The following is a 55,746-nucleotide window of genomic DNA, read 5'->3' as shown; positions in this document are numbered from 1 at the left end:
CCCAGTTCCGAGAACGCATGTGTCATGTTGGTCAATGTCTCATTGACGACGGGACGCGACCAGTTGACCGTTTCGGAAATACGTTCGTAGTGGAAATCCTGCCGATTGGTCAGCAGCGTGTTGATCACCGCAAGTCCGACGGCACCTCCCAGGTTCCGGGTCAGGTTGAACAGGCCAGATGCGTTCTTGATCATCTGCGGCGGCAACATACCAAGGGCGATATTGTTGATCGGTACCATGCAAAGCATCAGCGAGCAGCCACGCAGGATCTGCGGAACCAGCAGCTCCCAGAAATCCCAGTCGTGCGTAATACCGGTCACCATGTAGGTGCCGATTGCAAAGCCGGAGAAGCCGATTGCCATCATCACACGCGGATCGAGCACGGACATCAGCCGCCCGGCAATCGGGGCTGTAAGGAACATGGCAAGACCGCTCACGAACATGGTCTCGCCAATCTGCAGCGAGGTGTAGTCGCGAACGCCGCTCAGATAGACCGGATAAAGATACGTCAGGCCGTAGAGCCCCACCCCCATGATGAAGCTGAAAAGACTGCCCATGGCGAAGTTCTTGTCGGCAAAGGCTCTCAGATCGACAATGGGTTCTCGCGCCGTGAACGCCCGCCAGAAGAAGATCGCAGCTCCCAGCACAGTGATTGCGGAAAAGAAAACGATCTCGCCGCTCTGGAACCAGTCTTCACCCGAACCTTCTTCAAGAACGAATTCCAGAGAACCGAGGAAGATGGCCATGGCCGCGAAGCCATACCAGTCAAAATGATCGAGCAGAGACAGATCCGGCTCGTCGAAATCGATCAGGGTAACAGCGGCAAGCGTAACGAAGATGCCCGGCACCACGTTGATCAGGAACAGCCAATGCCAGGAACCGAATTCGGTGAGATAACCGCCGAGCGTCGGACCGATGGTCGGTGCCAGTGTTGCCACAAGACCGATCACCGGAGAGATGACGTTGAATTTCTCACGCGGGAAAATCAGATAAGCCGTCGCGAAAACCGTCGGGATCATGCCGCCACCGAGAAACCCCTGCAAGGCACGGTAGACGATCATTTCCTCGATCGTGGAGGCAGTGGCGCACATCAGGCTCATTACCGTGAACCCGGCCGCTGACAGCGCGAACATCCAGCGCGTCGACAGCATGCGCGAGAGGTATCCGGACAACGGGATCATGATGACTTCCGCTATCAGGTAACTTGTCTGCACCCAGGGAATGTCGTCCTGGGAAGCTCCAAGCCCGGCCTGGATTTCCGACAGGGACGCGGACACGATCTGGATATCCAGAATCGCCATGAACATGCCGAACACCATGCAGAGGAAGGTGAACAGCTTGCGTCCGTCGATGGATGCGCTTTGTGCCGTCTCGCTCATGTGACGTAGCCTTGGACCGGCGGTCATTCAGCCGAAAGAGACGGAATGGCCTGTGGCCGATCATTCGATACTGTTGGAACATCCGCGCAGGTCTTGCTGTCGACGGTCTGCTCTTCAAAGGGGCGGCATCCGCAAGATGCGGATACCGGGCTTGTGCGGTTGGAGGCCGCGGGGAGGACTTGATTTGATACGGACCCTTGATCCGCACCTGAAGGTCTAGTGGAGCGCCGACAGGGCGACGTTGTCTTTCTGGCCACCTGTCCTGGTGTCGACTTCGACAACCACCGACATGCCAGCTCTCAGATGTCCGCTTGTTATTTCTTCTTCCGGAACCTTGATCTTCACCGGCACGCGCTGAACCACCTTGGTGAAGTTGCCTGTCGCATTTTCGGCCGGCAGAAGGCTGAAGACAGAACCGGTCGCAGGCGCAATGCTTTCCACGGTTCCCTTGATCGGCTGGTCCGGATAGGCGTCGACGGAAATTTCAACCTCTGCTCCGAGCTGGATACCCTCGAGCTGAGTTTCCTTGAAATTCGCATCGATGTGAGTGTCGGCCAGCGGCACGATCGCGGCAATCCGGCTTCCCGGCTGCAGCAGGGAGCCGACCTGGGCTGCCCTGTTGCCGACGATGCCATCGACCGGTGCCCGAATGACGGTAAAGGCGAGGTCGCGCTCGGCTTTCTCAAGAGCTGTCTTGGCAGCAACCACTGCCTGTTCGGCTTCTTTCTTCTGGCCGTTGAGCACATCGATATTTGCTTTGGCCAGCGTCACCGCCGCCTGCGCATTCTCCAGATCCGCCTGCGCGCCTTTCAGTGAGGCATCGGCGGTGTCAAGCGTTGCCTGGCTGGCAAACTTGTTGTCCGCCAGTCTTTTCTGACGATCGTAGTTCGCGGAAGCTTCGTCCTTCTGCGCCTTGGCGGAAGCAACAGACGCTTCAGCCTGCAGCACGGATGCCTTGGCCGCCGTAATCTGGGTCGCGATACGATCGACCGTTGCGCGGGCACTGTCGATGGAATCCTTTGCGGACTGGACGGCAAGCTTGTAGTCGCCATCGTCGATCTTCAGCAGCACGTCACCGGCTTTCACGCGTTGATTGTCGCCGACAGCGACAGACGCAACATAACCGGACACCTTGGAAAGGATGACGGTGATATCCGCGGTCACATAGGCGTCGTCCGTGCTGGCAATGAATCTGCCTTCGGTCCACCAATGGTACGCCTCATATCCGCCAAAGCCGAGACCGGCGAGCAGAACCAGCGTGAAGACCCGCTTGGCCTTGCCCTTCTTTTTCGGTGGAGGCGCTTCTGCGGTGGTCGTTGCGGTTGTTACCTGTGCCTGAGACGAAACTGCCACCTGCCCGCCTTTGTCATCGCTTGTGTCTTTCGCGGAAGATGGTGTTGCCTGTCCGCTTTTCGAGGCTACTGAAGTCTCGTTGTCTTGATCCTGGCGGCTCGCAGCCTGCGGCCCACCACCGATCGCGCCGCTTTCGTTGCGGCCTTCTCTGAGTGCCACGATGGTATCCTTTGCCCAAAATTCTTGACCGCCCAGGCATTGACTGAACGGTTCGGTCAATGGCATTTATATGTTCATCCCCTTGGCGAACGCAAGGGTTCCGGCGAATTTTTTGCAACGCACAAGAGTCCCCTGTTCAACAACCTGGTTGATCGAGACGGCAACAAGACACTTTGGGAGGGGGACGCGAGACGCATCACCTGTCCGGAAGTCGGATCCTGTCGAAGATATTTTTTAGGGGGCGTTTTGACTTGCAGACACAGCTGGTCTGACCAGGAAAGATTGAATGGTTCGTCCTGTTGGCCGATAGTGTTGAGATTGACCAACCACCTGCCGAACAGTTGACCTTTGCATTTATGGGAATGCTTTTTGAGAAAAACCGTGTGTTTGACAGAATACTAGCGGTAAACTACTGAAAGACGGCAGAAATTCGAGATTGCGATGACAACCGAAACACAGGAACAACCGGCGACAGCCGAAGATCCGGCTCAGAAGACCGACAACGCCAAGTGCAGGCAGATTCTTGCCGGAGCACGAAAAGTCTTCCGGGCAAAGGGATTCGATGGCGCCAGTATGGAGGTTATCGCCAAGGAAGCCGGCGTTTCCAAAGGCACGCTCTACGTCTACTTCAGCAGCAAGGAAGCGCTGTTCGAGGCGCTGATTCTGCAAGAACGTTTCAGCCAGGCGGAAATCCTGCGGGAAGCCCTCGTCAGCAGGGCTGACGTGAAAAGCGATCTGCACCGTATCGGCCGCAGTTATCTGCAGAAAATGGCGAATCCCGAAAAATTGTCGACCCTCCGCATGGTAGTCGGCGCTGCGGAAAAATTTCCTCAGTTCGGCGTTCTGCTCTACGAAGCCGGTCCATGCCAGGGCCGACGCGACCTTGGTGCCTTCATCCAGGAGCGGATCGACCGCGGCGAGTTGAAGGACTGCGATGTCGAACTGGCGGCAGGCCAGTTTTTCGACTTGTGTGTGGCGGGCGTTCTAAGGCGCATGCTGCTCAATGCCGGCCCAAAGCCGAGCGAAGAAGAAATCGAAACCAATGTTGCAGCAGCGGTGAAGGTGTTTCTGGCGGCCTACGCAGCGTGACAGGCCGCACTGCCTCCCCCTCAAAGTTCACATGAATTCGATTTCCGACCTGACCGGGGCGGACAGACGGCCGTAACTTCCTATATTAAGCGGTAAAGCAATTGCCACCGTACACTGTAGGTTCCATGACCGCCCGACCGCCTATTTTCCAGTTCGACAATTCCTACGCACGGGACCTGCCCGGCTTTTATGTGGCCTGGGAAGGCGCGAAGGTGCCAACGCCGCAGCTTGTGGTGTTCAATCGTGAACTTGCAAAAGAACTCGGCCTTGATTCCAACCTTCTGGAAACATCCGAAGGCGCAGAGATCTTTTCAGGGGTCCGTCAGCCGGACGGCGCATCGCCTCTTGCCCAGGTGTATGCCGGCCACCAGTTTGGCGGCTTCTCGCCACAGCTGGGGGATGGCCGCGCGCTTCTTCTCGGAGAGATCATCGACAGCACCGGCAATCGGAAGGACATTCAGCTGAAAGGGTCGGGACCGACCCCCTTCTCCCGTGGTGGAGATGGCAAGGCTGTCGTGGGCCCGGTCTTGCGCGAATATATCCTCGGCGAAGCCATGCATGCACTCGGCATCCCGACGACAAGAGCACTGGCAGCCGTAACCACCGGAGAAACCATCTACCGGGATGGTCCGAAACCGGGCGCAGTGTTGACCCGTGTCGCCGCAAGCCATTTGCGGGTCGGTACCTTCCAGTATTTTGCGGCACGCGGTGAAACGGACAAAGTCCGCCAGCTCGCCGACTACGCCATTGACCGCCACGATCCGGATCTTGCCGGACAGCCGGACCGCTATATCCGGCTGTTTCGGGGAGTAGTCGAGCGCCAGGCAGCGCTGGTCGCCAATTGGGTGCTTGTCGGGTTCGTTCACGGTGTCATGAACACCGACAACACGACGATTTCCGGCGAAACAATCGACTATGGCCCCTGTGCCTTCATTGACGCCTATGATCCGGCAGCCGTGTTCAGCTCCATTGACCACGGTGGACGATACGCGTTTGGCCGCCAACCCGTCATCATGCAATGGAACCTTGCCCGGCTTGCCGAAACCCTTTTGCCCCTGATCCAGCTCGATGATCTGGACAAGGCAGTCGAACTGGCAAGTGCCGAACTCGGCCGCTTTCCTGATATCTACCGCGCAGCCTGGCTGAACGGGATGCGCGCAAAGCTGGGTCTAGTGGAAGAAACCGCGGAAGATCAGGACCTGTTCGAAACGATGCTTTCGATCCTGCAGGAACAATCGGTCGACTACACGCTCTTCTTCCGGCACCTGAGCGAGGCTGCTGTCGGCGCCCCGCAAAAGCTGCGCGAGCTTTTTGTCGATCCGACACAGATAGACGGCTGGCTGAAGCGCTGGATGCAACGTCTCGAAAGTGAAGGTAGAGCGCCTGCAGATACCAGGACGGCGATGAACCTTGTCAATCCGCTCTACATTCCACGGAACCACAAGGTGGAAGAGGCACTCCAGAGCGCGGAAACTGGAGAGTATTTTTTGCTCAATGAGTTACTGGGCGTTCTAAAAGCTCCGTATGAAGAACGAACCGGCTTTGAGAGCTATGCCCTTCCTGCCCCGGAGGCGTTTGGTCCCTATCAAACCTTCTGCGGAACGTAAGACCAAACCGTGCGCCCGACACAGTCGGCTCGATTGCGCAAGGTGCCACTTCGCTCTCGAACGCCGTTGCCACAACCCTTGCACTAATCGGATTGCCATCTGCAGCCGGAACTCTATTCTAACGCAGGGTAAAAAGCATTCCCGGGGGCGCTGAAATGAAAATTATCCCACTTCTGCTGACGAGCACTTTGCTGCTTTCCGGATCTGCCTTCGCTGAGGAAAACAGCCTCCCCCCGCTGACCCCGGACGACCTTCAATTCTCGCCCGAGAATATGGATACCTCTGTGGATCCAGCCGACGATTTTTATCGCTATGCTTCAGGCAAATGGCTCGACCGGGTGAACCGGCCAGTGGACAAGGCGCGTTGGGATATTTTTTCGATCATCGGCGAAAGACTGATCAAGCAGCTTGCAGCTGTTGCGAAAAAGGCAAGCGAGAGCACCGCGGAAGCGCCCAAGGGCAGCCCGACGCAGCTCGTTGGCGATTTCTACAAAGCCTATATGAATGTCGAGGCGATGGATGCTGCAGGCATCGAACCGATCCAAAGCGACCTGGACGCCATCGAAGCCCTGGAAACCCTGGATGACCTCACCCGGTTCGCGGCTGACCAGGCCGCAATGTCCGGACCGGCCCTGTTCGCGATTTTCGCACCCAGTGCAGATCCAGCGGACAGCAAGCGCTACGCAATTTTTTCAGTAGGTCCCAGTTTCGGCGTTGAGGACCACCATCTCGAACTCTTGCGCAATAAGGAAGGCGATCCGCGCATTCCTGCCTACCGTGCCTATGTGGCGGAAATCATGAAGGTCGCCGGTTATCCGGAGGACGATGCTGCTCGCATCGCCGACATCACACTTCGAATAGAAACAGCGCTTTATGCCGGGATACTGACGCCCGAGGAAGGCAACGATCCACGCAACCGCTACAGCAAACTTGGTTATGAAGAGGTCCAGGCACAGGTGCCGGAATTGGACCTCGATCTCTATCTTGAAACAGTCGGCTTTGAGAAACCCGATGCAGTCTTCATGTTCGAACCAAGGGCTCTGCCAGAACTCTCAAAAGTGCTGAAGGAAACACCGCTTGAAGATCTGAAAGCCTATGCGGCTTTTCGGGTTATCGAAAACTACAAGGAATTCCTGACATCCGCCTTCGAAGAACCCGCCAAGGAGTTCAATCTTGTCTTGACCGGTGCCCGAACGGACCGTCCTCGCCAGGAGCACATGTACGACCTGCTGAAAGAGAACCTCGGCCATCCTGCCAGCCAGCTCTTCGTGGAAACCTACTATTCCGACGAGACCAAGGCCGAAGTCATCAAGATGGTCGAGCGCATTCACGGGAAGTTTCGCGAGCGCGTCGAAACGCGGGATTGGTTGTCGGAAGATACTCGTGCCGAAGCCCTGAAGAAGGTCGACACCTTCTACTACAAAGTCGGTTATCCCGATGAATGGGTCGATTATTCCAAACTCGAGATCGGGGACGATCCCGTAGAAAACATGCGCAATCTTGGAGCCTTTTCCATGAACCGCATGCTGGAGAAAATCAAAAAACCCGTCGTGCACGAGGAATTCAACACGCAGACGACGCTGCCGATCGTCATCAATGCCGGCTACACGCCTTCCATCAACGGCTTCGAGGTCAATGCGGCCATCACCCAGCCGCCTGCCTATAGCCACGACATGGACGCTCCCTTGCGCTTCTGCCGGATCGGCGCGGTCATCGGCCACGAAATGACCCATGGTTTCGACAGCGGTGGCCGCCGATACGATGCGGAAGGCAACTTTCGTGACTGGTGGACGGAAGCAGATGCAAAGGCCTTCGACAGCGAGGCCCAGAAACTGATCGACCAGGCCAACGCCTTCGAAGTGCTGCCTGGCCTTAACGCCAACGGCCCCTTGAATGTTCGAGAGAACATGGCCGATGTCGGCGGTATCACGCTCGCCTATGAAAGCCTGATGGATTATCTGGCCGAGCACCCTGAGGAAAATGTCGAGATAGATGGCCTGTCGCCGGCCAAGCGCTGTTTCATCGGCTGGGCACAGTTCTGGACGGCCAAGGCTTCCGATCCGTTCCTGCGCATGCTTGTCGCCGGAGACGGGCATCCTCCGAGCCCTTATCGAGCTTTTGCCGCCCTACAGCATGTCGATGCGTTCTACGAGACTTTCGGCATCGAGGAGGGCGATCCGATGTGGCTGTCACCGGAGAAACGGGGGAGAGCCTGGTAAGCCCCATCAAGGTAATCTACGGCCTGGCAGCCAGGGACCTCCCTACCCTGCCAGGCGCTCGACCAGAAAGTTCATTTCCTGCTCCAACTTTTCTCCGGACAGGCCGACGAACCGTGCCTCCAGGCTGATCGTGACGAGACCGTGTACCGCCGCAAAAGCGGTGCGTGTCCGGGCTGCGAGATCTTCTTCCATCATGCTTGGATCGAGTTCGCGCAACGGTGCTGCGATGAAACCGAGAAGCGCGATATTTTCCTGAATATGCCACTCAGGCACCGCCTTGCCTTCAGGCAAGTGATGGCTGAACAATGTCATCCAGAGGTTTCGATTGTCGCGCGCAAACGCCAAATAGGCCAGCGCCAGCACCTTGAGCCGGACCAAGGGCTCATCCACGGTTTCGACTTTCGATGCCATCAGATCCTTGATGCGGCCGAGCGTCACCGAGTTGACCGCAAGCAACAACGCATCCTGGTCCGCGAAATGCTTGTAGACCGACCCCACCGAGTAACCGGCATCAGCCGCGATCTTTCTGATGTTGACCGCTTCCATGCCCCCTGCTTCCACAGCGGCAATCGCCGCTTCCAGAACGCGACGATGGGTTTCTTCGCTTTTTGCTTTTTGAACTCCGGCCATTAACCGTATCGCACCTCAAAAGTGAACTTTGTTCATTTTTCTGCTTGACCTAATCAAAATCATGTGGCTTTGTCAAATAGTGAACAACGTTCACCTTTTGAGAGAGGCACGATGTTTGAGCCATTCATGAACCAACTGAAGGCGTTGTTTCTAACCAGCGCCGAGGAAAGCCGGGACAATCAGTCTCTTGCTCTCCTCTCCATCAACACGCGTACAGCCGCCGCTTCCGTCCGGGCTGCCCAGGTTGCCCTGGCCCGCGCCAAGGCAGAACAGCAGCAGGACCGCAAGCGGCTGTGGCAAATCAATGCATCCCTCGAAGATCTGGAGAACAGGGCTCGCAACGCCCTCCTCAAAGGTCTTGAACCCCTCGCGAGAGAGGCTGCGGAAGCTATCGCACTTCTGGAAGACGAAAAGTCGGCGCTCGAAGAGGCGATCCGATCGTTCGACGGCGATCTTTCAAGCCTCACGGAAACCTTGCACCGCGCCCAGAGCCGTCTGCGCGCCCTCAAGCGCGGTGAACGCACCGTTGAAGTTCGCGACCAGATCCAGAAAGCACAGTCCTTTGGCTCCAGTACCGGCCAGTCGGCACTCGCCCTTGCAGAAGGACAGCTGGAGGACATCCGCCGACGCCAGGAACGCGACCAATTGGCCGAGCAGGAATTCAAGACCTTGTCGGCAGCGGATAGCCCGAGTGCGGTTATCGAGAAACTGGGCGATGCAGGTTGCGGCGCACCAGTGAAAACCCGAGCGGACGATGTGCTCGCCCGCTTGAAATCCGACATTCCCCTTCTTCTGGAAAAAAGCAGCTAACACGAGGACAAGACCATGCAGGAACCCACAGTCAAACATTCCAACAACTGGACCATTTTTACCGCCGGCAGTTTCGCAGTTGCCGCTATCATGATGGCCCTGGGCATCTGGAACCTTGAAGCAAGCTTCTCCGCGAAAGGCTTCTACGCAATGGCCGCAATCATGCTGGTCCATACAGCGGTCACCCTGACCAAGACCATGCGTGATCGCGAAGAAGCCAACAAGTTCCATAACCGCCTGGAAGACGCAAAGACGGAAAAACTGCTGATGGACATCAGCAAGCCGGAACAAGTCTGATCCAGAAATAAAACCGGGCGGAGTTTCTAACCCTCCGTCCGGGTTTCAAAGATTGAAGGTTATGAAGCAGATTGACAGTTAGCTGCTTCGAAGGAGGACCTCATGAGCGCGTCACTGATGACATCCAGACGTTTCGCACCGCTCTTCTGGACGCAGTTTTTCTCTGCATTCAACGACAATTTCCTGAAAAACGCCCTGGTGTTCCTGGTGTTGTTCCAGGTTGGTGGACACGGCGCAGACGGTGGCAACACCGGTGTTCTGATAACGTTGGCCGGGGCTGTCTTCATCGCGCCCTTCCTGTTTCTGTCCGCACTCGGGGGCGAACTCGCAGACAAGTTCGACAAGGCGCGGATTGCCCGGGCAACCAAGCTTGCAGAAATTGCAGGCGCAGGCCTGGCCGTGACAGGCATGGCCTTGTCCTCCCTCCCCATCCTCTTTGCCGCGCTATTCGTGTTTGGTTCCATGTCCGCCTTGTTCAGCCCGGTCAAATACGGACTGCTCCCGGATCATCTGCCGGCTTCAAACCTGCCGCGCGCCAATGCCTGGATAGAAGCGGGAACTTTTCTGGCAATCCTGGGCGGCACGATTTCCGCCGGCCTTTTGTTCAGCACCGGCGCTCCCACCCTGATCTTTGCCCCAGTGATGATAGCCCTGGCTCTCGCATGTTACGGGCTGAGCCGGCAAATTCCCTCCGCGCCGGCAGCCGCCCCTCATCTGACGATTGACTGGAACCTTGCGACATCCACATGGTGCGTGGTGAGAGATCTGGCTGCCGATCGTCGTCTCTTCCTGGTAGCCATGATGAACGCCTGGTTCTGGCTCATCGGTGCCATGGTGCTTGCTGTTCTGCCGCTGATGGTCAAGACGTTCCTGGGCGGTGAAGAAATTGCCGTCACCTATTTCCTGACCGTCTTCGCCGTTTCGATCGGCATCGGGTCGGCAATTGCCGCCTGGCTTCTGGCTGGCCGTGTCGTCCTTTTGCCGGCTCCTGTCGGAACGCTCCTGCTGGCGCTCTTTTGCCTGGATGCGGCATTGACCCTGGCAGGCCTGCCGGCAACCGCAACAGCATCTGGTTTGCGCGAGTTCCTCACCCATGAGGGCGTAATCCGCCTCAGTGTCGATATGGCCGGCCTTGCCATTTCCGGTGCGTTGCTGGTTGTTCCCACCTTCACGGCACTCCAGACCTGGGCGAAACCGCAGGTGCGTGCCCGCCGGATAGCAGCGTCCAACGCCCTTGGCGCTGCCCTGATGACGGTTGGCGGACTGTTGCTGGCAGGAGCCCAGAAACTTGGATTTTCCGTTCCTGCAATTTTTCTGGCGCTGGCCGGGCTGAACCTTGTCGCAGCTATCGTGATGTTCAAGATCCTGCCGACCAACCCGATGCGCGATGCAATCTCGATCCTCTATCGCGCCATCTTCCGGATGGAAGTCAAAGGCCTGGAAAATCTGGAAAAAGCCGGCGAAGCCCCGATCCTGGCGCTGAACCACGTTAGTTTGCTGGACGCTGGCCTGGCTCTGACCCTGACCGACAAGAAGCCGTCCTTTGCCATCGACTATGACATTGCCCGGCGTTGGTGGGTAAAACCCTTCCTGCACCTTGCGAATGCCTTGCCGATCAACCCGTCAAAACCCATGGCCACCCGCGCACTGATCAAGGTGGTGAACTCCGGCGAACCGATGGTGATCTTCCCGGAAGGCCGGCTGACTGTCACCGGCAGCCTGATGAAGGTCTACGACGGCGCGGCCATGGTGGCCGACAAGACCGGGGCCATGATCGTCCCGATCCGCATCGACGGCCTTGAAAAAACGCCGTTCTCCTACCTGAACCCAAGCCAGATCCGCAAGCGTCTGTTCCCCAAAGTGAAGGTGACAATCATGGAACCTACCCGCCTGGACCTCGACGACGAACTGAGGGGACGTCAGCGGCGCGCTGCAGCCGGCGCCAAGCTGTACAGCGTCATGTCCGAACTGATGTTTGAAACCAGCCTGACGGAAGACGTGACGATCCTGGAGAAGGTAATCGCCACGGCAGAAGAATACGGCTACGGCAAGCTGGCGGTTGAGGATCCGGTGTCCGGAAAGCTGAATGCAGGCAAACTGCTGACAGGCGTCTCAGTGCTTGGCCGCAAACTGTTGCGGCACACCGGCGGAGAAGACACCCTCGGCATCATGCTGCCGAATGCCAATGGCGCTGCCGTTACCGTTCTGGCGACCATGTCTGCCGGCAAGGTGCCCGCCATGATCAATTTCACCGCCGGTCAGGAAAACATTCTCGCGGCCTGCCGTGCTGCGGATGTTCGCACGCTGTTGTCTTCCCGCGCCTTCGTCAAGCAGGCTCGCCTGGAGCAACTGGCTTCAAACCTGGAAGACCACGTTCGCATCATCTGGCTGGAAGACCTGCGCTCTGAAATCGGCTTCATGGACAAGATCCGCGGCCTTCTGACCAAAAGCCGCCCTCTGGTACGCAGGCAGGCGGACGACACGGCAGTGATCCTGTTCACCTCCGGATCGGAGGGAACACCGAAAGGCGTTGTGCTGACACACAGGAACATCCTGTCCAATGCCACGCAGGCAGCCGCCAGGATCGATTTCACCCCGAACGACAAGGTGTTCAACGTCCTGCCGATGTTCCATTCCTTCGGTCTGACCGCGGGCACCATCCTGCCGCTGATTTCCGGTGTCCCGGTCTATCTCTATCCCTCGCCCCTGCATTACCGGATCGTTCCGGAGCTGATCTACACCTCCAATGCGACGATCCTGTTCGGTACGGATACCTTCCTCAACGGGTATGCTCGCGTTGCCCATGCCTACGACTTCCGCTCCCTGCGCTACTGTTTTGCAGGCGCGGAGCCGGTGAAACCGTCAACCAGGCAGATCTATCAGGAACGCTTCGGTCTGCGTGTTCTGGAAGGATACGGCGTGACCGAGACCGCACCGGTCATCGCGCTCAACACGCCGATGTACAACCGTCCGGGCACGGTCGGCAAACTGATGCCCGGCATGAAGGCTCGCCTTGAGCCCGTACCTGGTGTGGAAACCGGCGGCAGACTGCATGTGTCGGGACCGAACGTGATGGTCGGTTATCTGAAGGCCGAAAATCCCGGCGTCGTCGAACCACTTGTCGACGGCTGGCACGACACCGGCGACATTGTCGAGATCGACGACGACGGCTACATCATCATCAAGGGCCGCGCCAAGCGCTTCGCCAAGATTGCAGGCGAGATGGTGTCTCTGTCCGCCGTGGAAGCCCTGGCGGGTCAGATCTGGCCGCAGCATCTGTCCGCAGTTGCCGCCATCAAGGATGCCCGCAAGGGCGAGAAACTGGTGCTTGTGACGGAAAACCCGGATGCGGACCGCGCAGCCTTCGTTGAAGGCGCCAAAGCCCGAGGCGCACAGGACCTCATGATACCGGCAGAAGTCCGTGTGGTATCCAAGGTTCCTGTCCTGGGTTCCGGAAAGCTGGACTTCGCAGCGGTTGCAAAACTAGTCAAAGACGGATCTGAACTGGGCGAAGCCGCCTGACATTACGCCCCGACCTGACGCAAGCCGGGTCGGGGTGAATACTGATCACCACGCCTCTTTATCTTATCTAGAGAGATTTTTCAGCATCGCCAACAAGACATCAGAAGAACATTTCCCGATTTAAACCGCCAGTAACGCAAGAATTGCCCTCCCGGCGAAACTAAACCTTAAGACGAATGATACAACCTGTGAACGCATACCCAACGCCAGACATTTCCGGAGCTTACGGATGCGTTTTAAAAAAGGATTTGCCGTAGCCTTATGCTTCGGTTTGCTCGCCTGCTCGGATAACGTTCCATCCGGAGACCCGCAGTCCGGTCTGAAGCGCGACATGCGCGGTTACAAGGCATCACCCGGCGTCCTCGTAGCGGAAGACGGGACACCTCATTGGATCCAGTCCGCGGTGACCGGGTACAAGGAAACGACCTTGGACACCGACCTTCCCGCGAAGGTGGTCATGCAGCAGCCCACTGCGTTCTGCCGCTTCCGCAAACCCAACCTCGGAGAATATATCGGCAATGTGCATGTCGGCACAGGCAACATGCATGCGCCGATCTATACCTGGTCGAAAACGAAAATTCGGGAACGGGCACAAAAGCTGGCTGAAAACGCCCAAAAACCAGCCGACGACCCCAGAAAGATCCGTGTCGACAGGATGGTACTCAGTGCAAAGGACGACAGTTTTCCTGTTGTCGATGTCGTGGTTACGGAAACCGAAAAGCCGGTCTACCTGATACTGCAAAACGAATTCGGCAAGATCCTATGGAACATACATCTGGCACCTGGCGCCCGCATCTCGCATGTGGTGGCACTCGGTGTCGGCGATATCGCGTTCGCCAATCTTGATCCTGACGTGCCTGTTGAAATGGCCGGTGCAAGAACCCTTCGTTCCTGCGGTGTTCAGCCCTGGCGAAAAATGCAAGATCACTGGCTTTTCGCAAGAAACGCCAAGGAAAATCCGAGCCTTCATGAAGAGCCCGTTGCCAAGAACAAGGCGGCTTATCGCAAGTATGACAGCTGGTTCAAGAGCGCCTTCGGCATAAGAAGCGAGCAAAATCTCGCGGGCGTGGAACGGTCAACTCACGTGCTCGTTGGGCCACTCCCGGAAAATCTTGATGACCGGATTCCCTTCCGTCCACTGGGGGGATCACTCGTCATCATGACGCCGGTCGAGAACATCGCAGTAGCTGGCAAGTCCGGCTACGAGGACAAGGCGATGGCGCAGATCAGGCCGCTGGTCGACAAGGCTCTCGGACGTGACAGCACCGCCAATTCCAATTCCGGTTCATAAGCAACAGGGAACAGTCTTGATGCGTATCCTTCAAATCGCCTGCGGAGTGATCTTTTTCGCAGTGACGCTCTACTACGGCTACATCATGTTCAGTGTTGCCAACGTCGCGAACACTGTCTTCGGCTTCAAGAACGATCCGCTAAAAGGACAGGCGACAGTCCACAACGCCAGGCATGGCTCAGGCGGTTCCCTGAAAGACGGCTACGTCGCCCTCACAGACTTCAAGAACCTCGATGCCGGACGGGTGGTCAATATCGTCATGCCCGTATCGGTGAAAGAGCTCTTGAAGGAAACTGGGGCTCCTGCCGACATGGACATGATCGAGGTCTTCATCTCCGGTCAGGCCCCCAGAATCGCGGAAGCCGAATGCAAGCTCCTAGTGAAGACAATTGCATCGAATTGCCGGGTAAAGCTGACAAAAGCCAAGCAATTCAAGGATGATCCGAAATTTGCCGAGATCAGGATGCAGCTTGAGTTCGTAGAGAAGCAAGTCCCCGGTGCATTCGAGACAGAGAAGCCTCTCAACTACCAGGAAGTGGACGCCGATCTGGTGGACAGTGCCGGAATCTATGCCGAAGCCTGGCTGAATGAATTCAAGAACCGACGGGCGAAACTCTATACCACTGCAGCCCGCGCCTGCGATCCCTTGCGGCGTCAGCACGGCAATTGTTCGGTGACTGAAATCAACGTTTTGGGACGATGGGAAAAACGCGAGGAATTCGTGGTCATACGCTCGAACGCAACCCTGTCATATCTGTGGCCCGAAAGGACCTGACCAGGGTTGCGTCTTCTGCAATGTGAGCTGCATCAGGCCGGGGCCATCACCTCGGCCTTTGCCTTTGCAACAGCAGCTATCAGCCGGTCCACATCTTCCGTCCGGGTTGACCAGTTCGAGACGCTGATGCGAAACCCCTGTCGTCCTTTCCAGGAGGCCTGACCGAACCAGGCTTCACCGGAAGCCTGAACATGGCCAGCGATGCGGGCACAGGCGTCTTCCGCCCCCGGCAGCGTCGCAAACACCTGGTTGAAATGCACCTCATGCGGAACTTCGAACCCGAGTGCTGTAAGATCCCCTGAAATGCGCCTAGCATGACCGTGAAAACGGCTCAGCATGTCCTCAAGACCTTGCCGGCCGAGGGAAAGCAGCGCAGCCCAGGTCTCGGCTCCACGTGCAGACCGGCTGAATTCAGGAGCGCGGTTGGCCGGATTTGATACAGTCGCCGGCAGATAGGTGGCCCCGATTGCCATCGACGCCTGCATTTCCTGCGGATGGCGGCACAACGCCAAGCCCGAATCATATGGTGTGTTGAGTGTCTTGTGGCTGTCGACCACCCAGCTGTCTGCCTTCTCAAGTCCTTTGAGCGCCGTTGCCGTATCGCTGCAGGCCCTTGCCCACAGTCCGAATGCGCCATCGACGTGAAGCCAGGCACCAGCGGCATTACACTTGTCGCCGAGTTCGTCAAATGGATCGAAGGCTCCGCTGCAAACGTTTCCTGCCTGGCACAAAACGAGCGTGCGATCATCCAGTTCGGGTAGCTTGTCGATCCGCATCCGCCCTTGATCGTCCACTTCCACCCACTCGATCGATTTCGTGGCCAGGCCTGCCATCCGAAGGGATTTCAGCACGGTTGCATGAATTTCTGCGCTGGCGACAATCCGCAAGCCGGGAGCGCCAATCAGGCCCTCTCCTCTTTCGTGGCCAAGGCGCGACAACAGCGTGTCGCGCGCTGTGACCAGTAGCGCCATGTTCGACATGGTCGCACCGGTGGTGAAAGCGCCATTGGTACCTTCAGGCAGCCCCAGAAGCCTAACGATCCAGGACACCGCCGTTTCTTCCATCTTGATCACGGAAGGTCCCGTCAAACCGTCTGCAACCTGATCCCACGCGGAGAGCAAAGCCCGGGCTGCGGAGGCTGCAGGCAATGCACCCCCTATGACATAACCGAAGTACCGACCTGCCGCCGTCGCAACAGTGCCCTCACCGCCCACGGTCTCGAGCAGATCAAGAATATCGCCAACGTCGGCGCCCTGCTCCGGCAAACCCGGATCGAGCTCGGCAAGACGAGACAAATTCGGCCCGACGCGCCGATCCGTCAATTGTTTCAGATAACGCACGCCGCGCGCCGCGCCGTTCGAAAAGGCTTCCGCTTGAAGGCCGAGAAGGCTATTTTCCATGTTCGAACCACCAATCCATATCGAAGAGTATCTATATAGATGAATATCAATATAGATGTAGAGTCAAGTTCATTGGCAATGGCGGCACTGGCGAGCCCTGTGCGGCTGCAGATCCTTTTGTGGCTGCTCGACCCTCGAGCCCACTTTCCCCGCCAGCGGGACGGAGATCTCGTGGACGACGGCGTGTGTGTGGGTTTCATCACCGACAAGGTGGGCCTCAGCCAACCGACCGTAAGCTCGCACATGAAAAAGATGTCGGAAGCAGGCCTGGTAACGGGAAAGCGGATCGGCAACTGGATGTTCTACAAACCCGACAGGACAAGGCTGGAGGACCTGGGGTTGAAGCTCACATGCGCATCGCAAACGGATCCTGAAGCATCAAATGCCGGTCAACTGGCCACCGAAACCGTTTCCTGAACAACCGCGGCTTGAGCAAACTCATCCGGGCGGTTCTGCCGCATGTCGCGGCTTGCAGCTGCAAGAAAACTCGGACTAGATCAGGAGTAACTCTTGATCGGAATCGATTGATAGTCCTTTGATCAACCCTGAAGTGTCGGGGTGGCTCGTTTCTGAACACCGCTTCGCGAAATTCTTTTGCCTATCAGACAGGAATGCAAACATGTCCACGCCCGCTTATGACGACCAGAATGTCTTTGCCAAAATCCTGCGCGGCGAACTGCCGAGCCACAAGGTTTACGAGGACGACAAAACACTGGTGATCATGGACATCATGCCCCGCGGCGATGGTCATGTTCTGGTGATCCCGAAAGCCCCTTCCCGCAACATTCTGGACATCGCGCCGGAAGATCTCAACGCGGTCATGGCAACAACGCAGACCATGGCCAGGGTGGTGATCAAGGCCTTCGATGCCGACGGCACGACCGTCCAGCAATTCTCAGAACCTGCCGGTGGACAGGTGGTGTTCCACACCCACGTCCACGTCATTCCACGTTTCGAGGGCGTGTCGCTGAAACCCCATACTGGCGCAATGGCAGACAATGACGTGCTGGCAGCCCAAGCAGAAAAGATACGAGCCGCACTGGCCTGAGCCAGGCGAGCATCTTCAGCCATTCAGCACACAACAGACAACGCCCGCCTGGCTTCAAACCGGGCGGGCGTTTTTCTCGATGCTCAATCAGCTATCGAACCACCAGCGGCTGCAGGCACGGGCACCGTCGAGCTCCCAGCTCGATGCCAATTGCTCACCATGCTGAACGTTGCTGCGGCGGGCATAAACGAAGTTGCGGAAGAACGGGATAATCGTGCCACCGTCGTCATGCGCAAGCAACGCCATTTCGCGGTACATCTCCGCCCGCCTGGTGTCGTCCAATTCGGCCTTCGCCATCAACAGCAGTTCGTTGAAACGTTCGTTCTGCCAATGGCTCTCGTTCCAGGCGGCGTCGGACTTGTAGGCCAGAGAATACATTACGTCCGGTGTCGGACGTGCGCCCCAGGCCACCACACAGAACGGTTTCTTCAGCCAGACATCGGAGTAATAACCGTCGTTCGGTTCACGCACGACCTTGATGTCGATGCCTGCCGCCTTGGCATGTTCGGCATAAAGCACGCAAAGATCGACCGCGCCGGAGTAGATGGATTCTGCAGAGGAGATGCTGATGGATAGTCCCTCGGCACCGGCCTTTTTCAGCAGCGATTTCGCCTGGTCCGGATCGTAGTCGTGTTGGGGAATGTCATCCGGCCAATAAGGCATGGCTGGCGAATGGTGGAAATCGTTTGCCTTTGTCGCTGCACCAAAGGCGATCTTCTCGATGATCTCGTCGCGGTTCATCGCGAGCTTGAGTGCGTTGCGAACATCCTTGTTGTCAAACGGAGGCGTGTCGCAGAACATCGGCATCGTGAGCGTCGAGGCAGACGGCACATTGTCGATCTCCAGGTTTGGATTGCGCGCAAGCAGACCCATCGTCTTCAGATCGATGAGCGAAACGGCATCCACGTCGCCAGTAACCAGAGCCGTCTGACGGGCGTTCGGATCGGTCAGGATGATCAGTTCCACGCCGTCGAAATGTGCACCGTCCAGATGCCAGCCGTCATGGCGCGTCAGAGAGAACCTGACACCGAAGTCACCGGTTTCGATCTTGTAGGGACCGGTACCGTCGCCCGAAGCCCAATCGATCGAGCCATCGTCGTTCGCCGGACAAATGGCCAGATGGTAATCGGTCATGAGCCACGGCAGATCCGCATTGCCCGAAGACAGTTTGAAAACGATCGTGTTGTCGCCGTCCTTGACGATATCAGCGACGTCAGTCAGCAGAGCCTTGGCCGCGGAGGTCGTGCTGTCGCCGCGGTGGTGGTTCATCGATGCAATGACGTCGTCGGCTGTCATCTTGCGACCGGAGTGGAAGGTAACGTTTTCGTTGAGCTTGAAAGTCCACTCCGTTGCGTCCGCATTCGCCGTCCATTCGGTGGCGATATCCGGCCCAAGAGACCCGTCTGGTTCAATCAGGGTAAGATAGCTGCGGTGAGTATGCGCCAGCACGATCATGGCGATGGTGAGATAGGTGCCCGGATCGTGGGTGTCTGATGTGTTGCCGTCATGGATGCCGACCTTGAAGGTTCCGCCCTGCTTTGGTTGCGCCTTGGCTTTCGTGGTCCAGAGCCCTGTTGCGGCGGAAGCTGCAACACCGGCAGCCATGGAATAATTCAGGAAATCACGGCGGGAAATACGGCCAGATCTTGCGGCCTCGCCCAGCTTTTCCAGCATTTCCGTATCTTTGTACTTGTCCTTCATCGTCAGATTACCTCCAAGTTTACAGTCACCATCTGGCTTGCGCCCGGTTTCAATCGTTAACTCTAGGTCGGCTGCGTTTTATCCGATCATCCCCCATTCGAAGTTTAGTGCCGCAAAAACGACGTTTCGTTAGATAGTGCGCGGCAAAGGATTGTCCTGTCAGGATTGCGGATAGAAGAGAGGGTAACCGCAGACGGTGCTGCGCATCGCTGAGAAGACGCCGCTTGTGACAAAATTTTACGCGACGCCCGCCTGAACAGCAGCGTCTTCCTGCTCCCTGGCCATGTTCTGGTCTTCCTGCAGTACCTTGACCACCGACGGCCTTTCGGCGAACCGCTCGATGTAGGCGGTGAATTCTTCGAATTCCGGTACGATGCCGAACATTGTTCCCCACCGCAGCCCCATGCCCCACAGAACGTCGACAGCCGTCATCCGTTCTCCAAGGACGAAGGGTCCCTTTGCCAGCTGGGCACGCATGCTTTCCATGACGGTGTCAAAAGAACCATAGGCGGACATGGAATGCGGCGGTTCTTCACGCTTGAGTGCGCGGTCGATCAGTGCCGGCTCAAAACAGGATGCCATATGCACGAACCATCGCAGGTACGGTCCACGCAGTGGATCATCCAGCGAGGGTGTCAGTCCTTTTTCGGGAAACAGGTCGGCCAGATAGATATAGATCGCGACCTGTTCGGTAATGACTGCCTCGCCAACGCGCAATGCCGGAACTTTGCCAGCCGGGTTGACGGCAAGATATCGGGAGGTCCGGTTTTCACCCAACTTCAGATTGAGCACATTCAGCTTGTAAGGTGCGCCCAGCTCCTCCAGGAGAACACGTACGCCGGTGGCACGTGTCTGAGGTGCATAAAAGAGTTCGACCTGATCCGCCATGTTCCTCTCCTTGACCGGGTGCAATCGCCGTACTCTTCAACCTAGCCTATCTGGCGGGCAAGTGAACACGGGAAATCGCTTGGTGTCAGGAAGCCATCGTGTCGAGGATCAGCCAACCGGAAACGAGAAAGACTTCTGCGGCAAGTACGCCGACAAACACACGCTGCCGGGCTGCAAAAAACGACGCGAAGCCGAAACCGGCGGCAGCCAGACGCAGCCAGAGCGGTGTTTCTGCCAGCACACCTTGCGGGAACAGGATCAGCTTGGAAATCACTCCGGCCACAAGTGCGGTTGCAACACAGCGCACCCAGATCAGCAGTTCGCCGTCTTCACGCAGCCTGCCACCGGCAAAGACACCCAGCCACCGCCAGACGTCAGTTGCAAACCAGCCGGCGATGATGATCATCACCAGTGGCCACCAGGTTTCGGATACCAATCCACCTGCCGTCGATCCCTCCATCACGACAGCCCCCTGCGCATGATCCTGGTTCCGAGGTAGGCAATCGTGCCGCCTACAAGGCCGGTCCAAAGCAGATCCAGTCCGGGCAGATAGGTGAAGAAGACCGGTCCGAGCAGCAGTCCTGCGACCATGGCCGCCCGGTCGGCATTGAGCCTTGCAGCCCCCCAGAGCGAGCACAGGAAATAGACAGGCGTCAGCAGGAACAAGGCACCCGCCACCATGCCCGGCATGCTTTCAACCAACAGGTAGGAGACACCGGTCATGCAGAAAACGAAGCTGGTCACCGCCGCGCCAAAACCAATGAAGAACGGCAGACGCCCTTCCCTCGGCATGTCCGGCAGGTGCTTCATCGCGAACACCCAGGCAGTCACCGCAACGAAATGAGACGCGATCAGCAATTGCCAGGTCTTTGTCTTGCCCGGCACCTTGACCAGCGGCATCAAGGCCATGGTCATCGGCATCAGGCGGACTGACGCAAGAGCGACGGCAATTCCGGCAGGAAGGATACCCATTCCGGAAGAAATCGCGCCGGTCAGAACCACGATGGAAGGCAGCGCCCAGACGAAACCGGTCATTGCCAGCGTCTCAAAGAGCGTCAGTCCTGTTTCACGGGCAAGCCCCGCATATCCGACAAACGCCGCAGTCAGAATAAACGCTGGAATAGACACCGCCGCCCGCGCTCCACGCGCCATCCAGACCCGGGCATGTTCCGGCGGGTTCTGGAATTCCTGGTCGATATCTGGCTGATCAGGAGCTGTCATCAAGCTGACTCATCTCTGGGCAGTTAGTAAGGTAGCCTTACCTTTTTGGAGATTTTCTGTCCAGAGTGCCAATTGGCGAAAGAGTTCGGCACGCGAATTGCCGAACTCCCTTTTGATGCCCTCTGAACAGCTCACACCGACCGCGTCAGCCCACCATCGATACGTATGTTTTGACCTGTGATATAGGCCGCCTCGTCGCTGGCCAGATAGGCGATCAGGCTTGAGATTTCGTCCGAGCGGCCGTAGCGGCCCATGGGGATCCGCGCCAGGCGATCTTCCTTCTCCGGCAGGCTGTCTATGAAACCGGGCAGGATATTGTTCATGCGCACGTTCTCGGCAGCGAACTTGTCGGCAAACAGCTTGGTGAAGCTGGCCAGCCCTGCCCGAAACACACCGGAAGTCGGAAACATCGGGTCCGGCTCGAAGGTGGCGAATGTGGAGATATTGATCACCGTTCCACCACCTTGTGCAGCCATGATCGGGGCGACAAGGCGTGCCGGGCGAATGACATTCATCAGGTAGTAATCCATGCCGAGGTGCCAGTCCTCGTCGGAGATTTCCAGAATATCGCCTTTCGGGCCATGTCCGGACGAATTGACGAGAACATCGATCCGGCCAAGAGCGTCCACCGTCTTGCTGACAAAGGAGGTCAGGTCGTCTGCAACAAGATTGGATCCGGTGAACCCGACCCCGCCCAATTCCTCCGCGAGCGCTTCCCCCTTGCCGGAGGACGACAGAATTGCGACCCGGAACCCATCTGCAGCCAACCGTCTTGCTGCATCGGCCCCCATGCCGGAGCCGCCAGCGGTGATCATCGCAACCTTGTTATCGCTCATGTCCGTTCTCCCGAAAGTGTCTGCTTCATAGCTAGGCAAGCAGCCCGGTGGCGGCAAATGATTTTCCTGAATGGTTTCAATTCCAAACATGAATGAGAACAGGCCCAGGGCGTGTTCCAACCCGGCCCGTTTCGCGCATTGCGCGTCGTCTGTGCATGCGAAAAACAAAAAGGCCCCGAATCTCTTCGGGGCCTTTCCTATCTGATTGTGCAGGGCCTCAGTCGGCCAGCGGTACCTTGGGCACAAGGCTTTTCTTGGCCGGACCGCTCTTGCCTGCAGGAGGCTTCGTATCCTTGGCGGCCGCTGCCTTGGCAGTAGGCTTGCGCCGGCGCTTCGGCTTTGCCTTGGTTTCGGTCTTGGCCTTGGCTTTTGGCGGTGTCGCACGCTCCTCGATGCTTTCCAGAAGCAGACCCTTGCCGTCCTCGGACACGGTGACCTTGACCATTCCGCCTTTCTTCAATTTGCCGAACAGCACCTCGTCCGCCAGAGGCCGCTTGATGTGCTCCTGGATGATCCGCCCAAGCGGGCGAGCCCCCATCTGGCTGTCATAGCCCTTGTCGGCAAGCCACTTGACGGCATCTTCCGTCAGTTCGAAGGTCACGCCGCGGTCAGCCAGCTGGACTTCCAGCTGCATGACGAACTTCTCGACCACCTTGTAGACGACTTCCATCGGCAGATTGCCGAACGGAATGATCGCATCAAGACGGTTGCGGAACTCAGGCGTGAACAGCTTGTTGATCGCCTCCGCGTCGTCGCCTTCCCGCTTCATGCGATTGAAGCCAACCGGCATCTTGGCCATGTCCGCGGCACCGGCGTTGGTGGTCATGATCAGGATGACATTGCGGAAATCGACCTGCTTGCCGTTATGGTCGGTCAGCTTGCCATGGTCCATCACCTGCAACAGGATATTGAACAGGTCCGGATGGGCCTTTTCGATCTCGTCCAGCAGCAGCACGCAGTGCGGATGCTGGTCGACACCGTCGGTCAAGAGGCCACCCTGGTCGAAGCCGACATATCCCGGAGGTGCACCGATCAGGCGCGACACGGTGTGCCGCTCCATGTATTCGGACATGTCGAACCGGATCAGTTCAACACCCAGTGAAGATGCCAGCTGCCGAGCGACTTCCGTCTTGCCGACGCCTGTCGGGCCGGAGAACAGATAGCTGCCGATCGGCTTGTCAGGCTCACGCAGACCGGCACGCGCCAGCTTGATGGCAGACGCCAACGTCCCGATAGCTTCATCCTGTCCGTAGACAACCCGCTTCAGATCCTTGCCGAGGTTCTCCAGAATCTCCGCATCATCCTTGGAAACGGACTTCGGTGGGATCCTGGCCATGGTGGCAATCGTGTTCTCGATTTCCTTCACGCCAATGGTCTTGCGGCGGCGGGCTTCGGGAACAAGCATCTGCGAGGCACCGGTTTCATCCAGCACGTCGATCGCCTTGTCCGGCAGCTTGCGGTCGGAAATATATTTCGCCGACAGCTCCACAGCCACCTTGATGGCATCGTTGGTGTAACGCACCTTGTGGAAGTCTTCGAAGTAAGGCTTCAGGCCCTTCAGGATATCGATCGCGTCCGGGATCGACGGCTCGTTGACGTCGATCTTCTGGAAACGGCGAACCAGCGCCCGGTCCTTCTCGAAGAACTGGCGGTATTCCTTGTAGGTGGTCGAACCGATGCAGCGGATCGCTCCGGAAGCAAGCGCAGGTTTCAGAAGGTTGGACGCATCCATCGCCCCGCCAGAGGTTGCACCGGCGCCGATCACAGTATGGATCTCGTCGATGAACATCACCGCACCCGGGTAGTCCTCGATCTCCTTGACCACCTGCTTCAGCCGCTCCTCGAAATCGCCGCGATAGCGCGTACCCGCCAGCAGCGACCCCATATCGAGCGAGAAGATGGTGGCATCCTTCAGGACATCCGGCACATCGCCATTGACGATGCGATGCGCCAGCCCTTCCGCAATGGCGGTCTTGCCGACACCCGGGTCGCCGACGAAGAGCGGATTGTTCTTCGACCTGCGGCACAGGATCTGGATCGTGCGCGAAATTTCGCTGTCGCGCCCGATCAGCGGATCAATCTTGCCGTTGGTGGCCTTGGTGTTGAGATTGACACAGTAAGCTTCAAGAGCGTCCGTCTTCTGACTGGACTTCTTCTCGGTTTCAGCTCCGGGCATCACATCTTCTTCATCCGCCCCTTCGACTGGACGGGCCTCGGACATGCCGGGACGCTTGGCAATGCCGTGCGAGATATAATTGACCGCGTCGTAACGGGTCATGTCCTGATCCTGCAGGAAGTAGGCCGCATGGCTTTCGCGCTCGGCAAAGATCGCAACAAGCACGTTGGCACCGGTCACCTCTTCACGGCCGGACGACTGGACGTGGATAACCGCCCGCTGAATCACGCGCTGGAAGCCCGCGGTCGGCTTGGAATCCTCGTCACTGTCCGTGACAAGGTTGTCCAGCTCGGTTTCGATATATTCAACCAGATTGCGGCGGATCGTTTCCAGATCCACGTTGCAAGCCCGCATGACCGCAGCCGCGTCCTGGTCGTCCAGCAACGCCAGCAGAAGATGCTCCAGCGTTGCATACTCCTGCTGTCGCTCGTTGGCGAAGGCCAGAGCCTGGTGAAGTGCTTTTTCAAGACTGCGTGAGAAGGAAGGCACGTGCGTTTGTCCTCACTTTTTTTCCATGACGCATTGCAACGGATGCTGATGCTTGCGCGCGAAATCCATCACCTGGGTGACTTTCGTCTCCGCGACCTCGTAGGAATAAATCCCGCATTCCCCGACGCCGTGATGGTGAACATGCAGCATAATGCGGGTCGCCTCTTCGCGGTTTTTTTGGAAGAAGTTCTCCACAACGTGAATGACGAACTCCATCGGAGTGTAGTCATCGTTCAACAGCAGCACTCGATAGAGATTTGGCCGCTTGGTTACTGTTTTGGTACGGGTGACTGTAACCGTTCCGGCGTCGCCACCGTCATTGTCATAATCAGAGCCCGCCGACATTGCCGTTTCTTTTGCCTCTATCACTCCGGCCATCACCAAATTTCGAATCCTGAACACACTGCCCTGCGCAGCTGGTCCAGAGCTTTCCGCAGCACGGACTGCGCCGCGAATACGCATTCTCAGTGGTAATCCTGCCGCGCAAGCCGCGCTCGCGCAATGGTCGATTTCATCAACATAAAGGTCAACAGCGCATTTGTAGTCCCTGCGCTGCCGGTCAAGAGGAATGTAGGTTGCCCGATAATGATTAAAAGGTGGCAAGAGAACGCATTTCGAAATCCGGCCGCAAATGGCAGGATAAACCGCGGCAAGCCTGTAAATCTGTGCATATACGAAAAAACCCGGCTCGTCGGAGCCGGGTTTGAAGCTTCAAGCCGTCCTGCGACGGCTGAAAGGAAAACTTATTTCGCAAGCTTGCCCATCACACCTTCGTAAGGCTTGTAGGCATCCTTGGACATGTCGGTGACCATTTCACCAATCTTCGTCATCTCGCCAACAAAACCTTCATAAGCGGTTTTGACGTAGTCGGCCTGCGCTTCAAATGCCTTGTCGAGGGACTTGGAGGAAACGAGCTTCTCAACAGCTGCGGATCCTTCCTCGAAGGACTTTTTCTGGTAGTCGGCCATTTCAGCGGCGATGGCCTGGAAACCCTTGCTGACGGAGCCGAAAGACGCCATGGCCATATCCATGTTGTCTTTGCTCATCTTCTGCATTTCATCAAAGTTGTTCATCATTTTTCTGCCCTTTTCCGGCGAACCGGTTTCCAATCCCAAGCATCGGCCTTATGGGGCGGCCCGGCGCGCGTATCGCGTTACCTAACGGGATTTTGTCGTAATGCACTGCACAATAAGTGTCAAGGCGATTTTGCATTGCAAAAACAACCATTACGCGAACTTGACAATCCTTCCATGGCGTAAGCTGTCAGACTTCCCTCTGAAAACAGATGTCCCTGATCGAGATTGGCACCAGCAACCGGAAGCAGGAAACAACAGAGCCTCAGCAAGATTTCAGTCAGATTCTTGAATTTGACCAACTTCGGAACAACAGACACCGAAAATAAACGAACGCTTAACCAATAAAACAAATGAAAATAAGATTAGATCTAAATAATTCTTATCAAGTACGCAAAACACAACCTTAACCAACAATTAACTCTAACAAAAAACTATTTTTTTAAGTGCTTTTTCGATCATTCATTTACTCATTCGTAACCGTGATTCCATCAAATGACATGGAGAACGACGGGGCCGCGGCTTTGAATCGCAGGGGGTTAAGATCCGAACCGTGCCGCTCCAGATACGAACCACGTGACCCAGAATGGGATAGTAATTGTGTTTGGGATGCGTATTTTTCGCAAAGGACGGGCTCTCGCCCGCACCGCTAAGATCTTGACCCTCGGCCTGGTGCTCCTGGGGGTCCCGGCAACGGCGATGGCCAACCCGAAATATGCGGGGATCGTCGTTGATGCAAAAACCGGCAAGACACTTTACTCCTCCTCGGCTGACGCCTACCGGTATCCGGCATCGCTCACCAAGATCATGACGCTTTATATTGTGTTCGAGGAACTGGAAGCCGGGCGACTGTCGCTGGACTCCAACCTGAGCGTTTCCAGCTACGCTTCAGCACGTCCACCCTCCAAGTTGGGCCTCAAGCCCGGCGGCACAATCAAGGTCAAGGACGCCATCCTCGCACTTGTTACCAAGTCCGCGAACGACGTCGCATCCGTGATCGCTGAAAACCTTGGTGGCTCTGAAAAGAAATTCGCCGAGCGCATGACCCGTACGGCGCGCCAGATCGGCATGTCGAAGACCACTTTCCGCAACCCGCACGGCCTGCCCGACAGCGGTCAGCGTACGACAGCCCGCGACATGGCGACGCTTGGCCGCGCGATTCAGGAACGGTTCCCGCAGTACTACGGCTACTTCAAAACCCGTGCCTACAAGTACAACGGACGCACCTATGGCAACCACAACAAGTTGCTGGGCCGTGTAAAGGGCGTAGACGGCATCAAGACCGGTTACATCCGGGCATCCGGCTTCAACCTGGTGACATCTGTGAACCGGGACGGACGGCAGATTGTGGCCGTCGTGATGGGTGGCAAGACCGGCGCGTCACGCAACGCGCAGATGACAAAGCTCATCAACTCTTATCTGCCCAAGGCAAGCCGCGGCCCGAAAACGGCCCCGCTGATCGTTCAGAACACTTCTGAACCGACTTTCGTGGCAATTGCGCTGAAGAACCCGCCTCTTCCGAACAGCAAGCCGGGAAGCGAACCTGTGCCTGCAACGGGTGAGCCCATGGTGCTGGCATTCACCGCACCGTCCAACCCAGGCGCCATTCCGACACCGGCTCCGGCCCCCCTTCCCGTGACTGCGTCCAATGCGCCAGTCATGGCTTCGGCCCAGGCCCCTGCTCCGGTTCCAGGCTTTGGCAACGACGTTCCGCTGCCGCCGAAACTGGTCAAGCAACGCTTTGACAGCACGTTTGCAGTCGCAACAGCTTTGCCGCCGATCCCGCCTTCAAGCCCGGATGAGCCGCTGAACACCAATTCGATTTCCCGGACTGCCCTGATCGAAGCTGCAAGAGCAGAGGTCGTGAAGTCGGACAACAGCCAGCGCGCTGTCGGCTCCGCGCAGTCGGTCAAGACGGTCTCCGTTCAGACGATCGCGGTCAACACGACGCCGGTTGAAACGGTTGCAGCGCCTGAAACCGCAGCTGCCGACAACAGCAGCGACGACGACAGCGTTACGGTTGCAACCAGCGACACCCGCGATGTCGAGCCGGGCTGGCAGGTCCAGATCGCCGCAACAGAATCCGAAGGCCAGGCCATCACTATGTTGAAGAACGCCAAGGCCAAGACCGGATCCGCCCTTCGTGGCCGGGTCCCTTACACCGAACCCGTCGACACCAACGGACAGACCCTCTACCGGGCCCGCTTCGTCGGCTTCGACACCAAAACAGCTGCGTGGAATGCCTGCAAAAGCTTGAAAAAGGCAAAATACGCTTGCTTCGCCATCTACCAGTAACCGCGTAACGGATGCCGTCAATGTCTTCTGAGAAGCGTGTCTTTAGCCTCGTTGATTTTCGCCGCGAGGAAACCGGAGCCTCCCTGGTCGGGATGGACCCGCATCATAAGCCTGCGGTGCGCGGCTCTAATTTCCGCGTCCCCGGCATCGGGCGTAAGCCCCAGGATCTGGTAGGCCTCCTCATCTGTCATGGGGCCAGAGCTCGCCGCGCTTCCCTGCCGCTCTGCTCCATTCGCCTGGAAGTGTTCACGCCAACTGGCAAGCCTGCGGTCGAGATAAGCTTCGACTAGCTTCTGGCTCTGACCGTCTTGGGCCGTCTCCTGCCAAAAGGCTTCCAGGTCCGTTTCGGTCAACTGATCCAGCTCGCGCCCCTGATAGGTGCCTGCCAGCACGGTCCCGGTCATGTGACCGGTATCGTGATCGAGTTCCATCTCCACCATAGCGGTCCGCACACGGGAACGTTGTCCGGAGGTTTTCTGAGGTTTGTAGCCTGACGAGAGCCAGTTCAGCCCGGACATCCCCAGCACCGACAAGCCAAGCCCGAACAACGGGATGGCAAACACGAACCGGCCCGTCAGCGCAAAGACAAGCGCCAACACCATCAGAAACGCTCCTCCGAAGAGGCGCAGTCCTCTGGCCAGATTTGCGGGATTGGCGTTCACGAACTTGTTGCCGAGCGTCAACAGGGCGGTCAGCAGTATCAAGCCGATAATCAAATAAATCATGTGGCGGTTGGTTCCCCGTTCGCCGGCCCGGGACCATCACATTGGGATGCCCCGGCCCTACTCCAGTCACGTGTCGAAAGTTGCCGAGTATGTAAACCTCCGGCACCGGCTACAGCAAGGAAGTGCAAGCCCGGCGCTTTCCGGGCTCTAGCGGGCCGATGGTAGCTGCTGCAGCAGAAGCGTTGCGCCCTTGCCGCCTTGCTTTTCCAGCTGCTGGAGTGCCGTCCGGCCTCCGCTGGCGAAAACGGCAACCGCTTTCAAAAGATCGGCCAGTTGCTGGGCAGAACCGGAATCAAACCGGCAAAAGGCGCCGTTGGTCAGTCTGGCCATCTCGCGAAACGCGCGCTCAGCGACGCCGTCACGCCCCTCCTGAAACAGGAACATCGGCACACCAAGCATGCCCAGCTGACCTGCCTTGTCACACAGGGCATCCACGTCCTCTTCCATGCAATCGCCGACATAGACCAGCGCCGCGATTTTCTCGGTATCGGCAGCGGACAAGGCAGCCGAGAGTACCTTTCGGATCTGGGTACGCCCACCCTGACAGGAAATCCGGCTCATGGCCTGGGCAAGCTCAGTGCCGCTGGAAAACCACCGGGACGCCCGGCATTCACCGAAACCGCGAAAATAGACAAGCTTGATGCTGAGGCCTGAAATCTTGCCGGCTTCCTGAAACATCTCCGCCTGGATCTGACAGGCCTGGTCCCAGGTCGGTTGACGGCTCATGGTAGCGTCCAGGGCAAACACCAACCGCCCGCCGCTGCCCGGTTGCGGTGCAATTTCCTTGGCCTTCTGAAGAAAGGCAGCAACATCGGATTCGGCTGAAGGCACGCGGGCGTCCTGCTTGACCATAGGGTCTACCGTGCCTCTGCCGGTCTTGACGTTCACGGCCGCCTCCTTCTGCCAGTTGGTGACACTCAACTTGGGTCGGGGCAGCGGTTTTGGCAAGTCTCAAGCCGTCGGATGCGACATGGCGCAGCCGATCATGTTCTTACGCCGTCGCTGAAATCAGGCGTGTCTTTCCGGGCCGAGCCATCTGCAGGTATGCCTCCATGACGAAGACGTTAGGCACCCAGCACAGCCAGGCGATAAGTGGATAGGCGACATCAAAATCGACCCCCGCCGCCATACTGCTCCCCAGATAGACCCGCAATGTTACGGCAGCAAATGTAAGAGCTGCCGAACGCAGCATCCAGGCTCGGTGACGCGGGAATTGCCGCCTCAAGGCAAAGGCGAACGCGATGCCGGTCGTCGCCAGCCACAAGACTGCGAGAATCGCAAAACCTGTTGCAGCGAAGGTCCCTGCAGTCGTGTGAAAGGCCAGCTGAAGTCCTGCAATCCCCGAGATCAGGATCGACACGACATACCCTCGCCCCAGCCAGCGATGCAGTTTCGGCCTGCTGGCTCGCAGCCTTGACACGAATTGAAACGGCATCAACGCGAGTGCGATCGGTGCAACACCGATATGGGCGTAAAGCATCAGCGCATTTCCGTCGAGGTTATGCGCCACGAATTCCATAGAAGCGGATACCCCCAGCGCCAAAAACCTCAATGAAGCCACGGCGACCAGAGCGGCGCTCACGGCTGCCGTCCAAAAAGCGACGTTTGCTGCAAACCTAGAAACCATCGACATACCGACCCTCCAACATAACTTGACAGTGTCAAGATAGAGCGAAACTTGACACTGTCAAGCGAATGACCGATGAAGACCACATGACAGTTCCTCCTCCTCGTCGCAAAAGAGACGGCAGTCTTCGAAAAGCCCTCGTTGATGCAGGTGTGGCGCTTTTGCGAGAACGTGGTCCGGACAAGCTCTCGTTGCGTGAATGCGCTGCCAAGGCGGGTGTGTCACACGCTGCGCCCGGTTATCACTTCAAGAACATCACAGGTTTGTCGACGGCGATTGCAGGGCGCGGCTTCGCCCTGTTTTGCCAGGCGATGGAACAACGCCTAGATGCGTCTCCTCCTGCGGCAACAGAAAGACTGCGCGCGATCTGTCAGGGGTACCTGGATTTCGCCACCGGCCACCCGGAGCTGTTCCTGTTCATTTTCTCGGGACAGAAGTTCAATGAGGATGACGAGGAATTCGCGGTCCACGCCTCAAGGGCCTACGCCATCCTGCGCGAAACATGCGCACCGCTGATCCCTGAAGGGACCGATCCGGAAGAAATCGAGATACTCGTGTGGTCGCTGGTGCATGGCTATGCCCATCTTGCCATGACACGAAAGAAGGAGAACCCGGGCCTCGGGCGCGGCTGGCCGGAACTCGGCACACTGGTCACGCATCTTCAGAAAGCCCTGCCGGATCCAGGCTGATATCAGAGGATCAAAGCAGGCAGAGTTCCGTAAGATCCCGCCGCATGTCCTCCGGCATGGCGTGTGCCGCACCACCAGCCTTCAGATCCGCCGGCGCGTCCTGCACCTTCAGATATCGCCAGCCCTGAAACGGCCGCTTGGGCTGGTACTGCGTCAGGATCAGTCTCGGCTCCATCACCAGGTCGCAGCGTTTGACGCCCGCCTGATCCGTAAACGGCCTGATGTCGATCAGGTGCTGACGCACCTGGATCTTGCCCTTGATCACCCAATAGAGAGACCCACCGTCCAGAAGCTCGTCCTTGCGGGTTGGCACCATGCGCGTCGTATGGATCGTTTCCGCCGGAAGTCCCGATTTGCGGGCGTTCTCCATACGAAAATCGATCCAGGCCTGAAGAGACTCGACGCTGTCCGCGCCGACGCACAGTTTTACCAGATGCAAGGTCATGCTTCTGACGTATCAGGCTTCCCGCCAAGGTCAAGATTGTGGCGAGAAACGGCGGTGGATTGTCCAATTTCACAGGCAGCTTCAGCTTGCGCCGATGGCAAGAACGCGGTTCTCTTTGTCCATGGAAGTATTTGTAACGGGTGGAACCGGCGAGATCGGTTCTGCCGTGGTAAAGCGGCTGGTTCAGGATGGTGCCAGGGTAATCGGTCTGGCCCGCTCTGACGCGTCCTCGGCCAAGCTGCGTGCGTTCGGTGCAAGCGCCTACCCGGGCGACTTGCGAGCACCGGAAAGCTGGGTATCACGGGCGGCCTCATGCGATGCCGTCATCCATCTTGGTGCAACTTTTTCTGAAGACATGGGCCGTGTTGACCGCCAGAGCATGCTTGCGTTGAAGCAGGCATCAAGGCACCGCAAGCAGCCGCTCAAGATTATTTACACCGGAGGCATCTGGCTCTTTCCCGCAACCGCAGGCGACAGCCTGTTGACCGAGAAAACCCAGTTCGCGCCCTTACCCGCGTTTCGCTTCATGACCGAGACGATCAGGACCCTGTCACACGGAACGGATCTCAATCTGACGGTCATTCATCCGGCCCTCGCCTGCGGCCAGACGACCGGGCCGATTGCCGAGATGACGGCCGCGCTGAAAGAAGGCAGGCCGTTTGTAACCCGCGCGACGTCGCAAACCAAATGGGCGCTTGTTGAAATCAACGACCTTGCCGCGCTTTATGCTCTTGCCCTCAAGAACGCACGGTTCCGGATGTCCCTGATCGCGAGCTGCATTCCCGGCATCTCGGTCGGTCATCTGGCATCTCACATTTCAGCCCGCCACGGACTGCCGCTGGAAATCGTGACAGTTCCGGCCCCTGAGGCAACTGAACCGCTTACCGACTGGGCCGCCGGATTTGCCTTGTCGCAGTCCGTCGACGTCAGCCATGCCCAAAGGGCAACTGGCTGGCAACCGGAACATTCGACAATAGAGGACCTCGTGGTATCCCTGTCAAAATAGACGATAACCTTGAGTTTTGAGCAGCTTAGCGCACTGAGTCCGGTATTGGACAAAGACTTTCTAAAGTTTTGAAGGTGTATGATCCGGACAAAAGCTCAATACAGGGTCCGGGCGTGTTACGTACACTCACATCGTTGCTGGTCTTTCTCGTTTCCGTTTTGCCACTTCAGGCGGAAAGCATCCCCGTTGGCATATTCAAGGTGGTGAACACAGAAGGGTTTGTTCAAAGCAACGGGGAACGCATCGCGCTGGCAACCGACATGAACGAAGGCACGGCCCTGATCGAAAGGGATGCCACCAACCGTCTTGATGTCGAGATCAACGGCGCCAAACTCAGCCTGTTTCCGCTGGAACAAGGCCTGGCCGCGCTGACGTGGGACGCCAACGGAACGTCCCTGCTTCATGACATCGACATTCAGGCATTGTTCGGGAAAGACAATCCGGAAGATGTTCCGGCCTGGGGCGCGGAACTGGACTGGCCAGGATCCGGCACCGTTCAACTTGTACTGCTGCCTCTGGGTGAAAGAGCCTATACCGCATTCCTCATCAGCCATCCCGGCAACAGGACAGTGGTGCGGCAAATGGAATTCAGGCAGTCCTACGGGCCGTCGGACAGACCCGAGATTTCGTTCTCAACCAGTTCTGCCGGAAACTGACACGCCCGAAGTTCGAGCGACGCCTTCTCAGCTCGGAGAATACCGAGCTCGCATAAAATGTCCCCTAAAACGACAAAAGGCGCAGCCTCACGCTGCGCCTTTGTTTTCATTGCGTCCCGCTGGCTTATTTGGCGGCGGCGACGGCTTGTTGTGCACTTTCAACATCGTTGAACAGAAGTACCATCGTCAATGCGAGGCCCACTGCAGCGACAGTCCAGAGAGTGACGCTCCAACAAGATTTCTGCACGTTTTCGTCCATAAAAACCCTACATATTGTTGTGCGGCGCCGGGTCCCACCGACCTCAAATATGGCGCCATTGAGGCGAGGAGGTAAACGATCCATTACCATTTCGCAAGCGCAAAAAAAGAGCAGCTGATCCCGCATTTTTGCATTCCTCGTTTCGCATCAGGAAATTCAGCCACTTAGTCCTCTCGGTGCTGCCTGTTAGGGACCAGGAAAAAGTCTGGTAAGACAGACCATGGCCGGATTCGGCCACCGGAGAATCAAAAGGGATCAGGATGCACGCGCTCTCGAATATGGACCTGGCAGCAGCCGCCTGGTTTCTGTTTGCCTGGCTCGGTTTCAATTTGCTGATCGATGTCAGTCCGCTGCGTAAAAAGACATTGTCCAGCGCCATGGAAACCTACAGACGCGGCTGGATGCGTGCCATGAGCCTGCGGGAAGTCCGCATCATGGACACGTCTATCATGTCCGGGCTGCAACAAGGCACTGCGTTCTTCGCGTCAACGTCCCTACTGGCAATCGGCGGCGGCTTTGCGCTGCTGGATGCAACGGAACGCATCGTTCAGGTCGCCGGTGACCTGTCCATCCCGGTGGCCGACAGCCGCGCGCTCTGGGAAATCAAGGTGCTCGCCCTGATGCTGATCTTTGCCTATGGATTTTTCAAATTCGGCTGGGCATACCGGCTCTTCAATTATGCCAGCATCGTCATGGGCGCAGTCCCGCAACAAGGTCAGGCACCTGACGAAGTGATCGCGAAAATGGCTGCGCAGGCGGGGGAGCTGGGCGTTCTCGCAGGCCGCCATTTCAATCGCGGCCAGCGAGCGCTGTTCTTTTCGATCGGCTTCCTTGGGTGGTTCGCCGGGCCTTATGTATTTGCCGCAACCACCCTCGCCGTTCTCCTGGTCCTGCTACGTCGTCAGTTCGTTTCCAAGGCCAGAGCCGCCGTGCTCTTGGGGCAATATCCGAACTTGGGGTCCGCGGACAAATCCGGCGAATACACCGATACGGGTTCATCAAACCCCTTCACCTGATAGCGGCCAAAAAGGCCCGACCGGCACCCCATGATATCGGCCAGGGCATCCGAGACCAGAAGCTGGCGCTGCAGATCCTTTGCAAGCTCTGCAATACGGGCCGCAAGATTGACCACTGGGCCGACGACCGTGAAGTCCAGCCGCGTTTCGCTGCCGACATTGCCGTAGAAGACATCGCCCGCGTGAAGGGCAATTCCAACGCTCAGGTCAGGTGTGACCGAACAAGTTCGGGCCGTGTTGATCGCCTCGATTCGCGTCAGCGTTTCACGTGCTGCCATCAGCGCACGCACCGAGGCGTCCCTGGCTTCCTCTTCGGTTTCATACGGAAAGATCGCCATCACTTCATCGCCAATGAACTTCAGCACCTCGCCACCGTGGGCTTCGACAGCTGCTGTCATCGCTCCGAAATACTTGTTCAGAAACAATACGATCTTGTCCGCTGGAAGTGTGTTGGAAAGACGCGTGAACCCACGGATGTCGGCGAAGCTGACAACCGCCTTGATCCACTCGCCTTCTCCACGCCGCGTGGTGCCGTCCAGAACCTTCGAACCCGCCCGCGGGCCGACATAGGTGTCCAGAACGGTTTCAGCGGTGCGACGCAGTGTTTTTAGTTCACATACGAGGGCAAGCGGCTGGATCAGCGATTCAAAAACGCCGATATGCGACCCTGAAAATCCGCCTGGTGTCTTGGTGGCGAAACTCGCAACTTTCACCGAACCGTCGGAGAACCGCATGGGCAGAGCGATATAGTCGGTATAACCTTCCTGGCGCAGCTCTGCGGTAATCGGAAATTCGTCGGCGACAGCCGGCTTCTTGCCGATTTCCACTCGAACGACCCTCTGCGTTTCATGCACGCGCTTGATCGGGCTTTTCTGGTACTCGTCCTGCGATTTGTTCTCAGCAGTGTGAAGACGCAATTCCGGCGTCTGGCCGTTGACCCAGATCGAGCTTTCCGCGCGCACGTTCGGATGCACCACCCAGATCCCTGTGGTGACACGATCGACCGGAACTTTTCCGGCGCGCAGACGTTTCGCCATCTCAGTGACGATTTCCAGCGTCCCCTTCAATTGGGGCGCATCGCTGTAGAGCCATTGTACGACGTCTGCCGCAACGATCGGCGCTTCGAGGACCATCAGCCCACGTCCTTTCAAATCCCTGATTGAGCCCAGTATATGGGAACACGCTCCGCACAGTAAAAGAGGTTCGATTTCAAAAGTCGCTGGCAGTCGAAAGGGTTTTGCAAATTCATGGACCAGGGAAGAATTCCGTGCTCCTGCCAAGCATCCAGTAGACAGCCAGACCAACCCATTCCCGGTAGGCGATATCAAAGCGCCGCAGGCCTTTTGAAGCACCGTCGAAGCCGAGCGACTTGTCCTGCGGTCCACGCGTGCGATAGTCGACCGGATATGCCGTCACCCCGGTCCAACCGGCCTTTTCGAACACTCCCATGGCGCGCGGCATGTGATAGGCCGAAGTGACAAGAAGCCACTGCTGTCCGGGCTGTGGTTGCACAATATCCTTTGCGTAGACTGCGTTTTGCCAGGTGTTCTGGGACTTGTCTTCCAGAATGACGCGATCGGAAGAGATGCCGAAGTCTCGAAACAGTCGCGCAGCCCCTTCGGCTTCTGTTGCCTGGTCCGACACGATCATGCCCTGCCCACCGGTGTGGATGATCTTCGCCTCCGGCAACGCTTTGGCCAGCCGCGCAGTGATGGTGATGCGCTCGGCGGACATTGTCAGGGCCGTGTCGCCCCGCACGCCGGTCACCACCGTGTCCACGGCACCACCCAGAACGATGATCCCGTCATAATTCTCCAAAGTGCCGGGACGCTGAAAACGGTCCTCGAGGGGCACAATCAACCAGTTGGCTGCCGGTGAGAAAGCGCAAACCACCAAACCAAGAAAACCGGCAAAAGTCAGAAACCGTCCACTGCGCCGCCACTTTGACGTAAGGCTGAGCACCAATCCCAAAGCCATCAGAACAACGAGAAAATTGGATGGCAGGATCAGAAATCCGCCGATCTTGGATAGGTAAACATACATCTGAAAAATCCGAATCGTTGCGGGCCCGATGCGTGACAAAGATACGGTGAAACCGACAATATTGAGACTTGAAGCTGAAGTGAGCACACATCCTGACAGCTTTGAGCCAAAATGGTTTTCACGGTCTTGGTCCGGATTTTCCAGTCGTTCTCCCGATCGACAATTTCGACAATATTCGAGGAACAGACGTCCGCCCACGCATTGTCACAAATCTCCAGGTTGCATCATTATTGTCTCTTTATTTCAAAGGTTTAATTGATTCGAAAGAAAATTCACCCAACGTTAGATTGCAACCCTAGGAGGATCGATCATGAGCCTGCCGATTGAAGTGGACCAGCAGCAGCCGGAAATCACCAAGGCTCAGATCCCTCTGGAGACAACAGACTTCTTCAATCAGATCATTCGAGAGCTCAGCGGAGCACTGCAGGAAATTGTCGGAGTGAACGAGGCGGAGGGGTTCATCGCACTGGTAGCCAACCGCATCGGTGAAAAGATCAATTCCGATTACAAGTCTGCCCTGCATCTTGAACAGATCCTAAGGCCTATGCTCGCAGACGTCCTGGCTGACCTGAAACGACGGATCGGTGGCCAGTTCAGTGTCGAATATGAAGACGACAAGGTCTTGATCCTCAAGAACGCCCGCTGCCCGTTCGGAGATCGCGTCAAGGACCGCCCGTCCCTCTGCATGATGACGACAAACGTCTTCGGAAGAATTGCTGCAGATTGCCATGGCTACGCCAGGGTCCAGATCGACAGGTCAATTGCCCGCGGTGATACTGACTGCCGTGTTGTCGTCCATCTGGCTCCGACCGTAGAGAACGACGTCAACGGCAAAGAATTCTACAGGGTTCGATAGCCGTGCCCAGGTCCACTGCCATCATATCGGCCCTTGTGCAGACCATGCCCCAGCCTATTCTGCTGCTGGACGATTATGGCCGTGTGGTTCTCGCAAATAAGGCAGCCAAATCTCTTGCCGGAATTGGCGTAGGTGAACAACTTTCAGACAAGGTCAGGGATACAGCGCAGGTGGATGACTACCTGTCGATGTGCAGGTCTTCAACCACTCCCGTTCCGGTGCGCCTGAAACTTCTGTCCGGATATGAAAGCGTTGCTTTCGGCCACAGACTGTCTGTGCCTGGCACCGGAATTGATGGCGCCGTTCTTGTCCGCTTCGACGAGAACATGAACCTTTCCAGCAAATTTGCCGCGCTCAATGCCGACATTTCGTCGCTTAACAACAAGATCCTGCATTTCGGCCAGGAGCGGACCGAACTTGAAAACCTGGCACTTACGGATCCGCTTACCGGTATCTCCAACCGCCGCGGGTTCGACCAGGAACTGGACAAGGAATACAATCGATCTGCTCGCTATGACCACGACTTCTGCATCTCCCTGATCGACCTGGACCATTTCAAGTCGATCAACGATGCCCATGGCCATCAGCTTGGAGATGAAATCCTCGTTCATTTTGCGCAAAGGTGTCTGGAACATCTTCGCCAGACGGATGTCGTTTGCCGTGTGGGTGGTGAAGAATTCGCGCTGATCCTGCCGGAAACAAATCTGGAGCAAGCGACGATTGTCGTCAGTCGCATGCTTGATCTGTTGAACGCGACACCAATGTTCGCGCGCGGCAAGAGATACGCCTATACCGCAAGCGCGGGCCTGGCGGAAAAAAGGCCAGAAGACACCCCTGCCTCGCTTTTTGAACGGGCTGACAGAAACCTCTATTTGGCAAAGGAAACCGGCAGAGCCCGCCTCATCGCCGGGGAGGCCGTCCCCACGGCAGCGGCCATCGAGACCGGAAAATCCGGCGAATGCCGGAAGTCAGGGCGCATCGATTCGCAGCATTTCTGAAATTGATCCGAACTTTGGCTATTGCCGGCAAGCTTCGATTTGGTCAGGCTTTTCGCCGATCCGACCACCGCGGGCATTCCTTAGATGCCTCACTATTTTTAACAATGTGGACGCCGATGCCTCCGCGGGGCCTGACTGACCGCTGTTTACGGGTCCTGTAACGCGCCTGTCACATTTTACCGACATCTTCCTGCTCAAACCGTTGAAAACGGCCGCTTTGGGGCTGTTTTCACCGCACCAATTCGCCATTAGCGGGCACTGGTGATTTTGACAAAGGGTTTATCCGTGATCGGAGTCACAGGGCTGGCACGCTTTCTGAGTCATCTTGGCGACATCGTAATGAAGGATCAATGAGGGTTAGCCAGATGACACTCTATATGAAACTAGGCGGTCGCAAGGCGATCATGCGGGCAATGCCTCGCCTCAAAGCGAGACTGGAACAGGACCCGTGTTTCGACGTGACCAGCTTTCTGCCGGAATTCGAACACTCGGACGATCTGACCGAGTTCCTGATCTTCCTTGCCGGTGGAGCGCCATTTTACGACGGCAAGCCCGTCTGTGAACTGCTGGCGCCGATCTGCACCTGCAACAACATCTACGAACGCTTCGTGGATCACCTTGTCGCAGTCATCTTCGACGGCGCCCCTGCCCCCGGAGACGAAGAGCACCTGCGTGAGCTCATGTCCCGACTTCGGCCGCATGTGCTCAACCCCAAGCCGGTTGCACCGGTAATGGTCTATTCCGTCGAACCCGAACCGATCTGCCTCTGATCGGTTCGGATAGAAAAAACGCCGGCATTTGCCGGCGTTTCTACGTTTGCAGTCAGGTCAGTCGGGATCAACCCAGTTCGTCCACGCTTGTGACGATCTTGCCGACCAGACCGTAGTCGATACCCTCTTCCGGGCTCATCCAGTAGTCGCGATCGGTGTCTTTTTCGATCCGTTCGATCGGCTGGCCTGTCGCCGCCGCGAAGATCTTGTTCAGTCGATCGCGCATCTTGATGATTTCCTTGGCCTGGATCTCGATATCCGTGGCCATGCCGCCGGCACCACCGGACGGTTGATGAAGCAGGAAACGAGTGTTCGGCGTGCAGAAACGCTTGTCCTTGGGAACCGACACGTAGATCAGTGCACCGGCGCTGGCCACCCAGCCCATGCCGAGGATACGGACCTCGGGTGCGATGAACTTGATGGTGTCGTGAATCATGTCACCGGATTCGACATGACCGCCCGGAGACGAAACAATGACCGTGATCGGGTCGTTGGAAACCTGCGCCAGCGCCAGAAGCCGGGCGCACACGTCGCGGGCCATGTCCTGTGTCACCGGACCGGTGATCAGAACTGTGCGCGCTTCGAACAGATGCTTGTCGACCTGGATCGACGGCTGGCTCTTGGGCTTATCCTCGTCTTCATCGTCGAGGCGTGCAGGCACCGTGGTCGAATAGTTTTTCATGCGCAGGATTAAGCTCCCTTTGCTGTTGGGCCGGACTGGCCGGCATTTTCGATGGGCTGACGGAATGTTTCGCCGCCCCGCGTTGGTCCATGTGTAAGCGAAGTCAGTTGCACTCGCAAATCATCAGACCCTGATTAGCGTGAAAAGAGTTATCAGATCGGCAACACGTGACATTGCCCTCTCTCAATCACCCGGTCCCGTCGTCTCGCCGAAGCGCTTTTCCTGTCGCCCGACAAGCAGATACCAAACGAGCATGGCTGCGAAAGGCAGGGACGGCCAGACGAACCACAATGTGGACAAGCCAGATGTCAGCAGGTTGATCACGAAAAACAGACCGATCATGAAAACGCAGCTTCGCACCCGCTTTGGCTGAGCCCTCAACCAACGGCGCGCCTGTTCAAACCCGGAGGCAACCGCCTGGGTGTCTCGTTCCCATTCCGGTCTTGGAATTTCGGTCTGGCGTCGCTCCGCAGTTCCACTCGTCTCCTGCCCGGACCGTTTTTCTTCCGGCGCATTGCGACCGCCAATACGCACGCAATAGGTTTCAACGGGATCGGTAACGTTCTTGACATGTTGAGGGCCAAGCGGCTCAAAGCCCAGCGCCATCTTGGTCTTGACCTGGTCATAGACCGATTGGGAGAGCATGATCCCGCCCCTCGGCGCGATTTCCTGCAAACGGGCAGCAACATTCACACCGTCGCCGTAGATATCCTCGCCCTCGACCATGATGTCGCCGAGATTGATACCGATGCGAAACTCCATCCTGTTCAGGTCCGGCAAGTCCGCATTGCGAACGGAAAGCTCGTTCTGAATGTCGACGGCGCATTGAACAGCCTCCATCACCGAGGCGAACTCGATGATGACAGCATCACCCCATGTGTTGACGATACGTCCATTGTGACGCTCGGTCAGCGCAGACATCACCAACCGATAGGCCTTGAGCCGGTCCAGCGTTCCGTCTTCATCCCGCTCCATGAGCTTGGAATATTGCGCAACGTCTGCGCACATAACTGCCGCCAGACGCCGCTTGACCCGTTGCATGCTCTTACCCCGCTTGCTCCCGCTTAGGAATGGGAAGGCAAACCGGAAATTGCAAGGGAAAATCCACCGAATTCGCCACCCAGCCCGAAGTTCGGCCAACTAAGAAAAGTAGTGTCAGATGTCTCCGGCGAGTTTGCGCAGTGCTGCCAGGGCATCATCGGCGCGCTCTTCGGGCACAAAAACATGATCGTGAAAATAGGCTGCGACCACATTTGCCGAAATACCCTCAGCGGCCAATGCAGCCGAGATCGACGCCGTCAGCCCCACGGCTTCAAGTGAGGAATGCACCGTCAGGGTTATCCGGCGAAACCATTCGGCCTCGGCCAAACCCAGTTCGCGCGCACGCTCCACCGGCAGGATCGCTGTCAGGCCCTCCGTTTCCGCAAAAAGCCCGATCGGGTCGTATTCCGCCAGGTCCGTCATGGATTTCGAAGCGAAGGTGCAGAACACATAAGGCTCCGGATCCAGCATCGGACGCATCTGGGAGATCAGGGTGGCAAGGTCGGTTTCACCGGTCATTCGGATAATCCATTCAAAGAAGTTTGCGCATCAGCGGCCGCCGCGGGCTTCTGCGTGCGATTTCGACAAAACCTGCTCTACGGAAGACGTCTGCTATACCCACGAAGCCTTCTCCCCATTGAAGGGGCTTTTCCGATTCCATTGGACAAGCATCCAGTTGATGCGCTCCTTGCGCTTTGGCGTGGTCGATGCCTGCATCAAGCAACACGGACATCAACCCGGTTTTGCGATGTCCGTTTCTCATAAAGAAACATGTGACGGCATATGTCGCCGCCAGCGCTTGTTCGCTGTCATCCGGCAGCGGCTGGGTGGTTTTGCCAAGCTGAAAACGTAGATACTGCATGCGTGGACCCAGTGCGATCCATCCCACGGCCAGATTGCCACGATAGGCCAGAAGCCCTGGCACCGGACCCGCGTCCACTTTCTGCTGGAATGCATCGCGCCGTTCATCACGGGTCATCGCTTTCCAGTCCCTTCCCCGCAAGAACGGCCACATGCACCAGCAACCGCCAGACGCCCCCCTCTCCGGTCCGAACAGATCCACCAGATCTGCCCAGCGCTCCGGGGTTGCAATCTGAATGTGGACGGGATCGTTATGTGTCATATCCACTCCTCCGGATTGCAAAGTTGCACGGAAAGAACGGGGACGGCAATCCCGGTGAAAGTGTCTGTTCCACAAAAGCAAAACGCCGCACAACAGGCGGCGTTTCGGATTTTCCTTCTTCGCTCAAGCCTCGTTGGGCTCTCAAGACAACGGGCTGCGTGAAAGCTCCAATTCAGGCAGCGGCTTCCAGCCCGGCAATGTCGATCTTCCTCATCTTCATCAGGGCAGCACTGACACGGCCAGCCCGTTCCGGATTGCCAGCATGCATCAGCCGAGGCAACGCCTTCGGTACGATCTGCCAGTGAACACCGTAGCGGTCTTTCAACCAGCCGCACTGCCCTTCTTCCCCGCCATCGGCAAGGAGCGCCTGCCAAAGCCTGTCCGTTTCCGCCTGATCTTCCGTCAGTATGGAAATCGAGGTCAGATAACTTGGCTGCATATCCGGGTTGCCGTTCAGTATCATGAAAGGTGAACCCGCCAGGGTGAACTCGGCAACAAGCACAGGTCCATTCGGATCCGGCCGGAAGACCGAACCCATCACACTATCCGGCAATAGGGACGTATAGTATTTGGCGGCTTCTTCGCCCTTCTCACTGAAGAACAGGCAAGTGCGCACCTTGGCGGAAAACGCAGGAGTAGTTTGCAAACCCTCAATGGCAATCGACCTTGCAAGCTCATCAAGCTGAGAGGAAGCAGCCTTCCAGCCTTCCTCAAAACCCATTTCCAGGTGCTTGTTCCTGTCTGCTTCCGAAGTGTGGCGAGCCCCCCATGTGAAGCGCGTACCAACACCGGGAACATCTGCCAGTTCCACATACCCGGTCATGAACGCGTTTTCCCGCGGCACATATCCTTCCGAATAGGCATCCGTGAACGTAAGCTTCTCACCGTCGACAACTTCCAGAAACATTCCGACGTTCTCGAACAGCTCCCCTTCGGGACCAGCCATCACTGTGTTGAAACGTCCTCCCGGACGCACGTCCATGTCGGCCTTCGGTACGAACCAGGGCTTCGGGCAAAACCACTGCTTCAATAATTCGGGTTTGGTCCAGCATTGCCAGACGGCCTCGCGCGGCGCGGCAATGACGCGGCTGAGTTCCAGTGTCAGACCTTCCTTGCGAATTTCGACTTCACTCATAGCGCTCTCCCGTTTCTAGACCGGCCGAACAACAGTTCGACGTAACGTTTCAGATGATCGATGCTGTCAGTTGCTATCGACGGCGCATTGCCTGCCTTTGCCAGCACGAATGCCCCCTGGATCACGACCTGTGTGTGAAGCGCCAGGCTTTCCGCACCACCTGGAACTTCAACGCCCCGGGCTTCAGCTGCTTTTGCGATATCGGAAACCAGCGTTGCGGCGTGCCCCGTTATGCTGCGGTTGCAGGCATCGCGGATGGAGGGGTTCGTGTCATAGACTTCCTGGACCATGGTCCCGACCAGACAAGTGAACTCCGGCACATCGCCCTGCACCAGTGCCTTGCGGAAATCGAGATAGCCGAGCACCCGTTCCAACGGATCTTCGGGATCGTGATACGTCGCCTTCTCGAACAGTGCCCCGGTCGTTTCAGACCAATAATCCGCAGCGGCCACTGCCAGATCGTCCTTCGAACGAAAGTGGTGGAAGAAGGCCCCCTTGGTCACGCCCGCCTCCCGGCACAGATCATCGACGGTGGTGGCCGTGTAGCCCTTCATGCGGATCACACGCAGTGCCGAATCCAGCAGCTTGATCCGCGCATCGGGCCGTTTGGTCTTTTGAGGTTTCTCTGTCATGCGCTATTCATACCGACCAGTTGGTATGTTGTCAATCAACTTGCTTTACGACCGTGCTGCAACTCCCTGTCACCGGCTAGCAAGGATGCGCCAAAGGCGTTTGAGCGAGCGGGGTTTCTGAAATTGAGGCATTGAAAATCCAAAGGGTACCCCGCCAACACCTGAATTGAGCGGACGAAGACCGCTTGGTGATCGCAACACGCCGGGATTTAAGCCCAGGCCATGCCTTACCAGGGGATCAGCCTGCCGTTTTGATCGAAAAATCCACCGGTGTCGGCAGGCGTAAGACTGGTCAGCACATTGACAAGACGCTCTGCTGCAACAGCCGGTTCCTGCACGTCGAGCCCGGTTTTCGCAAAGTTCTCGGTCAAGGGTGTTTTCACCGTGCCGGGATGAAGCGCAACACAGAGAGCAGCGGGATTTTTGCGTGCCAGTTCGATAGACGCCGTACGGACCAGTTGATTGAGTCCAGCCTTCGCGGCCCGGTAAGCAAACCATCCACCAAGACCGTTGTCGCCGATCGAACCGACCCGGGCCGAAAGCGTCGCAAAGACGCTTCTTCCCTCTTTCGGCAGGAGTGGCAAAAAGTGTTTCATCAGCAGTGCCGGTCCAATGGCGTTGATCGCATATGAACGGGCAAGGACTTCAGGATCGAGTTCGCGCAGGCTCTTTTCCGGACGGGCACTGCCCAAGGTAAGCGCTCCGGTGGCATCGAACAGCAATCGAACATCCCCCTCTTCCTCCCTTATCCAGTCGGCACAGGCCTGGATCATGCGTTCGTCGAGCAGGTCGAGAGGTGGTGACGACGTTCGATGAAGGGCGATAACCTTGTCGTAGCCGCTGCCCGCTTCAAGGTGGTCTCTCATGGCTGAGCCAATTCCGCCGCTGGCCCCAAAGATTACCGCAATTGACGTCATTCACTGCCTCACTTTCGTCGTGACAGCGATACGCAGAAAAAGCCGGATCGGTTCGCCAGCAGGATTGGTCTCAGGTGCTGCCGACCGTCGCTTCCCAGGGCCCATCAACAAATTCGGCTTCGTCATCCCCTGGCCAGGGAGGCATGGAGATACAGATGAACTGCAGAACGCTTTCACCGGTGTTGCGGTACTGGAAAGCAGTTCCAGCCGGGATATCGATGGAGACACCGGCTTCCAGGTCGACAACGCCCTGGCTGGAATCGTTGGACCTCCAGATCTGTCCATGGCCGGAAAGCACATGCCAGAACTCATGCACGGTCCTGTGCCGTGTTGCGCGGTTGGTCTGGCCGACAGGAACAGTCGAATGGATCATGTTTCCTGTCGGCCCATCCATGATGAAACGGATATCGGCCCCCGCCGGAGATTTCGCGTCGGGCTTTTCGGGAAGCCGGGTCTGTTTCATGCCATTCTCCGAGTTCGGTGATCAGGCCGTCTTGTTAAAGATCTCACGACCGATCAGCATTCGCCGAATTTCGGAAGTTCCCGCACCAATCTCGTACAGCTTGGCGTCACGCAGCAAACGCCCGGTCGGATATTCGTTGATGTAGCCATTGCCACCAAGCAGCTGGATTGCATCAAGTGCCAGTTTGGTTGCGTTTTCGGCAGCGTAGAGGATTGCACCAGCGGCGTCTTCGCGCGTGGTCTCGCCCCGGTCGCACGCCTTGGCAACCGCGTAGACGTAGGACTTGGTGGCGTTCATGGTCACATACATGTCGGCGACCTTGCCCTGTACAAGCTGGAATGTGCCGATCGGCTGGCCGAACTGCTCGCGCTCGTGGACATAGGGAATGACCACGTCCATGGCTGCCTGCATGATGCCGACGGCCCCTGCAGCCAGAACGGCGCGCTCGTAGTCCAGACCCGACATCAGCACGTTGACGCCCTTGCCAACCTGGCCGAGGACGTTTTCTTCCGGCACTTCGCAATCCTGGAACACCAGTTCACCGGTTTCGGACCCGCGCATGCCGAGCTTGTCGAGTTTCTGCGCGACGGAAAAACCTGGGAAGCTCTTCTCGACCAGAAATGCGGTAATGCCCTTCGGCCCGGCTTCCGGATCGGTCTTGGCATAGATGATCATCGTATCGGCGGACGGACCGTTGGTGATCCACATCTTGGAGCCGTTGAGGACGTACCGATCGCCCTTCTTTTCCGCCTTTAGTTTCATGGAAACGACGTCTGAGCCAGCGCCCGGCTCCGACATGGCCAGCGCACCCAGATGTTCGCCGGTCACGAGATTGTTCAGATAGCGCTTCTTCTGGTCGTCACTTCCCCAGCGGCGAAGCTGGTTGACACACAGGTTTGAATGGGCGCCATAGCTGAGGCCGATGGAGGCGGACGCCCGGCTGACCTCTTCCATGGCAATGCAGTGCTCCAGGTAGCCCAGACCCGAACCGCCCCATTCTTCCTCCACTGTGATCCCGTGAAGGCCAAGGTCTCCCATTTCCGGCCAGAGCTCCCGCGGGAACCAGTCCTCGCGGTCGATCTTTTCTGCCAGTGGCGCAATCCGGTCCTGACTGTAGGACCGAACGGTGTCGCGCAGCATGTCGGCGGTTTCGCCGAGATCGAAATTGAAACCCGGAAAATCGTTACGGATCATCTTGATTACCTCCCAGAGTTCTTAAGGCCTGTCGTATCGGACAAAATCGCTCAAAACGCCGATCCGGTCGTAAAGCTGCCGGGCGCGTGTATTGTGATCATGTGTGTGCCAGTAGACTTTGCCGCTGGCAGACGGTTCTTCGGTCGCGGCCCTGTAGACCGCCTCGATCAGCTTGCGGCCGGCTCCGCCACCACGAAGCTTCTCGCTGACATACAGATCTTCCAGATAGCAGGTGGACGAACTGGCCCAGGTACTATCGTGAAAAAGGTAATGGACCAGTCCAACCAGCTCATTCTCCTGAACTGCCACGAACGCGCTGTGACCTGCATCGGAATGCAGTCGCTCAAAGAGGGTTTCCGTCACTCCCGGCGCCAGATCCTGCTCGTAGAATGCAAGATAGGCCTTCCAGAGTTCGAGCCAGCCCGGCTTGTCGGATCGTTCCAGCGGCCTGATGGTGATATCGGTCATTCTTCAGTCCTTGACGCCGGCAACGCTCATGAGCGTGAACAGCCCCGTTGCGACATGCACCTGTTCGCCGTCATCCAGTCCGTAGACATCTGCCTTGGCTATGGTCAGCGTTCGTCCCGGTTTGACAACCCGGCCACGCGCAAGAAGCACCGGCTGTTTCGCCGGATTGAGCAGGTTGATCTTGTATTCGCTGGTCAACACCCCGAAGCCGGCGGAAAACAGCGTCAGAGCTGCATAGCCTGCCGCACTGTCCGCAATGGAAGACGTCGCACCGGCATGAAAAAAGCCGTGTTGCTGTGTCAGTTCCGGCTGCATCGTCAATTCCAGATCGACCGCTCCGGGCGAGACGTGAACCATCTTTGCCCCCAGATGGGTCATGAATTTCTGCGCGGCAAAACTGGCCCGGACACGGGGTTCCCAGTTTTCGTCTCGAGGCGAAAGATCCATCACTTGTCCTCCGAGGTCGCAACGGCGCCAGACAGTTGGTCCGGGCCTGTTTCAAGCTCGACCATGCGCGCCTTTGCACCGGCCTCGACATCGTCGAGTTCAACCAGGGTCAATTCGATATCGCGCTGTTTTTCGAGAAGTTCTGCCCGGCGGGCGGCGATCCTGTCGAGGAGCAGCCGCAGCTGGCCGGTTTCACCGGGCGCACTGCCGTACATCTCGATCATTTCCTTGATTTCGTTCAGTGAAAATCCGAGACGCTTGCCGCGAAGGATCAATTTGATGCGGGTACGATCACCAGGTGTGTAAAGGCGTTGACGACCCCGGCGCGTCGGCGACACCAGCCCCTGCGCTTCGTAGAACCGCAGGGTTCGGGTGGTAATGTCGAACTCCTGCGTCAGCTGGGTGATGGTGTAATAACGCTGCATGCCCGCTCCTTGTTGGAGCGCACAGTTCCGTCTTTTTACGTTAAAGTCAACACGTCTATTTTAAAGCTTATATTTCATGAACTTGAGCAATCAGGATTTCAGATTATCCAAGCTCTTCTCTGGATGAAGGACATTCAGATCGACATCGCCGGAAATGCCTTTGATCGTGCCCCGGTCATGGTACTGCCAGAGCGACCAGTCTGACACATAGCCGGGAGAATGCCAGATCGACTGCGTCCAGAGACGGCGGTTCAGCCCCTTGCCCTTCAGATAGTCCAGATAGAAGTCCTCCGGCACATAAAGGATGACCTGCTTGCCGCGACCCTGCTCGACCAGAGCAACGAAATCACTGATTTCCTGCAGCACTTCCTCGGCCGGCGGACGGCGCGCGCAGTTCCCGGTGAATTCCAGATCCACCACCGGCGCCAGCATGTCGCTGTCCTGAGGCAGAACCGACAGGAAGTTTTGCGCCTGCTCGCGGCCGGATTTGCACAAACTGAAGAAATGATAGGCACCACGCGCCAGACCCGCGCCTCCTGCTCCGGCCCAGTTGCGGGCAAAGGCACGGTCCTTGAAGTCTCCGCCCTCGGTTGCCTTCATGTAGACGAAGGCAATATCGTCCGCCGCCACCTGCGCCCAGTCGATATCACCCTGGTGGTGCGAAATATCGATGCCGCGGATCGTGTATTGGTTCCGGTCAGGCTCCCAGTTCATGAAGAAAAACGCCGCTCCGACAATCGAAATCACCCCGCCGACGGCAACGTAGAACAATGTCCGCAGGACCGCTTGCAAGAAATTCATTGCGCCACCTGTTATGACTTTCAAACGCCGTCACCCTGCCGCAAAACTGTTAAGAATCACGATAGGTAATTCGGCCAGAGCGGGGCTGCCGCCAGCTCCAGGACATTGCCGTCCGGGTCGTTGAAATAAAGGCTGGTGCCGCCTGCCGGCCATACGACCTCGCTGACAATTTCCACTCCCATCTCGCCCAGGTAAGCCCGCCAGGGTTCCAGTTGGTCGGACCCAATGCGAAACGCGAAATGACTGTGACCCGACGTATCGTGCCCGGGAACGATACCTCCCGGCGTCTCAACGTCCTCCCCGGTATGGCCGCGATGAAACACCAGAAGCGCCTGCGCGGGGCCGGCATCATAGGCAAACAGCCTTTCTCCAGCGACCATGCGCTTCAATCCCAGGATTTCGGAATAAAAGGTATGAGCCGTCTCCATGTCGTCGACATAAACGGCGGTTTCCAGGATGCCATCAAGCTTCGGCCGCATGTTCTTAATTCTCCGCGTGAGACAGGTCGGCCCTTCTTAACACCCATCCGCCGGGAATTTCAGGTTACCCGGCAAGGTTTTCTTTCAAATCGCCATCGCCAATTGGAATTGTCGTGTGACGGCTGCATTCCGCACAGAGGTGATCGCCCGTTATTGCGTCAAATCGGGAAGTTCCGTGCGTGCATGACCGGCTTGAATTCCGTCACGGTATATTCCGCAACGCCCGCCGACTTGAACGGGTCCTTGTTGATCGCCAGATCGACTTCGACACGGTCTGCTGCGCGCGCAAGGATCACACCACCGGTTCGCGGCTGTTTCGGACCGGACGCCAGGAACAGACCGGCCTCATACTGATCCCGCAGGAAGGACCTGTGTTCTTCCGCCAGAGCGTCTATTTCCCGCAGATCAGCAGTGTAGTGAAGATCGATAACAAAGAGGCTCACGAAAGCTCCTTTCCACCAACAGAAAGCCCAAAAAGAGGTCCGGCTCGACCACAAAAGGTCGAACCGGACAATCTGTGTCAGACGACAGTCAGCTTGACGTCAATGTTGTTCCGGGTGGCGTTTGAATAGGGGCAAACCTGGTGTGCCTTGGCAACGAGCTCTTCAGCTACAGCCTTGTCCAAACCCGGCAGGGACACTTCCAGCGCGACCGCCAGACCGAACCCGCCTTCAGAGCGCGGCCCGATGCCAACCGTCGAGGTGATGGACGTATCAGCCGGGACTGCGATCTTTTCCTGCCCGCCGACGAATTTCATCGCGCCAATAAAGCAGGCTGCATATCCGGCTGCGAACAGCTCTTCCGGGTTATTGCCTTCGCCGCCTGCGCCGCCGAGTTCTTTCGGCGTCGCCAGCTTGACCTTGAAGGATCCGCTCAACGTTTCCGCCGCACCATCACGGCCGCCGGTGGCCTTTGCCTTGGTTTCATATTTCACATCAACAGCCATCTGCAGGCTCCTTCTCTCAAATAGCAAGTCATTCAGCCATATATATCTCATACGTTTTAATCGTACACGATATAAATTACCCACATATACACACGCTTCCAATTCGTCAACAGTTGCGACCATATCGCGCGCGATTTATAAGGGGCGAATGAGCGAGACCACAAACCAGATGTCCCTGCTGGACGCGATTGGATTTTCCGCGCCGGAAGCGACTGAAAAACAAAAAAAAGACAAGCCGGCAAAAGCCGAAAAGTCTGAGAAGAAACAGCGCAAGAAGGCCGCTGCCAAGCCTGAGGCGGAAACGGCTTCCGGCGCTGAAAGCGATGACACACGCGAAGCGGAAACTGACGTTGCCGTCGCCGAGACGCCTGTCAGGCAAGAGATATCTGATACCGGGGAGACGCCTGACGTTTCTGCGGAAACGCAGGCTGGCGAAGATCCCGGCACCGAACAGGCCGCATCTGCATCCTCTGCCAATGACCCTGCGAGCGACCAGGACGACGACAGTCAGAAAATCCATGATGGCAGCTTGCCGCTCGACCGGCACTTGTGTTTTGCGCTGTATTCCGCCAACCACGCGATGCACGGCGTCTACAAGGCGTTGCTCAAGGAAGTCGGGCTCACCTACCCGCAGTTCCTGGCCATGACGGTGCTCTGGGAAACCAACAACGTTCCGGTCGGTACCATTACGTCCAAGCTGCAGCTCGACACCAACACGCTGACGCCACTGTTAAAGCGGCTTGAGGCCATGGGGCTGGTCACGCGGACACGCAACATCAAGGACGAGCGCCAGGTTATCCTGAAACTGACCCGCAAGGGCCGCGCCCTGCAGAAGAAAACGGAACATTTCAGCACCTGCATCATGTCTTCGACCGGACTGAAACTGGAAGAAGTCATCGACCTTCAGGCAAAGGTCATGACGCTTCGGGACAATTTGCGTAAAGCTGGCCTGGAGTGATACCTGGCATTGAGCAGCGGGCAAAATGAGTAGCCATCAAACAGGCTCCGGGAGGTTGCTGCACCAGCACAAATCTCGGGGCCTTTTGTTTTGGCAATAACGGGTCTGCGTGACCTTTTACAGCGCAGCTCAAGTCTTTGTCGACCGGCATCCCCCTCCATGGCGTCGTGTTTGTTGAATTCGACAACAAAACTTTCGACAGGAAGCAGCCATGGTCCTGGCATGCCTGCCCGCCGAACCTTTGAACCAAGGTTTTCCACTTCGCGTCAGGTGTGTTTGCTTTTAGTGACCCACCTTCACGACCTCCGCGGCATCATTTTTCCGTCAGCAATGCCTGCCGCAGTGTCCTCGTCAGGACAGCTTCCGCTTCGCCCTCATCCCAGCCGCAGTCCTGTGTCAACAGACCCCAGGCCTGCACACTGAACGACGCCCAGAGAAATTCTGAAGCCGACTTCGCTGTCCAGACGGATTGCAGCGCACCGTCGTGTTCCAGCGATCCGGTCAACACAAGCAACCATTGCCTCAGTTCCGACATCCGGTCTTCCCACGCCGCCGATGCGTCTGCATCGGTCGTTCGCAGGCGAATAAGATCCGAGGCAACAGGGTAGATTTCCTTCACGAAGCCGATCCAGACGGCAATAGTAGCATTCAGCCGTTCATGCGGCTGAGGCCTGTCAAAGGCTGCAAACAGTTTTGCCCGTATGTCGAGACGTTCATCAGCCCGCCGCACGAGCGCCAGGATCAGCCCCCCACGCGAACCAAAGTGATCGTAGACGGACTGCCGGCTGATTTTTGCGGCCTTGGCGATTTCCGCCAGCGACACGTCCGCTCCCCGCTGCGAGATGAGCGTCCAGGCACTATCGAGAATTTCCGCGCGCGTGCGTTGCACTCTGGCTTGACTTGACACGTGTAAACTTTCCTGCAATTTGACACGTGTAAAGTTATGGAGAAGCCTCATGGACGTCAAGCAACAGTCAGCCCAATTCGTAACCTGGTACGGCCCGGGAACCGACGGCACCAGCCCGACGGAAAGCCAATGGACGCAGATCCTCAGCCGGGCGAACGACAAACCCGTAACCCTGATCAATTTCTTCAAGCTGAATGCCGCCGCGACATATGCGGACGGAACGACGGGTCAGTCGGGCCAGGAAGCCTTTGCCAGTTATGCGGCTGCAAGCATGCCGGCCATGGAGCGGGCTGGTGGACGGTTCCTTTATGTCGGACCGTTTCAGGGCATGTTCCTGGGGCAGGACGAGGATTGGGATCTGGTCGCTATCGGCGCCTATCCCGATTTAACCGCGTTGGTCGCACTCTATTCGGACAGCGCCTATCGTGAGGCCTTCCATCACCGCACGGCCGCATGCCTGCGACAGAAGGTTCTGGTATGCGGTGACTGACCATTAAACGAGGCCTGCCGATTGGAGGCTAGAACGGCAGGCCGAACCAAAGCGCCGCGATGCCGAGAAAGGCGAAGAAACCGACCACATCTGTTACCGTCGTCACGAAGACGCTCGAGGCGATCGCCGGATCGACGTTCATCTTGTCGAGCGCGATCGGGATCAAAAGGCCGGAGAGCCCCGCGAACAGCAGATTGATCACGATCGCACCGCCAATCACCACGCCGAGCCCCGGACTGCCAAACCACATCCAGGCGGTGACCCCGATGAGGATGGCCAGGGCAACGCCATTGAACACACTCACCAGAATTTCACGGTTGAGAACGCGCAAAAGATTGCGCGCACCCAGTTCCTGGGTGGCAATACCACGCACGGCAACGGTCATCGTCTGGGTGCCGGCGTTGCCACCCATGGAAGCGACGATCGGCATCAGCACCGCCAGCGCCACCATGGCCTCGATCGTGTCCTCGAACAGCGCAATCACCACCGAGGCAAGCACGGCGGTGCCAAGGTTGACGACCAGCCAGGTCAGCCGCGAGCGCGCAATGGTCATCACATTATCGGAAATCTCTTCATCACCGACACCGGCCAGGGCACGCAGGTCTTCTTCCGCTTCTTCCTGGATGACGTCGACGATGTCATCAACCGTCAAAACACCGACCAGACGGTCATTCTCATCGACAACGGCGGATGAAACGAGGTTGTAGCGCTCAAACCGGCGGGCGACCTCTTCCTGATCTTCCGTCGCGAGCACCGCCTGGCGGGTCTCCTCCATGATGGAAGTGACCTTCTCGTCCCGCTTGGTGCGCAGGATCTTGTCCAAGTGAACGGACCCGAGCAGTTTGAACGTCGGATCGACCACGTAGATTTCGTAGAAGCTGTCCGGAAGGTCGCGGGCCTCGCGCATGTAGTCGATCGTCTGACCGATGGTCCAGAACGGGGCAACCGCAATGAATTCGGTCTGCATGCGCCGGCCGGCGCTTTCTTCCGGATAATCCAGAGCCTTTTGCAGCTGGGCCCTGTCCGCATAGGGCAGTTCTTCCAGAATCGCAGCCTGGTCGTCCTCATCGAGGTCTTCCAGAATGTAGACCGCATCATCCGAATCGAGCTCGCCCAGACCTTCGGCAATGACTTCCGTCGGCAGGTCTTCCAGAACCTGCAGACGCACCGCCTCATCGATCTCGGTCAGCGCGGTATAGTCGAAGTCCTCGCCCAGAAGCCGGATGAAGGACGCTCGATCCTCCGGATCCAGCGTCTCGAGAAGGTCACCGGTGTCAGCTTCGTGAAGATCGGCGGCAAGGTGCCTCAAGCCATCCTGATCGTTCGCCTCGATTGCCGCTTCAACAGCCGCAATGAACTCGCGATTGAGATGCTCATCCTCGTCGCGCACCGGAATGTCGGGAGCGGGAGAGGCGGTGACATCAAGCTCGGATGCTTCACTCATCTGGCGCCTCCCCTCAAAACGCAACGAACTCTTCCGGCGAAAGGCACCGGACACTCCTCACCAGATCTAGCGTTTGCGGCGGCAAAGCGCCACCGGAAAAGCGAAACCGGTCCACAGACTTAACTCCGAAATGCCGGTCTGGTTCAAAAGCCTGCCAACTTTCCTTGAAGTCCTTCAACGCCTCTCGGGGCCGCTGCACCCCTTGTCCGCTGCAACGCTTCGCAAGTGATAGAGATAGTCACGCGTATCCTGTGGCAGAATGGCCTCGTCATCGGATATGCATCGCTCCGCACGGCGGAACGCGCGGCGCGCTCTTTCGCTGGCAAGACACACTCTGCCCGCAGCCAGCACCTCCTGCTCGACATACCAAAGCTGCTGGCACGTCATCGCGCCAAACCTGCCCGGATCAACGGCAGGATAAACGGAAAGTGACTGCGCAAATGCCGCCGGCGACACAAATGCAAGTGCCAGCCACACGAGAACGAACCTGGTTCGGAGGGCTTTCAGTCGCTCTGCAATGCCCTGTCTCACACCTTCACGCATGGGCGGGAAGCTGCCGATTGGTTGGCGCTGTGTCCGACGTGAGCGCGAGTGCATAGAGCAGCGCAAGCGTGACGCCATAGCGGAACGATGAGTAGAGACTTCCGATCAAGACCATGAGCAGCGTGCTGTTCGGCATTGCGGGAAGGACGTAGGTAAAAAACAGGATTGCCGAGACGGCAGTTAAAGCGACGCAGACCAGATACGCTTTCCAGGCAATCAGCGGACGAAACACCACAAGAAACAGCACCACGATCATCGCAGCCCCTTCCGCGCTCGTCACGAGAAGTTTCCAGAGCCCCGGCTCGCTCAAGAGACGCGACAAGAAGCTGCCCCATAAGGCGCCACTCGGCACCGTGACAAGCCAGAAATCCTTTACGGCGTAAATTTCGGGGAAGAGCTGTATCAGCAACAGGCAGATGACGAGCGTCAGAATCATGCCGCGGATCACCCAGCGCCAATCCGGCCTTGAGATATCGGACATGTCATCCCTCCCGTGTTTTCTCAATGACGGACAACAACACGACAAAGCGTCATCAAGAGACCTTCAGAACCGCTTCCACAGCCAGTGCGGAAACTCGCCGCAAAGGCCGCATCACTCGACCCCGCACTCCGGCGGCCGCGTATCCATGGTCCAATCCTGTACAGGCAGGGCACCGAGTGAAGTCTTGAAGTTCTTCCCGTTCAGGACCCCCTTGCCCGTCAGAAGGTTGACGTCACACTGCCCGTTCGCATCCGGATCCAGTGTATCGTAGTAGGAATAGGTGTATCCGGCGACCCGGAAGACGCCGTTACGATAGGCAATGGTCAGGACCTGTTCCCAACGGTTGCGTCCGACAGCCGAATTTTCCGAATAGATTTTCAACGAACCGTGTTCGGTTGCTTCCATCCAGGGCTCCTGGCCGTACATGCCGCCGCGCCACACCATGTCTTTCGCATGGGCAACCTGTTTCCAACCCTCTCCTGCGTCCGTAAAGACGTAGAGATCGGCGCCTTCTTCCGTTTCAACGAGGATTGCGCGAAAGCGATTGATATCGCCGTCGACGGGAGACGTCACTGCACCGGCAATGGCGCCGGCCAGGACCATTGCCTCCTGCACTTTCTCTTGTTCTTGCGCCTGAAGCGGACCTGCCAGCAAGCTCAGGGTCATCATTGCCACACAGGACGAAGTACTGATGGAACGGAAATTGAACACGTGCGGCTTCCTTCGATTTCGCATGAATGTGCCGGACCGGTTTTTGCCAGTAGCCCGCTGAGGCTGTTCCTTGCAGAAAAGCACATCGCAACAAACCCAAAAAGCCGGTAT

General features: G+C 57.4%; 59 protein-coding genes (1 of these 59 cut by a window edge). 20 read left to right on the top strand and 39 right to left on the bottom strand.

Annotated features, from left to right (window positions below; all coding sequences use genetic code 11):
• Both Q666_RS55260 and Q666_RS55255 read right to left on the bottom strand, forming a co-directional pair.
• On the bottom strand, positions 1-1,379 hold the 5' portion of the coding sequence (locus Q666_RS55260; RefSeq protein ID WP_022998347.1) for a DHA2 family efflux MFS transporter permease subunit. Its footprint begins 178 nt before the window's first position; 1,379 of the gene's 1,557 nt are visible here — the first part of the coding sequence; its start codon is at positions 1,377-1,379; its stop codon lies beyond the left edge, outside the window.
• A 216-nt stretch (positions 1,380-1,595) separates the two neighbouring features.
• Positions 1,596-2,891 (bottom strand): HlyD family secretion protein, encoded by a 1,296-nt coding sequence (locus Q666_RS55255; RefSeq protein WP_208993794.1) that lies wholly within the window; start codon positions 2,889-2,891, stop codon positions 1,596-1,598.
• 441 nt (positions 2,892-3,332) lie between these two features.
• Between Q666_RS55255 and Q666_RS55250 the strand changes: the two genes are divergently transcribed.
• From Q666_RS55250 to Q666_RS55240, 3 genes are all read left to right on the top strand, one after another.
• The gene (locus Q666_RS55250; protein ID WP_022998345.1) at positions 3,333-3,980 is read left to right on the top strand and encodes a TetR/AcrR family transcriptional regulator; all 648 of its coding nucleotides are present in this window, start codon (positions 3,333-3,335) and stop codon (positions 3,978-3,980) included.
• Between the two features lie 125 nt (positions 3,981-4,105).
• A complete protein-coding gene (locus Q666_RS55245; RefSeq protein WP_022998344.1) occupies positions 4,106-5,587 on the top strand; it encodes a protein adenylyltransferase SelO in 1,482 nt (493 codons plus the stop codon).
• A 155-nt stretch (positions 5,588-5,742) separates the two neighbouring features.
• A complete protein-coding gene (locus Q666_RS55240) occupies positions 5,743-7,806 on the top strand; it encodes a M13 family metallopeptidase (RefSeq protein WP_022998343.1) in 2,064 nt (687 codons plus the stop codon).
• Between the two features lie 42 nt (positions 7,807-7,848).
• Here Q666_RS55240 and Q666_RS55235 read toward each other — a convergent pair whose 3' ends face one another.
• Positions 7,849-8,436, bottom strand: coding sequence for a TetR/AcrR family transcriptional regulator (locus tag Q666_RS55235; RefSeq protein ID WP_022998342.1), 588 nt, complete (start codon positions 8,434-8,436; stop codon positions 7,849-7,851).
• Positions 8,437-8,547: 111 nt separating this feature from the next.
• Between Q666_RS55235 and Q666_RS55230 the strand changes: the two genes are divergently transcribed.
• The 5 genes from Q666_RS55230 to Q666_RS55210 all read left to right on the top strand — a co-directional run bounded on the left by Q666_RS55230 (position 8,548) and on the right by Q666_RS55210 (position 15,131).
• A complete protein-coding gene (locus tag Q666_RS55230; RefSeq protein WP_022998341.1) occupies positions 8,548-9,246 on the top strand; it encodes a PspA/IM30 family protein in 699 nt (232 codons plus the stop codon).
• A gap of 15 nt (positions 9,247-9,261) precedes the next feature.
• Entirely contained in the window at positions 9,262-9,543 is a 282-nt protein-coding gene (locus Q666_RS55225) for a YiaA/YiaB family inner membrane protein (protein ID WP_022998340.1), read from the top strand.
• Positions 9,544-9,645: 102 nt separating this feature from the next.
• Positions 9,646-13,065, top strand: coding sequence for an acyl-[ACP]--phospholipid O-acyltransferase (locus Q666_RS55220; RefSeq protein WP_022998339.1), 3,420 nt, complete (start codon positions 9,646-9,648; stop codon positions 13,063-13,065).
• Between the two features lie 229 nt (positions 13,066-13,294).
• Positions 13,295-14,356, top strand: a complete 1,062-nt coding sequence (locus tag Q666_RS55215; protein WP_152533414.1) for a hypothetical protein — start codon at positions 13,295-13,297, stop codon at positions 14,354-14,356.
• Between the two features lie 19 nt (positions 14,357-14,375).
• Complete coding sequence (locus tag Q666_RS55210; RefSeq protein ID WP_022998337.1) at positions 14,376-15,131, top strand: hypothetical protein; 756 nt, start codon at positions 14,376-14,378, stop codon at positions 15,129-15,131.
• A 32-nt stretch (positions 15,132-15,163) separates the two neighbouring features.
• Here the strand turns inward: Q666_RS55210 and Q666_RS55205 are convergent, their stop codons facing one another.
• The gene (locus tag Q666_RS55205) at positions 15,164-16,531 is read right to left on the bottom strand and encodes an aminotransferase class V-fold PLP-dependent enzyme (RefSeq protein WP_022998336.1); all 1,368 of its coding nucleotides are present in this window, start codon (positions 16,529-16,531) and stop codon (positions 15,164-15,166) included.
• 39 nt (positions 16,532-16,570) lie between these two features.
• Here Q666_RS55205 and Q666_RS55200 point away from each other — a divergent pair, with 39 nt between their 5' ends.
• Entirely contained in the window at positions 16,571-16,948 is a 378-nt protein-coding gene (locus Q666_RS55200; protein WP_200863732.1) for a metalloregulator ArsR/SmtB family transcription factor, read from the top strand.
• A 202-nt stretch (positions 16,949-17,150) separates the two neighbouring features.
• Positions 17,151-17,579 carry an HIT family protein gene (locus tag Q666_RS55195; RefSeq protein ID WP_022998334.1) on the top strand — a complete coding sequence of 143 codons (429 nt, stop codon included), beginning with the start codon at positions 17,151-17,153 and terminating at the stop codon, positions 17,577-17,579.
• Positions 17,580-17,666: 87 nt separating this feature from the next.
• On the opposite strand, the gene Q666_RS55190 is transcribed toward Q666_RS55195, so the two are convergent.
• The 8 genes from Q666_RS55190 to Q666_RS55155 form a co-directional block, all read right to left on the bottom strand.
• A complete protein-coding gene (locus Q666_RS55190) occupies positions 17,667-19,280 on the bottom strand; it encodes an ABC transporter substrate-binding protein (protein ID WP_022998333.1) in 1,614 nt (537 codons plus the stop codon).
• A 237-nt stretch (positions 19,281-19,517) separates the two neighbouring features.
• Positions 19,518-20,168: a glutathione S-transferase family protein gene (locus Q666_RS55185; RefSeq protein WP_022998332.1), complete on the bottom strand. Its 651-nt coding sequence runs from the start codon at positions 20,166-20,168 to the stop codon at positions 19,518-19,520.
• Positions 20,169-20,253: 85 nt separating this feature from the next.
• Positions 20,254-20,628, bottom strand: a complete 375-nt coding sequence (locus Q666_RS55180; protein WP_022998331.1) for an AzlD domain-containing protein — start codon at positions 20,626-20,628, stop codon at positions 20,254-20,256.
• Positions 20,628-21,389, bottom strand: a complete 762-nt coding sequence (locus tag Q666_RS55175; protein WP_022998330.1) for an AzlC family ABC transporter permease — start codon at positions 21,387-21,389, stop codon at positions 20,628-20,630. The genes Q666_RS55180 and Q666_RS55175 overlap by 1 nt, the downstream gene beginning before the upstream one ends.
• Before the next feature lie 131 nt (positions 21,390-21,520).
• Positions 21,521-22,225 (bottom strand): SDR family oxidoreductase, encoded by a 705-nt coding sequence (locus Q666_RS55170; RefSeq protein ID WP_022998329.1) that lies wholly within the window; start codon positions 22,223-22,225, stop codon positions 21,521-21,523.
• Positions 22,226-22,442: 217 nt separating this feature from the next.
• Positions 22,443-24,890 (bottom strand): ATP-dependent Clp protease ATP-binding subunit ClpA, encoded by a 2,448-nt coding sequence (gene clpA / locus Q666_RS55165; RefSeq protein WP_022998328.1) that lies wholly within the window; start codon positions 24,888-24,890, stop codon positions 22,443-22,445.
• Between the two features lie 12 nt (positions 24,891-24,902).
• A complete protein-coding gene (gene clpS / locus Q666_RS55160) occupies positions 24,903-25,235 on the bottom strand; it encodes an ATP-dependent Clp protease adapter ClpS (protein ID WP_031268357.1) in 333 nt (110 codons plus the stop codon).
• A 398-nt stretch (positions 25,236-25,633) separates the two neighbouring features.
• Positions 25,634-25,966: a phasin family protein gene (locus tag Q666_RS55155; RefSeq protein ID WP_031268356.1), complete on the bottom strand. Its 333-nt coding sequence runs from the start codon at positions 25,964-25,966 to the stop codon at positions 25,634-25,636.
• Between the two features lie 606 nt (positions 25,967-26,572).
• On the opposite strand from Q666_RS55155, the gene Q666_RS55150 reads away from it, so the two are divergent.
• The gene (locus Q666_RS55150; protein ID WP_022998325.1) at positions 26,573-28,258 is read left to right on the top strand and encodes an SPOR domain-containing protein; all 1,686 of its coding nucleotides are present in this window, start codon (positions 26,573-26,575) and stop codon (positions 28,256-28,258) included.
• 17 nt (positions 28,259-28,275) lie between these two features.
• Here Q666_RS55150 and Q666_RS55145 read toward each other — a convergent pair whose 3' ends face one another.
• The 3 genes from Q666_RS55145 to Q666_RS55135 form a co-directional block, all read right to left on the bottom strand.
• A complete protein-coding gene (locus Q666_RS55145; protein ID WP_022998324.1) occupies positions 28,276-28,983 on the bottom strand; it encodes a DnaJ domain-containing protein in 708 nt (235 codons plus the stop codon).
• A gap of 147 nt (positions 28,984-29,130) precedes the next feature.
• Positions 29,131-29,871: a hypothetical protein gene (locus Q666_RS55140; protein WP_031268354.1), complete on the bottom strand. Its 741-nt coding sequence runs from the start codon at positions 29,869-29,871 to the stop codon at positions 29,131-29,133.
• 103 nt (positions 29,872-29,974) lie between these two features.
• A complete protein-coding gene (locus Q666_RS55135) occupies positions 29,975-30,565 on the bottom strand; it encodes a DUF2306 domain-containing protein (protein ID WP_208993793.1) in 591 nt (196 codons plus the stop codon).
• Between the two features lie 131 nt (positions 30,566-30,696).
• On the opposite strand from Q666_RS55135, the gene Q666_RS65105 reads away from it, so the two are divergent.
• Entirely contained in the window at positions 30,697-31,299 is a 603-nt protein-coding gene (locus Q666_RS65105; RefSeq protein ID WP_161633199.1) for a TetR/AcrR family transcriptional regulator, read from the top strand.
• A 10-nt stretch (positions 31,300-31,309) separates the two neighbouring features.
• Here Q666_RS65105 and Q666_RS55125 read toward each other — a convergent pair whose 3' ends face one another.
• Positions 31,310-31,744 (bottom strand): DUF1489 family protein, encoded by a 435-nt coding sequence (locus Q666_RS55125; RefSeq protein WP_022998320.1) that lies wholly within the window; start codon positions 31,742-31,744, stop codon positions 31,310-31,312.
• Positions 31,745-31,865: 121 nt separating this feature from the next.
• Between Q666_RS55125 and Q666_RS55120 the strand changes: the two genes are divergently transcribed.
• The 3 genes from Q666_RS55120 to Q666_RS65670 all read left to right on the top strand — a co-directional run bounded on the left by Q666_RS55120 (position 31,866) and on the right by Q666_RS65670 (position 34,681).
• A complete protein-coding gene (locus Q666_RS55120; RefSeq protein ID WP_035909384.1) occupies positions 31,866-32,750 on the top strand; it encodes an SDR family oxidoreductase in 885 nt (294 codons plus the stop codon).
• A 113-nt stretch (positions 32,751-32,863) separates the two neighbouring features.
• A complete protein-coding gene (locus Q666_RS55115; protein WP_152506418.1) occupies positions 32,864-33,406 on the top strand; it encodes a hypothetical protein in 543 nt (180 codons plus the stop codon).
• A gap of 519 nt (positions 33,407-33,925) precedes the next feature.
• Positions 33,926-34,681: a DUF599 family protein gene (locus Q666_RS65670; RefSeq protein WP_075282964.1), complete on the top strand. Its 756-nt coding sequence runs from the start codon at positions 33,926-33,928 to the stop codon at positions 34,679-34,681.
• Here the strand turns inward: Q666_RS65670 and Q666_RS55100 are convergent.
• Together Q666_RS55100 and Q666_RS55095 are read right to left on the bottom strand one after the other, a co-directional pair.
• Positions 34,567-35,814, bottom strand: coding sequence for an adenylate/guanylate cyclase domain-containing protein (locus tag Q666_RS55100; RefSeq protein ID WP_022998315.1), 1,248 nt, complete (start codon positions 35,812-35,814; stop codon positions 34,567-34,569). The genes Q666_RS65670 and Q666_RS55100 overlap by 115 nt on opposite strands.
• Before the next feature lie 112 nt (positions 35,815-35,926).
• A complete protein-coding gene (locus Q666_RS55095; RefSeq protein ID WP_022998314.1) occupies positions 35,927-36,724 on the bottom strand; it encodes a YdcF family protein in 798 nt (265 codons plus the stop codon).
• A gap of 310 nt (positions 36,725-37,034) precedes the next feature.
• On the opposite strand from Q666_RS55095, the gene Q666_RS55090 reads away from it, so the two are divergent.
• The 3 genes from Q666_RS55090 (at position 37,035) to Q666_RS55080 (ending at position 39,348) form a co-directional block, all read left to right on the top strand.
• Entirely contained in the window at positions 37,035-37,580 is a 546-nt protein-coding gene (locus tag Q666_RS55090; RefSeq protein WP_022998313.1) for a methanogen output domain 1-containing protein, read from the top strand.
• Between the two features lie 2 nt (positions 37,581-37,582).
• Positions 37,583-38,578 carry a sensor domain-containing diguanylate cyclase gene (locus Q666_RS55085; protein WP_023014589.1) on the top strand — a complete coding sequence of 332 codons (996 nt, stop codon included), beginning with the start codon at positions 37,583-37,585 and terminating at the stop codon, positions 38,576-38,578.
• Positions 38,579-38,943: 365 nt separating this feature from the next.
• On the top strand, positions 38,944-39,348 hold the full coding sequence (locus Q666_RS55080; RefSeq protein ID WP_031268347.1) for a Clp protease ClpP: 405 nt from the start codon (positions 38,944-38,946) through the stop codon (positions 39,346-39,348).
• A 67-nt stretch (positions 39,349-39,415) separates the two neighbouring features.
• Here Q666_RS55080 and Q666_RS55075 read toward each other — a convergent pair whose 3' ends face one another.
• From Q666_RS55075 to Q666_RS55005, 16 genes are all read right to left on the bottom strand, one after another.
• On the bottom strand, positions 39,416-40,030 hold the full coding sequence (locus Q666_RS55075; RefSeq protein WP_022998310.1) for an ATP-dependent Clp protease proteolytic subunit: 615 nt from the start codon (positions 40,028-40,030) through the stop codon (positions 39,416-39,418).
• Positions 40,031-40,213: 183 nt separating this feature from the next.
• Positions 40,214-41,071 (bottom strand): adenylate/guanylate cyclase domain-containing protein, encoded by an 858-nt coding sequence (locus Q666_RS55070; protein WP_022998309.1) that lies wholly within the window; start codon positions 41,069-41,071, stop codon positions 40,214-40,216.
• A 114-nt stretch (positions 41,072-41,185) separates the two neighbouring features.
• A complete protein-coding gene (locus Q666_RS55065; protein WP_022998308.1) occupies positions 41,186-41,590 on the bottom strand; it encodes an ACT domain-containing protein in 405 nt (134 codons plus the stop codon).
• Between the two features lie 13 nt (positions 41,591-41,603).
• On the bottom strand, positions 41,604-42,194 hold the full coding sequence (locus Q666_RS55060; protein WP_022998307.1) for a hypothetical protein: 591 nt from the start codon (positions 42,192-42,194) through the stop codon (positions 41,604-41,606).
• A gap of 172 nt (positions 42,195-42,366) precedes the next feature.
• Complete coding sequence (locus Q666_RS66835) at positions 42,367-43,329, bottom strand: VOC family protein (RefSeq protein WP_022998306.1); 963 nt, start codon at positions 43,327-43,329, stop codon at positions 42,367-42,369.
• Entirely contained in the window at positions 43,326-43,961 is a 636-nt protein-coding gene (locus tag Q666_RS55055) for a TetR/AcrR family transcriptional regulator (protein WP_022998305.1), read from the bottom strand. Before Q666_RS55055 ends, Q666_RS66835 begins: the two co-directional genes overlap by 4 nt.
• Positions 43,962-44,188: 227 nt before the next feature.
• Positions 44,189-44,878, bottom strand: coding sequence for an SDR family NAD(P)-dependent oxidoreductase (locus Q666_RS55050; protein ID WP_031268346.1), 690 nt, complete (start codon positions 44,876-44,878; stop codon positions 44,189-44,191).
• Between the two features lie 70 nt (positions 44,879-44,948).
• Positions 44,949-45,341: a cupin domain-containing protein gene (locus Q666_RS55045; RefSeq protein ID WP_022998303.1), complete on the bottom strand. Its 393-nt coding sequence runs from the start codon at positions 45,339-45,341 to the stop codon at positions 44,949-44,951.
• A gap of 21 nt (positions 45,342-45,362) precedes the next feature.
• On the bottom strand, positions 45,363-46,535 hold the full coding sequence (locus tag Q666_RS55040) for an isovaleryl-CoA dehydrogenase (protein ID WP_022998302.1): 1,173 nt from the start codon (positions 46,533-46,535) through the stop codon (positions 45,363-45,365).
• Positions 46,536-46,556: 21 nt separating this feature from the next.
• On the bottom strand, positions 46,557-47,003 hold the full coding sequence (locus Q666_RS55035) for a GNAT family N-acetyltransferase (RefSeq protein ID WP_022998301.1): 447 nt from the start codon (positions 47,001-47,003) through the stop codon (positions 46,557-46,559).
• 3 nt (positions 47,004-47,006) lie between these two features.
• Positions 47,007-47,450 (bottom strand): PaaI family thioesterase, encoded by a 444-nt coding sequence (locus tag Q666_RS55030; protein ID WP_022998300.1) that lies wholly within the window; start codon positions 47,448-47,450, stop codon positions 47,007-47,009.
• Entirely contained in the window at positions 47,450-47,875 is a 426-nt protein-coding gene (locus Q666_RS55025) for a MerR family DNA-binding transcriptional regulator (protein WP_022998299.1), read from the bottom strand. Before Q666_RS55025 ends, Q666_RS55030 begins: the two co-directional genes overlap by 1 nt.
• Positions 47,876-47,965: 90 nt before the next feature.
• The gene (locus tag Q666_RS55020; protein ID WP_022998298.1) at positions 47,966-48,676 is read right to left on the bottom strand and encodes a GH25 family lysozyme; all 711 of its coding nucleotides are present in this window, start codon (positions 48,674-48,676) and stop codon (positions 47,966-47,968) included.
• Between the two features lie 56 nt (positions 48,677-48,732).
• The gene (locus Q666_RS55015) at positions 48,733-49,155 is read right to left on the bottom strand and encodes a VOC family protein (RefSeq protein WP_022998297.1); all 423 of its coding nucleotides are present in this window, start codon (positions 49,153-49,155) and stop codon (positions 48,733-48,735) included.
• A gap of 158 nt (positions 49,156-49,313) precedes the next feature.
• Positions 49,314-49,598: a YciI family protein gene (locus Q666_RS55010; RefSeq protein ID WP_022998296.1), complete on the bottom strand. Its 285-nt coding sequence runs from the start codon at positions 49,596-49,598 to the stop codon at positions 49,314-49,316.
• 77 nt (positions 49,599-49,675) lie between these two features.
• Entirely contained in the window at positions 49,676-50,101 is a 426-nt protein-coding gene (locus Q666_RS55005; RefSeq protein WP_022998295.1) for an organic hydroperoxide resistance protein, read from the bottom strand.
• Between the two features lie 148 nt (positions 50,102-50,249).
• Here Q666_RS55005 and Q666_RS66830 point away from each other — a divergent pair, with 148 nt between their 5' ends.
• Positions 50,250-51,059, top strand: coding sequence for a MarR family transcriptional regulator (locus Q666_RS66830; RefSeq protein ID WP_022998294.1), 810 nt, complete (start codon positions 50,250-50,252; stop codon positions 51,057-51,059).
• Between the two features lie 313 nt (positions 51,060-51,372).
• Here the strand turns inward: Q666_RS66830 and Q666_RS65100 are convergent, their stop codons facing one another.
• Positions 51,373-51,966, bottom strand: a complete 594-nt coding sequence (locus tag Q666_RS65100; RefSeq protein ID WP_161633198.1) for a TetR/AcrR family transcriptional regulator — start codon at positions 51,964-51,966, stop codon at positions 51,373-51,375.
• A gap of 49 nt (positions 51,967-52,015) precedes the next feature.
• Between Q666_RS65100 and Q666_RS0133775 the strand changes: the two genes are divergently transcribed.
• Positions 52,016-52,456 (top strand): DUF1330 domain-containing protein, encoded by a 441-nt coding sequence (locus Q666_RS0133775; RefSeq protein ID WP_022998292.1) that lies wholly within the window; start codon positions 52,016-52,018, stop codon positions 52,454-52,456.
• A gap of 28 nt (positions 52,457-52,484) precedes the next feature.
• Here Q666_RS0133775 and mgtE read toward each other — a convergent pair whose 3' ends face one another.
• The 4 genes from mgtE to Q666_RS65090 form a co-directional block, all read right to left on the bottom strand.
• Positions 52,485-53,900 carry a magnesium transporter gene (mgtE, locus tag Q666_RS55000; protein ID WP_022998291.1) on the bottom strand — a complete coding sequence of 472 codons (1,416 nt, stop codon included), beginning with the start codon at positions 53,898-53,900 and terminating at the stop codon, positions 52,485-52,487.
• Positions 53,901-54,074: 174 nt separating this feature from the next.
• Positions 54,075-54,443, bottom strand: a complete 369-nt coding sequence (locus Q666_RS65095) for a hypothetical protein (RefSeq protein ID WP_022998290.1) — start codon at positions 54,441-54,443, stop codon at positions 54,075-54,077.
• Positions 54,436-54,924 (bottom strand): hypothetical protein, encoded by a 489-nt coding sequence (locus Q666_RS54995; RefSeq protein ID WP_022998289.1) that lies wholly within the window; start codon positions 54,922-54,924, stop codon positions 54,436-54,438. Before Q666_RS54995 ends, Q666_RS65095 begins: the two co-directional genes overlap by 8 nt.
• 111 nt (positions 54,925-55,035) lie before the next feature.
• Positions 55,036-55,635: a hypothetical protein gene (locus Q666_RS65090; RefSeq protein WP_152533413.1), complete on the bottom strand. Its 600-nt coding sequence runs from the start codon at positions 55,633-55,635 to the stop codon at positions 55,036-55,038.
• Between the last annotated feature and the right edge of the window lie 111 nt (positions 55,636-55,746).

The organism is Labrenzia sp. C1B70 (genome assembly GCF_000475395.1).
In the GTDB taxonomy this organism is placed as follows: Bacteria; Pseudomonadota; Alphaproteobacteria; order Rhizobiales; family Stappiaceae; genus Roseibium; species Roseibium algicola.
The sequence above is the reverse complement of the archived record's forward strand: the minus strand, read 5'-3'. Positions and strand labels throughout refer to the sequence as shown.

Coding starts and splice junctions, on each gene's coding strand:
- Q666_RS55250 (WP_022998345.1), top strand. CDS start 3,333: ATGACAACCGAAACACAGGAACAACCGGCGACAGCCGAAGATCCGGCT.
- Q666_RS55245 (WP_022998344.1), top strand. CDS start 4,106: ATGACCGCCCGACCGCCTATTTTCCAGTTCGACAATTCCTACGCACGG.
- Q666_RS55240 (WP_022998343.1), top strand. CDS start 5,743: ATGAAAATTATCCCACTTCTGCTGACGAGCACTTTGCTGCTTTCCGGA.
- Q666_RS55235 (WP_022998342.1), bottom strand. CDS start 8,436: ATGGCCGGAGTTCAAAAAGCAAAAAGCGAAGAAACCCATCGTCGCGTT.
- Q666_RS55230 (WP_022998341.1), top strand. CDS start 8,548: ATGTTTGAGCCATTCATGAACCAACTGAAGGCGTTGTTTCTAACCAGC.
- Q666_RS55225 (WP_022998340.1), top strand. CDS start 9,262: ATGCAGGAACCCACAGTCAAACATTCCAACAACTGGACCATTTTTACC.
- Q666_RS55220 (WP_022998339.1), top strand. CDS start 9,646: ATGAGCGCGTCACTGATGACATCCAGACGTTTCGCACCGCTCTTCTGG.
- Q666_RS55215 (WP_152533414.1), top strand. CDS start 13,295: ATGCGTTTTAAAAAAGGATTTGCCGTAGCCTTATGCTTCGGTTTGCTC.
- Q666_RS55210 (WP_022998337.1), top strand. CDS start 14,376: ATGCGTATCCTTCAAATCGCCTGCGGAGTGATCTTTTTCGCAGTGACG.
- Q666_RS55205 (WP_022998336.1), bottom strand. CDS start 16,531: ATGGAAAATAGCCTTCTCGGCCTTCAAGCGGAAGCCTTTTCGAACGGC.
- Q666_RS55200 (WP_200863732.1), top strand. CDS start 16,571: ATGAATATCAATATAGATGTAGAGTCAAGTTCATTGGCAATGGCGGCA.
- Q666_RS55195 (WP_022998334.1), top strand. CDS start 17,151: ATGTCCACGCCCGCTTATGACGACCAGAATGTCTTTGCCAAAATCCTG.
- Q666_RS55190 (WP_022998333.1), bottom strand. CDS start 19,280: ATGAAGGACAAGTACAAAGATACGGAAATGCTGGAAAAGCTGGGCGAG.
- Q666_RS55185 (WP_022998332.1), bottom strand. CDS start 20,168: ATGGCGGATCAGGTCGAACTCTTTTATGCACCTCAGACACGTGCCACC.
- Q666_RS55180 (WP_022998331.1), bottom strand. CDS start 20,628: ATGGAGGGATCGACGGCAGGTGGATTGGTATCCGAAACCTGGTGGCCA.
- Q666_RS55175 (WP_022998330.1), bottom strand. CDS start 21,389: ATGACAGCTCCTGATCAGCCAGATATCGACCAGGAATTCCAGAACCCG.
- Q666_RS55170 (WP_022998329.1), bottom strand. CDS start 22,225: ATGAGCGATAACAAGGTTGCGATGATCACCGCTGGCGGCTCCGGCATG.
- clpS (WP_031268357.1), bottom strand. CDS start 25,235: ATGTCGGCGGGCTCTGATTATGACAATGACGGTGGCGACGCCGGAACG.
- Q666_RS55155 (WP_031268356.1), bottom strand. CDS start 25,966: ATGATGAACAACTTTGATGAAATGCAGAAGATGAGCAAAGACAACATG.
- Q666_RS55150 (WP_022998325.1), top strand. CDS start 26,573: ATGCGTATTTTTCGCAAAGGACGGGCTCTCGCCCGCACCGCTAAGATC.
- Q666_RS55145 (WP_022998324.1), bottom strand. CDS start 28,983: ATGATTTATTTGATTATCGGCTTGATACTGCTGACCGCCCTGTTGACG.
- Q666_RS65105 (WP_161633199.1), top strand. CDS start 30,697: ATGACAGTTCCTCCTCCTCGTCGCAAAAGAGACGGCAGTCTTCGAAAA.
- Q666_RS55125 (WP_022998320.1), bottom strand. CDS start 31,744: ATGACCTTGCATCTGGTAAAACTGTGCGTCGGCGCGGACAGCGTCGAG.
- Q666_RS55120 (WP_035909384.1), top strand. CDS start 31,866: ATGGAAGTATTTGTAACGGGTGGAACCGGCGAGATCGGTTCTGCCGTG.
- Q666_RS65670 (WP_075282964.1), top strand. CDS start 33,926: ATGCACGCGCTCTCGAATATGGACCTGGCAGCAGCCGCCTGGTTTCTG.
- Q666_RS55100 (WP_022998315.1), bottom strand. CDS start 35,814: ATGGTCCTCGAAGCGCCGATCGTTGCGGCAGACGTCGTACAATGGCTC.
- Q666_RS55095 (WP_022998314.1), bottom strand. CDS start 36,724: ATGTATGTTTACCTATCCAAGATCGGCGGATTTCTGATCCTGCCATCC.
- Q666_RS55090 (WP_022998313.1), top strand. CDS start 37,035: ATGAGCCTGCCGATTGAAGTGGACCAGCAGCAGCCGGAAATCACCAAG.
- Q666_RS55080 (WP_031268347.1), top strand. CDS start 38,944: ATGACACTCTATATGAAACTAGGCGGTCGCAAGGCGATCATGCGGGCA.
- Q666_RS55075 (WP_022998310.1), bottom strand. CDS start 40,030: ATGAAAAACTATTCGACCACGGTGCCTGCACGCCTCGACGATGAAGAC.
- Q666_RS55070 (WP_022998309.1), bottom strand. CDS start 41,071: ATGCAACGGGTCAAGCGGCGTCTGGCGGCAGTTATGTGCGCAGACGTT.
- Q666_RS55065 (WP_022998308.1), bottom strand. CDS start 41,590: ATGACCGGTGAAACCGACCTTGCCACCCTGATCTCCCAGATGCGTCCG.
- Q666_RS55060 (WP_022998307.1), bottom strand. CDS start 42,194: ATGACACATAACGATCCCGTCCACATTCAGATTGCAACCCCGGAGCGC.
- Q666_RS66835 (WP_022998306.1), bottom strand. CDS start 43,329: ATGAGTGAAGTCGAAATTCGCAAGGAAGGTCTGACACTGGAACTCAGC.
- Q666_RS55055 (WP_022998305.1), bottom strand. CDS start 43,961: ATGACAGAGAAACCTCAAAAGACCAAACGGCCCGATGCGCGGATCAAG.
- Q666_RS55050 (WP_031268346.1), bottom strand. CDS start 44,878: ATGACGTCAATTGCGGTAATCTTTGGGGCCAGCGGCGGAATTGGCTCA.
- Q666_RS55045 (WP_022998303.1), bottom strand. CDS start 45,341: ATGAAACAGACCCGGCTTCCCGAAAAGCCCGACGCGAAATCTCCGGCG.
- Q666_RS55040 (WP_022998302.1), bottom strand. CDS start 46,535: ATGATCCGTAACGATTTTCCGGGTTTCAATTTCGATCTCGGCGAAACC.
- Q666_RS55035 (WP_022998301.1), bottom strand. CDS start 47,003: ATGACCGATATCACCATCAGGCCGCTGGAACGATCCGACAAGCCGGGC.
- Q666_RS55030 (WP_022998300.1), bottom strand. CDS start 47,450: ATGGATCTTTCGCCTCGAGACGAAAACTGGGAACCCCGTGTCCGGGCC.
- Q666_RS55025 (WP_022998299.1), bottom strand. CDS start 47,875: ATGCAGCGTTATTACACCATCACCCAGCTGACGCAGGAGTTCGACATT.
- Q666_RS55020 (WP_022998298.1), bottom strand. CDS start 48,676: ATGAATTTCTTGCAAGCGGTCCTGCGGACATTGTTCTACGTTGCCGTC.
- Q666_RS55015 (WP_022998297.1), bottom strand. CDS start 49,155: ATGCGGCCGAAGCTTGATGGCATCCTGGAAACCGCCGTTTATGTCGAC.
- Q666_RS55005 (WP_022998295.1), bottom strand. CDS start 50,101: ATGGCTGTTGATGTGAAATATGAAACCAAGGCAAAGGCCACCGGCGGC.
- Q666_RS66830 (WP_022998294.1), top strand. CDS start 50,250: ATGAGCGAGACCACAAACCAGATGTCCCTGCTGGACGCGATTGGATTT.
- Q666_RS0133775 (WP_022998292.1), top strand. CDS start 52,016: ATGGACGTCAAGCAACAGTCAGCCCAATTCGTAACCTGGTACGGCCCG.
- mgtE (WP_022998291.1), bottom strand. CDS start 53,900: ATGAGTGAAGCATCCGAGCTTGATGTCACCGCCTCTCCCGCTCCCGAC.
- Q666_RS65095 (WP_022998290.1), bottom strand. CDS start 54,443: ATGCGTGAAGGTGTGAGACAGGGCATTGCAGAGCGACTGAAAGCCCTC.
- Q666_RS54995 (WP_022998289.1), bottom strand. CDS start 54,924: ATGTCCGATATCTCAAGGCCGGATTGGCGCTGGGTGATCCGCGGCATG.